Origin of the sequence: Mesorhizobium sp. Cs1299R1N3, assembly GCF_037179625.1 — a bacterium.
Classification (GTDB): domain Bacteria; phylum Pseudomonadota; class Alphaproteobacteria; order Rhizobiales; family Rhizobiaceae; genus Mesorhizobium; species Mesorhizobium salmacidum.
This window is the reverse complement of sequence record NZ_JAPYKQ010000006.1, coordinates 281947-336499: the sequence shown is the minus strand read 5'-3', so window position 1 is coordinate 336499 and position 54553 is coordinate 281947. Positions and strand designations below refer to the sequence as shown.

59 protein-coding genes and 1 tRNA gene (2 of these 60 running past the window's edge) are annotated in these 54553 nt (G+C 63.7%); 22 read left to right on the top strand and 38 right to left on the bottom strand.

Translation table 11 applies throughout. The features are described 5' to 3' along the window. The 4 genes in view from O7B34_RS16790 to coxB are tightly spaced (at most 54 nt apart) and all read right to left on the bottom strand, a layout consistent with a single transcriptional unit that may run on beyond the window. A protein-coding gene (locus O7B34_RS16790; RefSeq protein WP_027145445.1) for a heme-copper oxidase subunit III family protein crosses the window boundary here: on the bottom strand, positions 1 to 187 show its start. Its footprint begins 536 nt before the window's first position; only the first 187 of its 723 coding nucleotides appear in the window; it begins with the start codon at positions 185 to 187; its stop codon lies off the left edge, out of view. Between the two features lie 39 nt (positions 188 to 226). After that, the gene (locus tag O7B34_RS16785) at positions 227 to 931 is read right to left on the bottom strand and encodes a cytochrome c oxidase subunit 3 (RefSeq protein WP_337147102.1); all 705 of its coding nucleotides are present in this window, start codon (positions 929 to 931) and stop codon (positions 227 to 229) included. Continuing rightward, the gene (locus O7B34_RS16780) at positions 928 to 2703 is read right to left on the bottom strand and encodes a cbb3-type cytochrome c oxidase subunit I (protein WP_337147101.1); all 1776 of its coding nucleotides are present in this window, start codon (positions 2701 to 2703) and stop codon (positions 928 to 930) included. Before O7B34_RS16780 ends, O7B34_RS16785 begins: the two co-directional genes overlap by 4 nt. Positions 2704 to 2757: 54 nt before the next feature. Continuing rightward, positions 2758 to 3603, bottom strand: a complete 846-nt coding sequence (coxB, locus tag O7B34_RS16775; RefSeq protein ID WP_337147099.1) for a cytochrome c oxidase subunit II — start codon at positions 3601 to 3603, stop codon at positions 2758 to 2760. A 463-nt stretch (positions 3604 to 4066) separates the two neighbouring features. Between coxB and O7B34_RS16770 the strand changes: the two genes are divergently transcribed. Both O7B34_RS16770 and O7B34_RS16765 read left to right on the top strand, forming a co-directional pair. Beyond that, positions 4067 to 4143 (top strand) — tRNA-Arg (locus O7B34_RS16770). A gap of 157 nt (positions 4144 to 4300) precedes the next feature. Then, complete coding sequence (locus O7B34_RS16765) at positions 4301 to 5065, top strand: DUF5131 family protein (protein ID WP_337147098.1); 765 nt, start codon at positions 4301 to 4303, stop codon at positions 5063 to 5065. Here O7B34_RS16765 and tcmP read toward each other — a convergent pair. Continuing rightward, positions 5010 to 5954: a three-Cys-motif partner protein TcmP gene (gene tcmP / locus O7B34_RS16760; RefSeq protein ID WP_337147097.1), complete on the bottom strand. Its 945-nt coding sequence runs from the start codon at positions 5952 to 5954 to the stop codon at positions 5010 to 5012. The genes O7B34_RS16765 and tcmP overlap by 56 nt on opposite strands. Before the next feature lie 391 nt (positions 5955 to 6345). Between tcmP and O7B34_RS16755 the strand changes: the two genes are divergently transcribed. The 3 genes from O7B34_RS16755 (at position 6346) to O7B34_RS16745 (ending at position 8099) form a co-directional block, all read left to right on the top strand. Then, entirely contained in the window at positions 6346 to 7143 is a 798-nt protein-coding gene (locus O7B34_RS16755) for an SDR family NAD(P)-dependent oxidoreductase (RefSeq protein ID WP_337147122.1), read from the top strand. A gap of 156 nt (positions 7144 to 7299) precedes the next feature. After that, entirely contained in the window at positions 7300 to 7611 is a 312-nt protein-coding gene (locus tag O7B34_RS16750; RefSeq protein ID WP_337147096.1) for an ArsR/SmtB family transcription factor, read from the top strand. A gap of 2 nt (positions 7612 to 7613) precedes the next feature. Next, positions 7614 to 8099, top strand: coding sequence for an SRPBCC family protein (locus O7B34_RS16745; protein ID WP_337147095.1), 486 nt, complete (start codon positions 7614 to 7616; stop codon positions 8097 to 8099). A gap of 35 nt (positions 8100 to 8134) precedes the next feature. Here O7B34_RS16745 and O7B34_RS16740 read toward each other — a convergent pair whose 3' ends face one another. After that, entirely contained in the window at positions 8135 to 8935 is an 801-nt protein-coding gene (locus tag O7B34_RS16740; RefSeq protein WP_337147094.1) for a class I SAM-dependent methyltransferase, read from the bottom strand. A 93-nt stretch (positions 8936 to 9028) separates the two neighbouring features. Further along, positions 9029 to 10159, bottom strand: a complete 1131-nt coding sequence (locus O7B34_RS16735) for a LacI family DNA-binding transcriptional regulator (protein WP_337147093.1) — start codon at positions 10157 to 10159, stop codon at positions 9029 to 9031. Positions 10160 to 10741: 582 nt separating this feature from the next. Between O7B34_RS16735 and O7B34_RS16730 the strand changes: the two genes are divergently transcribed. From O7B34_RS16730 to O7B34_RS16720, 3 genes are all read left to right on the top strand, one after another. Further along, the gene (locus O7B34_RS16730; protein WP_337140906.1) at positions 10742 to 11704 is read left to right on the top strand and encodes a sugar-binding protein; all 963 of its coding nucleotides are present in this window, start codon (positions 10742 to 10744) and stop codon (positions 11702 to 11704) included. A gap of 120 nt (positions 11705 to 11824) precedes the next feature. Further along, on the top strand, positions 11825 to 13363 hold the full coding sequence (locus tag O7B34_RS16725) for a sugar ABC transporter ATP-binding protein (protein WP_337147121.1): 1539 nt from the start codon (positions 11825 to 11827) through the stop codon (positions 13361 to 13363). 97 nt (positions 13364 to 13460) lie between these two features. After that, complete coding sequence (locus O7B34_RS16720; RefSeq protein WP_027142399.1) at positions 13461 to 14456, top strand: ABC transporter permease; 996 nt, start codon at positions 13461 to 13463, stop codon at positions 14454 to 14456. A 31-nt stretch (positions 14457 to 14487) separates the two neighbouring features. Here the strand turns inward: O7B34_RS16720 and O7B34_RS16715 are convergent, their stop codons facing one another. From O7B34_RS16715 to O7B34_RS16665, 11 genes are all read right to left on the bottom strand, one after another. Further along, positions 14488 to 14703, bottom strand: coding sequence for a hypothetical protein (locus O7B34_RS16715; protein WP_337147091.1), 216 nt, complete (start codon positions 14701 to 14703; stop codon positions 14488 to 14490). Further along, positions 14700 to 15455, bottom strand: coding sequence for a COG4280 domain-containing protein (locus O7B34_RS16710; RefSeq protein WP_337147090.1), 756 nt, complete (start codon positions 15453 to 15455; stop codon positions 14700 to 14702). The genes O7B34_RS16715 and O7B34_RS16710 overlap by 4 nt, the downstream gene beginning before the upstream one ends. Before the next feature lie 132 nt (positions 15456 to 15587). Then, a complete protein-coding gene (gene phnN, locus O7B34_RS16705; RefSeq protein ID WP_337140914.1) occupies positions 15588 to 16217 on the bottom strand; it encodes a phosphonate metabolism protein/1,5-bisphosphokinase (PRPP-forming) PhnN in 630 nt (209 codons plus the stop codon). Next, positions 16214 to 17353, bottom strand: coding sequence for an alpha-D-ribose 1-methylphosphonate 5-triphosphate diphosphatase (locus O7B34_RS16700; protein ID WP_337147089.1), 1140 nt, complete (start codon positions 17351 to 17353; stop codon positions 16214 to 16216). Before O7B34_RS16700 ends, phnN begins: the two co-directional genes overlap by 4 nt. Positions 17354 to 17388: 35 nt before the next feature. Further along, positions 17389 to 18096, bottom strand: a complete 708-nt coding sequence (locus O7B34_RS16695) for a DUF1045 domain-containing protein (RefSeq protein WP_337147088.1) — start codon at positions 18094 to 18096, stop codon at positions 17389 to 17391. Positions 18097 to 18350: 254 nt separating this feature from the next. Further along, complete coding sequence (gene iolB, locus O7B34_RS16690; RefSeq protein ID WP_337147087.1) at positions 18351 to 19163, bottom strand: 5-deoxy-glucuronate isomerase; 813 nt, start codon at positions 19161 to 19163, stop codon at positions 18351 to 18353. Between the two features lie 212 nt (positions 19164 to 19375). Beyond that, positions 19376 to 19588 carry a DUF3329 domain-containing protein gene (locus tag O7B34_RS16685; RefSeq protein WP_337147086.1) on the bottom strand — a complete coding sequence of 71 codons (213 nt, stop codon included), beginning with the start codon at positions 19586 to 19588 and terminating at the stop codon, positions 19376 to 19378. A gap of 63 nt (positions 19589 to 19651) precedes the next feature. Next, entirely contained in the window at positions 19652 to 20569 is a 918-nt protein-coding gene (gene iolE / locus O7B34_RS16680; protein ID WP_337147085.1) for a myo-inosose-2 dehydratase, read from the bottom strand. Positions 20570 to 20685: 116 nt separating this feature from the next. Continuing rightward, positions 20686 to 22536: a 3D-(3,5/4)-trihydroxycyclohexane-1,2-dione acylhydrolase (decyclizing) gene (gene iolD / locus O7B34_RS16675; protein WP_337147084.1), complete on the bottom strand. Its 1851-nt coding sequence runs from the start codon at positions 22534 to 22536 to the stop codon at positions 20686 to 20688. 35 nt (positions 22537 to 22571) lie between these two features. Beyond that, positions 22572 to 24506, bottom strand: coding sequence for a bifunctional 5-dehydro-2-deoxygluconokinase/5-dehydro-2-deoxyphosphogluconate aldolase (locus O7B34_RS16670; RefSeq protein ID WP_337147083.1), 1935 nt, complete (start codon positions 24504 to 24506; stop codon positions 22572 to 22574). A 158-nt stretch (positions 24507 to 24664) separates the two neighbouring features. After that, positions 24665 to 25510, bottom strand: a complete 846-nt coding sequence (locus O7B34_RS16665) for a MurR/RpiR family transcriptional regulator (RefSeq protein WP_337147082.1) — start codon at positions 25508 to 25510, stop codon at positions 24665 to 24667. A 152-nt stretch (positions 25511 to 25662) separates the two neighbouring features. Here O7B34_RS16665 and O7B34_RS16660 point away from each other — a divergent pair, with 152 nt between their 5' ends. Then, the gene (locus O7B34_RS16660) at positions 25663 to 26772 is read left to right on the top strand and encodes a Gfo/Idh/MocA family protein (protein ID WP_337147081.1); all 1110 of its coding nucleotides are present in this window, start codon (positions 25663 to 25665) and stop codon (positions 26770 to 26772) included. Between the two features lie 75 nt (positions 26773 to 26847). Here the strand turns inward: O7B34_RS16660 and O7B34_RS16655 are convergent, their stop codons facing one another. Continuing rightward, on the bottom strand, positions 26848 to 27549 hold the full coding sequence (locus O7B34_RS16655) for a helix-turn-helix transcriptional regulator (protein ID WP_337147080.1): 702 nt from the start codon (positions 27547 to 27549) through the stop codon (positions 26848 to 26850). 128 nt (positions 27550 to 27677) lie between these two features. Between O7B34_RS16655 and O7B34_RS16650 the strand changes: the two genes are divergently transcribed. Continuing rightward, a complete protein-coding gene (locus tag O7B34_RS16650; protein ID WP_337140934.1) occupies positions 27678 to 28313 on the top strand; it encodes a LysE family translocator in 636 nt (211 codons plus the stop codon). Positions 28314 to 28350: 37 nt separating this feature from the next. Here the strand turns inward: O7B34_RS16650 and O7B34_RS16645 are convergent, their stop codons facing one another. The 10 genes from O7B34_RS16645 to O7B34_RS16600 form a co-directional block, all read right to left on the bottom strand. Next, positions 28351 to 29442 carry a 3-deoxy-7-phosphoheptulonate synthase gene (locus O7B34_RS16645; RefSeq protein WP_337147079.1) on the bottom strand — a complete coding sequence of 364 codons (1092 nt, stop codon included), beginning with the start codon at positions 29440 to 29442 and terminating at the stop codon, positions 28351 to 28353. 280 nt (positions 29443 to 29722) lie between these two features. Then, positions 29723 to 29965 (bottom strand): hypothetical protein, encoded by a 243-nt coding sequence (locus O7B34_RS16640; protein ID WP_337147078.1) that lies wholly within the window; start codon positions 29963 to 29965, stop codon positions 29723 to 29725. Between the two features lie 68 nt (positions 29966 to 30033). Continuing rightward, on the bottom strand, positions 30034 to 30456 hold the full coding sequence (locus O7B34_RS16635) for a type II toxin-antitoxin system VapC family toxin (protein ID WP_337147077.1): 423 nt from the start codon (positions 30454 to 30456) through the stop codon (positions 30034 to 30036). Next, on the bottom strand, positions 30453 to 30737 hold the full coding sequence (locus O7B34_RS16630; protein ID WP_337140943.1) for a type II toxin-antitoxin system Phd/YefM family antitoxin: 285 nt from the start codon (positions 30735 to 30737) through the stop codon (positions 30453 to 30455). Before O7B34_RS16630 ends, O7B34_RS16635 begins: the two co-directional genes overlap by 4 nt. Before the next feature lie 95 nt (positions 30738 to 30832). Further along, on the bottom strand, positions 30833 to 31627 hold the full coding sequence (locus O7B34_RS16625) for an SDR family oxidoreductase (protein ID WP_337147075.1): 795 nt from the start codon (positions 31625 to 31627) through the stop codon (positions 30833 to 30835). 35 nt (positions 31628 to 31662) lie between these two features. After that, entirely contained in the window at positions 31663 to 32658 is a 996-nt protein-coding gene (gene iolG / locus O7B34_RS16620; protein WP_337147074.1) for an inositol 2-dehydrogenase, read from the bottom strand. A gap of 113 nt (positions 32659 to 32771) precedes the next feature. After that, positions 32772 to 33539, bottom strand: a complete 768-nt coding sequence (locus O7B34_RS16615; RefSeq protein ID WP_023772158.1) for an ATP-binding cassette domain-containing protein — start codon at positions 33537 to 33539, stop codon at positions 32772 to 32774. A gap of 2 nt (positions 33540 to 33541) precedes the next feature. Next, positions 33542 to 34618: an ABC transporter permease gene (locus O7B34_RS16610; RefSeq protein ID WP_027142420.1), complete on the bottom strand. Its 1077-nt coding sequence runs from the start codon at positions 34616 to 34618 to the stop codon at positions 33542 to 33544. A gap of 109 nt (positions 34619 to 34727) precedes the next feature. Continuing rightward, complete coding sequence (locus O7B34_RS16605; RefSeq protein WP_337147073.1) at positions 34728 to 35669, bottom strand: sugar ABC transporter substrate-binding protein; 942 nt, start codon at positions 35667 to 35669, stop codon at positions 34728 to 34730. 388 nt (positions 35670 to 36057) lie between these two features. Beyond that, positions 36058 to 37089 (bottom strand): LacI family DNA-binding transcriptional regulator, encoded by a 1032-nt coding sequence (locus O7B34_RS16600; RefSeq protein ID WP_027142422.1) that lies wholly within the window; start codon positions 37087 to 37089, stop codon positions 36058 to 36060. A 165-nt stretch (positions 37090 to 37254) separates the two neighbouring features. Between O7B34_RS16600 and O7B34_RS16595 the strand changes: the two genes are divergently transcribed. From O7B34_RS16595 to O7B34_RS16585, 3 genes are read left to right on the top strand one after another with little or no spacing between them, the layout of a single operon-like run. Continuing rightward, the gene (locus tag O7B34_RS16595; RefSeq protein WP_337147072.1) at positions 37255 to 38346 is read left to right on the top strand and encodes a fatty acid desaturase family protein; all 1092 of its coding nucleotides are present in this window, start codon (positions 37255 to 37257) and stop codon (positions 38344 to 38346) included. 35 nt (positions 38347 to 38381) lie between these two features. Then, a complete protein-coding gene (locus O7B34_RS16590) occupies positions 38382 to 38696 on the top strand; it encodes a MocE family 2Fe-2S type ferredoxin (protein ID WP_337147070.1) in 315 nt (104 codons plus the stop codon). Then, complete coding sequence (locus O7B34_RS16585) at positions 38693 to 39931, top strand: NAD(P)/FAD-dependent oxidoreductase (protein ID WP_337147068.1); 1239 nt, start codon at positions 38693 to 38695, stop codon at positions 39929 to 39931. Before O7B34_RS16590 ends, O7B34_RS16585 begins: the two co-directional genes overlap by 4 nt. A gap of 109 nt (positions 39932 to 40040) precedes the next feature. On the opposite strand, the gene O7B34_RS16580 is transcribed toward O7B34_RS16585, so the two are convergent. From O7B34_RS16580 to hslV, 5 genes are all read right to left on the bottom strand, one after another. After that, on the bottom strand, positions 40041 to 41000 hold the full coding sequence (locus O7B34_RS16580) for a DUF1402 family protein (protein WP_337147066.1): 960 nt from the start codon (positions 40998 to 41000) through the stop codon (positions 40041 to 40043). Positions 41001 to 41169: 169 nt separating this feature from the next. Further along, positions 41170 to 42480, bottom strand: a complete 1311-nt coding sequence (hslU, locus tag O7B34_RS16575) for an ATP-dependent protease ATPase subunit HslU (RefSeq protein ID WP_337147064.1) — start codon at positions 42478 to 42480, stop codon at positions 41170 to 41172. A 4-nt stretch (positions 42481 to 42484) separates the two neighbouring features. Next, positions 42485 to 43084 (bottom strand): DUF2585 domain-containing protein, encoded by a 600-nt coding sequence (locus O7B34_RS16570; RefSeq protein ID WP_337147063.1) that lies wholly within the window; start codon positions 43082 to 43084, stop codon positions 42485 to 42487. Between the two features lie 8 nt (positions 43085 to 43092). Next, positions 43093 to 43608: a GNAT family N-acetyltransferase gene (locus tag O7B34_RS16565; RefSeq protein ID WP_337147062.1), complete on the bottom strand. Its 516-nt coding sequence runs from the start codon at positions 43606 to 43608 to the stop codon at positions 43093 to 43095. 71 nt (positions 43609 to 43679) lie between these two features. Continuing rightward, positions 43680 to 44231, bottom strand: coding sequence for an ATP-dependent protease subunit HslV (gene hslV, locus O7B34_RS16560; protein ID WP_027142430.1), 552 nt, complete (start codon positions 44229 to 44231; stop codon positions 43680 to 43682). A 230-nt stretch (positions 44232 to 44461) separates the two neighbouring features. Between hslV and hisB the strand changes: the two genes are divergently transcribed. The 9 genes from hisB to coaA are packed head-to-tail and all read left to right on the top strand — an operon-like array spanning position 44462 to position 50236. After that, positions 44462 to 45061, top strand: a complete 600-nt coding sequence (gene hisB, locus O7B34_RS16555) for an imidazoleglycerol-phosphate dehydratase HisB (protein ID WP_337147060.1) — start codon at positions 44462 to 44464, stop codon at positions 45059 to 45061. 4 nt (positions 45062 to 45065) lie between these two features. Continuing rightward, entirely contained in the window at positions 45066 to 45542 is a 477-nt protein-coding gene (locus tag O7B34_RS16550; RefSeq protein WP_337147058.1) for a DUF2628 domain-containing protein, read from the top strand. 1 nt (position 45543) lies between these two features. Then, entirely contained in the window at positions 45544 to 46194 is a 651-nt protein-coding gene (hisH, locus tag O7B34_RS16545; RefSeq protein ID WP_337140960.1) for an imidazole glycerol phosphate synthase subunit HisH, read from the top strand. Between the two features lie 5 nt (positions 46195 to 46199). Continuing rightward, complete coding sequence (locus O7B34_RS16540) at positions 46200 to 46490, top strand: DUF1330 domain-containing protein (RefSeq protein WP_337147057.1); 291 nt, start codon at positions 46200 to 46202, stop codon at positions 46488 to 46490. Positions 46491 to 46494: 4 nt separating this feature from the next. Next, positions 46495 to 47244 carry a 1-(5-phosphoribosyl)-5-[(5-phosphoribosylamino)methylideneamino]imidazole-4-carboxamide isomerase gene (hisA, locus tag O7B34_RS16535; RefSeq protein WP_337147056.1) on the top strand — a complete coding sequence of 250 codons (750 nt, stop codon included), beginning with the start codon at positions 46495 to 46497 and terminating at the stop codon, positions 47242 to 47244. Beyond that, positions 47241 to 48077: an arginase family protein gene (locus O7B34_RS16530; RefSeq protein ID WP_337147055.1), complete on the top strand. Its 837-nt coding sequence runs from the start codon at positions 47241 to 47243 to the stop codon at positions 48075 to 48077. The genes hisA and O7B34_RS16530 overlap by 4 nt, the downstream gene beginning before the upstream one ends. Further along, positions 48074 to 48868: an imidazole glycerol phosphate synthase subunit HisF gene (gene hisF / locus O7B34_RS16525; RefSeq protein WP_027142437.1), complete on the top strand. Its 795-nt coding sequence runs from the start codon at positions 48074 to 48076 to the stop codon at positions 48866 to 48868. The genes O7B34_RS16530 and hisF overlap by 4 nt, the downstream gene beginning before the upstream one ends. Positions 48869 to 48928: 60 nt before the next feature. Next, on the top strand, positions 48929 to 49252 hold the full coding sequence (locus O7B34_RS16520; RefSeq protein ID WP_337147053.1) for a phosphoribosyl-ATP diphosphatase: 324 nt from the start codon (positions 48929 to 48931) through the stop codon (positions 49250 to 49252). Between the two features lie 24 nt (positions 49253 to 49276). After that, positions 49277 to 50236, top strand: coding sequence for a type I pantothenate kinase (gene coaA, locus O7B34_RS16515; protein WP_027142439.1), 960 nt, complete (start codon positions 49277 to 49279; stop codon positions 50234 to 50236). Positions 50237 to 50293: 57 nt separating this feature from the next. On the opposite strand, the gene O7B34_RS16510 is transcribed toward coaA, so the two are convergent. From O7B34_RS16510 to O7B34_RS16495, 4 genes are all read right to left on the bottom strand, one after another. Further along, complete coding sequence (locus O7B34_RS16510; RefSeq protein ID WP_337147051.1) at positions 50294 to 51850, bottom strand: DegQ family serine endoprotease; 1557 nt, start codon at positions 51848 to 51850, stop codon at positions 50294 to 50296. 188 nt (positions 51851 to 52038) lie between these two features. After that, complete coding sequence (locus tag O7B34_RS16505) at positions 52039 to 52713, bottom strand: MBL fold metallo-hydrolase (protein ID WP_337147119.1); 675 nt, start codon at positions 52711 to 52713, stop codon at positions 52039 to 52041. A gap of 155 nt (positions 52714 to 52868) precedes the next feature. Next, a complete protein-coding gene (locus tag O7B34_RS16500; protein ID WP_337147050.1) occupies positions 52869 to 54035 on the bottom strand; it encodes a diphosphate--fructose-6-phosphate 1-phosphotransferase in 1167 nt (388 codons plus the stop codon). Between the two features lie 212 nt (positions 54036 to 54247). Beyond that, on the bottom strand, positions 54248 to 54553 hold the 3' end of the coding sequence (locus O7B34_RS16495; protein ID WP_140715272.1) for a L,D-transpeptidase. The gene runs 462 nt beyond the window's last position; the window shows 306 of its 768 coding nt (coding positions 463–768); its start codon lies beyond the right edge, outside the window; it ends in the stop codon at positions 54248 to 54250.

Sequence of the window (54553 nt, the reverse complement as noted above, 5' to 3'; positions counted from 1 at the left end):
TCATGTAGGACAACAGGAAGCAGCCAAAGATGAAAGTATCGCTGAGCAGGAAGATCCACATCATCGCCTTGCCCCAGGAGACGTTCTTGAACGCCCTCTGGTCGGACGACCAGTCGGCCGCGATGCCGCGCAGGCCCGGCGGCCGCGGAGCGACCGGTGCGGCGTGTTCCAGCGTGGTCTCGGCCATGAGCATTTCCTCCTTCGGTACGGCCCGTCGCGCGGCCGTCTAGGTCAAGAGCCCCCGGCAGATGTCGATCACGTTATCCGCCCAGCCCATGAGCACGCAGAAAAGCACCAGCCAGACGGCAAGCAGGATGTGCCAGTATATCGCGCAGAGCTCGGTCGACAGAGCGAGGCTTCCGGACCGGGCGCCTTGCCATGCGCGCACATTGACCCGGCCGAGCGCCACCAATCCGCCGATGATGTGAAGGCCGTGCATCGCGGTCAGGAGATAGAAGAAGCTGGCGGCCGGGTTCTCTGTCGCGAAATAGCCTTCGGCGGCGAAATCGCGCCAGGCGAGCAATTGCCCAGCCAGGAAAGCCAGCGATGCCAGGGCGCCGGCGAGAAGGGCAAGCCGGAGATTGTCCAGTTGGGCTTTATGCGCGGCAGACACCGCGCCTTGCAGCGCCAAGCTCGCCAGCACCAGCATGGCGGTGTTGAGCCACAGCAGCCTCGGGGCTGGAGCGGCCTGCCAGTCGGCATAGTCCATGCGCATGACATAGGCGCTGATCATGAGCGCGAACAGCGCGCCGACCACGGCAAGGAACACGCCGAGCCCGATCTTGGCCGGATGCATGAGCGACGCTTCCGTCTGCGGAAACGCCGTCACCGGCCCGACCTCGAGCCACGGCTTGGACATCAGCCGCTGGCGCGACAGCCACCAGCCGACAACGCCGGTTACGGCGGCCAGGAGGATCAGGATCACGATCATGCGGGGCCGCCTTGCGTCAATGGGCGCGGATCGTTCTGTGCGATGAAGTCTTCCGGCGCGCCGGGCACGCTATAGTCGTAGGCCCAGCGGTAGACCACCGGCAGCTCCTTGCCGAAATTGCCGTGCGGCGGCGGCGTGCCGGCCGTCTGCCACTCGAGCGTCGTCGCCCGCCACGGATTGTCGCCTGCCGGCCGCCCATGGCGAATGCTCCACAGCAGGTTGAACAGGAACACCATCTGGGCGAAGCCGACGACCAGCGCGGCCACGGTGATGAACGCGTTCAGCGTATGCACCGAAGGCGGGACGAAGGCCGTGTCGCCGAGTTCGGGATAGCGGCGCGGCACGCCGACCAGCCCGACATAGTGCATCGGGAAGAAGATCAGGTAGGTACCGATGAAGGTCACCCAGAAGTGGAAGCGGCCCATCGACTCGTTGAGCAGCCGGCCGGTGATCTTGGGGTACCAATGATAGATCGCACCGAATACCACCATGATGGGCGCCACGCCCATCACCATGTGAAAATGCGCGACGACGAACATCGTATCCGACAGCGGCACGTCGACCACCACATTGCCGAGGAACAGCCCGGTCAGCCCGCCATTGACGAAGGTGACGATGAAAGAGAGCGCGAACAGCATCGGGATGGTCAGGTGGATGTCGCCGCGCCACAATGTCAGCACCCAATTGTAGACCTTGATGGCGGTGGGGATGGCGATGATCAGCGTGGTGGTGGCGAAGAAGAAGCCGAAGTAGGGATGCATGCCCGAGACATACATGTGGTGCGCCCAGACGACGAAGGAGAGCGCGCCGATGCTGACGATCGCCCACACCATCATGCGATAGCCGAAGATGTTCTTGCGCGCATGCGTGCTGATGAGGTCGGAGACGATGCCGAAGGCGGGCAGCGCCACGATGTAGACTTCAGGATGGCCGAAGAACCAGAACAGGTGCTGGAACATGATCGGGCTGCCGCCATCGTGCGGCAGCGGGTTGGCGCCCATTTCCACGATCGCCGGCATGAAGAAACTCGAGCCGATCGCGCGGTCGAACAGCATCATGACGCAGGCGACGAAGAGCGCCGGGAAGGCCAGCAGCGCCATGACCGTGGCGGTGAAAATACCCCAGACGGTCAGCGGCAGGCGCATCAGCGTCATGCCGCGCGTGCGACCCTGAAGCACGGTCACCACATAGTTGAGGCCGCCCATGGTGAAACCGATGATGAACAGGATCAGCGACACGAGCATCAGGATGATGCCCCAATCCTGTCCGCCGGGCGTGCCCGAGGTAATGGCCTGCGGCGGATAGAGCGTCCAACCGGCGCCTGTCGGTCCGCCCGGCGCGAAGAAGCTGCCGACGAGCACCAGAACGGCAAGCAGATAGATCCAGTAGCTCAGCATGTTGACATAGGGAAACACCATGTCGCGTGCGCCGACCATCAACGGGATGAGGTAATTGCCGAAGCCGCCAAGAAACAGCGCGGTCAGGAGGTAGATCACCATGATCATGCCGTGCATGGTCATGAATTGATAATACATGTCCGGCGAGATGGAGGCGAAAGTGTCGGGAAAACCAAGCTTCAGGCGCATCAGCCAGGACAGCACCAGCGCGACGAGCCCGATGGACAGCGCCGTGCCGGCATATTGGATGGCGATGACCTTGGCGTCTTGTGAAAAGACGTATCTCGTCCACCAGCTGTGCGGGTGATAGAGTTCCACCTCCGCCACTTCCGCGGCCGGAATGAAGTCTGCTCCATGAGGCGTGACGTCAACCATCCCTGAACCTCTCCGCTTTTTCCGGTCCTCCTCGGGGCCGGTTTCATCAATGCCTTACTCCGCCTTCGCCTGTGCCGTCGCCGGTGCGGCAAGCACACCCACCTTGGCGGGTGCCGACATCTGGGCGAAGGTCGACTGCTGCTGCAGCCAGGCCAGATAATCCTCTTGGGTGTCGACCTTCACGACGCCGCGCATGAAGGCGTGACCGACGCCGCAAAGCTCGGCGCAAAGAACTTCGAAACTCCCTGTCTTGGTGGGGGTGAACCAGAAATAGGTGACCGTGCCGGGCACCATGTCCATCTTGGCGCGGAACTCCGGCACGTAAAAATCGTGCAGCACGTCGATCGAGCGCAGCAACACCTTGACCGGCTTGCCGATCGGCAGATGCAGATCGGTCGCCACGACGACGACATCGTCCTGACCGTTCGGGTCCTGTGGATTGATGCCAAGCGGGTTCTCGGAACCGATGAGCCGGGCGTTCGAGGTGCCAAGCTTGCCGTCCGCGCCAGGCAAGCGGAAGCTCCATTGCCATTGCTGCGCAACGACCTCGATCTCGGTCGCGTCCTTGGGAACGGTGACGAACTGGCTCCACACGAACAGCCCAGGCGCCAGCAATGCCGCGACGCCGACGGCCGTGACCACGGTCAGCCAGGATTCGAGCCTCCTGCTTTCGGGCTCGTAGTGCGCCTTCTGCCCTTCCTTGTGCCGGAAGCGGTACACGCAATATGCCATGAACAGCACGACAGCGGAGAAGACCGTCCCGGTGATCCAGAATGTGATGACGAGAGTGCTGTCGATATAGCCCCAGTTGGAGGCTATAGGCGTCCACCACCAAGGGCTCAGCACATGGAACAGCACCGAGCCGACGACAATCAGAACGAGTACGAGCACAACGGCCATCCTCGGTTCCTCCCGGCGTTCCGAGGGACTCTGTCCCGCAGGAAGGCCGCGCCCATTATGCGCGACTTACTTCGGAAATACTAGGGGATGTGGCTGGCGGGGGGAACGTCATACTTCGCCGGGGCGACGCACGCGCGGCGGACGGTGAAGAGCGGGCGGGCAGCGAGGGACAGCGCGGCTTGACCGCAAGAAGCGGGCCGCGGCGCCCTCGGAAAGGCTCGGGGTTCCTCGCCCCCGCGGAGTGGGGGTTCCGAAGGACGGGCAAGACCCGTGGCTCGCCCCGGCGAGGTGGCTCGGCGAAACGGACACGGAGGGGCGAGCGCCATACGCGCCAAAGTCCTCGCCTTACGAGGGGAAATCTCCAATCCTCAATTGCCCGTTGAAGCCCGCGCCCGCTTCCGCTAAGAAGCCGTGACTTGCCGGTTCACCGGCTGGTTCGTTTTCCGGACTCCTCGTCCTGAAAGCACCCGTAGCTCAGCTGGATAGAGCGCTGCCCTCCGAAGGCAGAGGTCACAGGTTCGAATCCTGTCGGGTGCGCCAGTAAATCAAAAAACTTGGCCCGCATCGCGAATATTGTCGGCGGCATCTCCGCGCGCTGTTCCCACATAACTTGCCCATTGAGCCCCTTTCTCGTCCAGCGAAACGGAAATTTCATAACCTCAGATTAACCATGATCGATAACTAGGAGAATCGTCCTATGGCTGAAACTTCGATCGAATGGACCGACGCGACGTGGAACCCGGTTGCAGGCTGCACTATCCTGACTGCGGGCTGCACCAATTGCTATGCAATGCGCATGGCCGCTCGGCTTGAGGCGATGGGCCAGGAGAAATATCACGGCCTGACCCGCAAGAGTGGCGGCCGCGCGAAATGGACAGGGAAGGTGACGCTCGATCCGAAGTCACTCGCTACGCCGGCGACGTGGAGCAAGCCGCGTCGGGTCTTTGTCAATTCCATGTCCGATCTGTTTCACGCCGATGTGCCTCCCGACTTCATTCGCCAAGTTTGGACTGTAATGGATGAGACGCCGCGGCATACCTATCAAATTCTCACCAAGCGGCCAGAGCGCATGGCGGAAGTTCTGACACGCGGAGACTTTCCGGTGCTGCCAAATGTCTGGCTCGGCACAAGCGTGGAGGACAATCGTGTTCTCAATCGATTGGACGAATTGCGCAAAGTTCCTGCTGCTATCAGGTTTGTTTCGCTCGAACCTCTAATAGGCTCGGTTGCGGGTGCCGATCTGACCAATGTTAATTGGGCTATCGTTGGCGGCGAGTCCGGGCCGAGTTCGCGCTATATGGACCCACGCTGGGTCGATGAAATTGAAACGATGTGTCGGCGTTCCGGCACGGCCTTCTTCTTTAAACAGTGGGGCGGTCGCAATAAGAAGGCGACTGGTCGCACGCTCAACGGCCGGACCTATGACGAGATGCCTGCGGCTTCGGTGCATATTTCCGGTTGACATGGCGGACAAATTTTTCGGCAAGCTCAGTCGCCTTTGGGTCAGGATTGGCCACAGCCAAGAACAACGAAAAGGTATGGCCGCCATGCGGGGTCATGATTGGAAGCGACTCCGACACAAACGCGAACGTCTCCCTGAGCAGCCCTTCAAACCAATGATCGATTTGCTTTTTGCTGACGGTTCTTTGAGCGGTCGCGGGTTTCTGAGGCGCATCAAAGACGCTCGCGAAGATGTCGGTTTGCCCGGAAGGATTTTCCGGCTGCATGGCGTACAGATCCCGCCATCGCGGACTGAGGACGCGATCAAGCATGCCTTCCTTGTTGCCGATCCCAGCTAAGTCATGGGCCAACTGCCGGGTGACAGCCGCAACATTGAATAGATACCATATATCAAGGCATTCAGTTTGGCTGAGCGCTTTCAGGGTCGACCAGTCGACTTGCATGGAAAAGGGATCCAGAAAGACGACGCCGCGCGAGCGACTGCGCGATTTGCTGGTCCAGGGAGCTTTTCCGATGATCTCCAGCAATTCATTATTGGCGTCACCGCGAAGAACTTGAATATCCGCATATGGCCAATCAGCCTGGACAGATTCCAGCGCCGCCGCACGATCAGGATCTTTTTCGATAAAAATAAAATGTTTGAACGGCGGCTCGATTTTGAGGCCGCGCCGCGCCGAACCGTCTAAAGTTTCAATGACGGTTTCGATCTCGCGCCCCTCGAAGATGCCCCCGACCTGGCGCTCCGCCTCCCGATCGCCAGAACCCGCAAACGCATCAATGTACCATAAGTCCATCTTTGCCCACGTCAGGGCCTTTGTGTAGCATTTCAAGTAGTATTCTACCGCGTCTAGTTTGATCTCCGACCACGGGCCCCCGTATTTGTGCGCCATGTCTTGCCCCACCCCTCTCGATTCTAGCTGATCTAACTATTTTTCCGAATGCATCACAAGTGTTGTGGACTGCAAGCACCGGGCGGAGTTGGCGTCAGGGGCAAGCCGACAGGCGCCCTTATGGGGACCGCGAGCTAAGCAAGAATATCGAATCTTCAATGCAATGAGCGGTCGGCTGCGGAAGCGTGCGGAATACGCCAGCCCGAAGGCGCTTGAACGGCAGGTAACGCAATTCGCGAACGGCCTCGCCTCATGTCGCCTTTCAGGGCACCTTGCTCTCCTTTGCAAAGGGCTGAAAGGCAATCCTTCCATTGGAAACGAACCGTCACCGATCTCACTAGAGGCCAAATATGCTACATCCAGTATCGCCGGTTGGCCCTTCCACCGAGCTATCGAGCAGCGCAGCGATAGATCCCTCCCAAGGAGCCTCACTTGTCCACCACCCCCCAGGCGTGTCCTCATCACCGGCGCCGGCGCTCTTGACGGGATCGGCTTTGCCATTGCGCGGCAATTTGGCCGGGCCGGGCATGCGGTTTTCCTGACCGGCGCCAGTGCGCGGGTGATGGAGCGCGCTGGCGAGCTTCGGGGCGAGGGCATCGATGCCACGGCCGCTGTCGCCGATCTCACCATTGCCGCGGAGGTGGAGCGGCTGCGGGCCGAGGTCGGCGCTGTCGATATCCTGGTCAACAATGCCGGCATGGGATCGCTGGCCTCGCCGTCCGTCGACAAGACGTTTCTGACGATGAGCGAGGCCGAGTGGGACCAGGGCATCGAGACCAGCCTGAAGACCGCGTTTCTCGTCACCAGGGCGTTTCTGCCGGCGATGGTCGAAGCGGGCTATGGGCGCATCGTCAACGTCGCATCGGTGACCGGGCCGCTGGTCTCCTACCAGGGCACCGCCGCCTATTCCGCGGCGAAGGCCGGGATGGTCGGCCTGACCCGGACATTGGCGCTGGAAGTGGCGCGCCACGGCGTCACCGCCAATGCGGTGGCGCCTGGCTGGATCGAGACAGGCGCGTCGAGCGAGGCGGAGCGGGTAGCGGCCCTGCATGCACCGCCGGGCCGCGCCGGCCGGCCCGATGAGGTCGCGGCGGCGGTCGTGTTCCTGGCCTCCGAGAGCGCCAGCTATATCAACGGCGCCTTGCTGGTGGTCGACGGCGGCAACAGCCTTGAAGAACGCAAGGGATAAGCGCGCGGCCAGCCTTCTGCCCGGGTGGACTTCAAGCTTCGTAATTCCTTCCATCCGGACTGAACCGTCTCTCTCGGGAGAAAGTTCCTCGCCGCCAGACTGGACCCAGCTGGCACCCCGCTTGACTCAATCATCAGTCTGCACTAATCATAAGCCATGACTATTGATAGCGCACAGCTTGCCGCCCTGGGCGATCCGACCCGAAGGCAGATTTTCGAGCTGATCGCGGAGCGGCCGCGCACGGTGGCGGAGGTCACGCGGCAGGTCAGCGTGTCGCAGTCCGCGGTGTCGCAGCATCTCAAGGTGCTTCGGGATTCGCGGCTTGTGCGCGCGGAGCCGAAGGGCGCCAGCAACGTCTACCACATCGATCCGCACGGGCTTGGCCAGATGCGCGCCTGGCTCGACCGGTTCTGGAGCAAGACGCTCGCGGCTTACAAGCTGGCCGTCGAGACCCCACCAGAGGAGTGACCATGAACACCCAGATCCCCATCGCGTCGGTAAAACAATCCGTGGTGGTCGAGGCGCCGATCGCGCGCGCCTTCAAGGTTTTCACCGAGGATTTCGGCAGTTTCAAACCGCCGGAGCACAACCTGCTTGCAGCCCAGATCGCCGAAACGGTGTTCGAGCCTCGCGTCGGCGGCCACGTCTATGACCGCGGCGTCGATGGCAGCGAGTGCCGCTGGGCGCGCGTGCTGGCCTATGAGCCGCCCAACCGCGTGCTCCTGAGCTGGGACATCAGCCCGCAATGGCGCATCGAGACCGACCCGGCCAAGACCAGCGAGTGGGAGGTGCGTTTCACAGCCGAAACGGCTGAGCGCACCCGCGTCGAGATCGAGCACCGGAACCTGGAGCGCCATGGCCAGGGCTGGGAAGGCGTCCGCGACGGCGTCGCCGGCGATCAGGGCTGGCCGCTCTATCTGCAGCGCTATGTCGATCTGGTCGCTCGGCGGGCCTGACCGCGGCTTTTATAGGCGCTTCGCCGCAGGGGCGGTCAGGGCACAACGCCCCTGCACGCCCAGGCCACATTGGCGAACGACCTCGGCCCGTCCGGCCGCCCGGCCTGATAGGCATCGCGGACGGCAGCCTCGGTACGCTCGCGCTCGGCTGCCTCCAGCGTGGTCATGTATTTGCCGAGCGGGCCCTCGCCGGCCGATATCGGCGCCCAATAGTCGGCGAAGTCCTGGTAATCCATGCGGATCATCAACTCGGTTTCGGTCACGTCGGCCAGCCCCTGTTCCACGAAGGTCCGCTTCATTTCGCCGGGCTGCATCATCGGCTGGAAGCAATAGCGGCTGCGCAGCTGGCGGCCGCCTTCGCTGAGCGCGGCCACCGTGTCGATCATCATGCGCATGCCCGCCATGCCGCCGAGATGGTCCCACACCACGGCCGCGACCACGCCGCCCGGCCGCGTTACCCGGCGCATTTCGGCAACCGCCTTGCCGGCTTCCGGCACGAAGTGAAGCACCAGCAGCGCCAGCGCGCGGTCGAACGCATTGTCGGCGAACGGCAAGGCGGTGGCGTCCGCCTGCTTGATTTCGATGCGCGGATCGGTGTTGCGCCGCTTTGCCGCCTCGACGAAAACAGGCGAAAAGTCGATTGCCGTGATCGCCGCGAGCTCGGCGGATTTCGCCAGCTCGAAGGTCAGGCTGCCGGTGCCGCAGCCGACGTCGAGGATCTTTTCGCCGGGAGCGAGCCCGGCGAAGCCGATGAAGCCGGGCGCGAGCTTTCGGCTCCATCGGCCCATGAGCTGCTCATAGCCGGATGCGTCATGAACGGTGAAAATCGATGTCATATGCCCCTCTCCTAGCCGTGGGCGCAGGCTAGACTGCAATCAGGATGAAGCCAAGACGCAGTGAGCACGGAGGGACGGAGAAAAGGCCGGCGTTTATGGGGCGCCCTTGAACGTCGCCACGCTCTCCCGCTCGACCAGCGGGCATTCCAGCTTGGTGATGGGATAGCGCGCCCTGCCCACCTGCGCCGGCGCCTCCAGCTGCTCGATCGCCCATTGGCCCATGGCCATATGCGGCAGGATCGAGGTGGTCAGCGGCGGGAACAGATGCCGGGCGATTTCCTCGTCGTCGTAGCCGACGACCGAGAAGTCGGCGGGAATGTGCAGGCCGGCTTCCTTCAGCGCTTCGTAGCAGCCGATCGCGGTGCGGTCGTTCTGGCAGAAGATGGCGGTCGGGCGGTCCTTCAGGGTCAGCAGCTTCACTGTCGCGGCGTAGCCGGCGCTGGCCGACCAGTCGCCCTCCACCACCAGCTCCGGGTCGAACGGGATGTCGGCGGTGGCGAGCGCGCGGCGGTAGCCTTTCAGTCGGTCCTGCGCCGCCTGCATCCAGGGTTCGCCCGTGATGGTGGCGATGCGGCGGTGGCCGTGGCTGATCAGGTGCCGCGTCGAGTTCTGGCCGCCGGCGATCTCGGAGGGCACCACGGCCGGGAAGGCATAGTCCGACGTGTAGCAGTTGAGCAGGATGACAGGGATGTCGAGGCCGTAGAGGAAGTCCGGCGCCGTGATCTCGCGGGTGAAGATGGTCATGTAGATCAGCGCTGAAATGCCCCGCCTGGTCAGCGCTGAAATAGCGCGCGGCTCCATCACGGCGTCGCCCATGGTCTGCGCCACCAAAAGCACGTTGCCGGCATTCCACGAGGCCTGCCGCGCGCCCTCGATGGCCACGACCGCCTCCGGGCTGGTGGCGAGCTGGTCGACGGCAAAGCCGATCACGCCGTCTAGCCCATCGAAGGCGGGTCCATCAAAGGCGGCGGCCTCGAAAGCTGCAACCGGTTGCTTCAGCGCCGAAAAGGCGGGGGCGCTGTAGCCGAGCGCCCGCGCCGCCTCGATCACCCGCTCGCGGGTCTGCTGCGACAGGCGAATGCCCGGCGAATTGTTGAGCACGAAGGAGACCGTCGCCTGCGAGCAGCCGGCGGCGCGCGCAATGTCGGTCATGGTGACGCGGCCCTTGGGCCTTGCCGCCGCCTTGCGGCGCTTCCCAATGGTCCGGTCCATCGTCTCGCTCATGCCGCCCCCAAATCCCCGGCCTGTCCAGCCGCGGCCCGCCGGGCCGACAAGATGACGTGATGCTTCCAGTCCAAGGGGACATCGACCGAACTAATAACTATTATCATCCTCGCAAACCCATCCGTCATGCAGGCGCAAGCCTCGCAACTCCAAAGATCGCGCGGCTTCAGCTCCGCACGGCCAAGGGATCGACGCGCCATCAAATCGGTCCTTTGCTAATAGTATTTACTAATACAAGGATGCGCTGTACCGTCAATCCATCGCATCCGGCCCGGTCGGGCCCAGATGTGGTGGGAGCGTCTGTGAATGGCCCGATGGCGAGCGGCATTTGCCTCCGCTAACTTTGTCTCGCATATGTGATATGTCAGACAAATCGGACTATTTACGAATGAAGAATGGTTGTCTAAAGTCCGTGGCCGTGGCTGGGACCGACGCCAGTCTTTTCAGTGCCGGGAACCCTTGGGGAGGAGGGGCGTCCAAGCCGCAAACGGCAATTCCAGTGTGCAAGACAATCCAGTGAGCAAGACATTCTAGTGAGCTAGTCCGGTCAGTCCTGCGACTGACCAAAACGGGAGGTTGAACATGAAATCCTTGATACGCAATGCATCCGTGGCCGCCGCGGCCCTGGTTGTCGGCCTGACGGCGACGGCCATCGCGCGCGCCGACGACAAGCCGACGCTGGCCTTCGTCGTCAACGGCGCTTCCGATTTCTGGAAAGCGGCCGAAGCCGGCGTCAAGAAGGCGCAGGGCGAACTGCCCGACTACACGCTCGAACTCAAATATCCCGAACAGTCCTCGGTCGCCATCCAGCAGCGGCTGATGGACGATCTGGTGACCGCCGGCGTCAAAGGCATCATGGTCTCGGCCGTCGATCCCAAGACCTCGACCGATGGGCTGAACAAGATCGCCTCGCAAACGGCGCTGTTCACCACCGACAGCGACGCTCCGCAGACCAAGCGCGTCGCCTATATCGGCTCGTCCAATGTCGACGCCGGCAAGCAGGCGGCCGAAATCGCCAAGAAGGCGATGCCGGACGGCGGCAAGTGTCTCGGCTTCGTCGGCCTGCTCGGCGCCGACAATGCCAAGGAGCGCATCCAGGGCATGAAGGACGGCCTCGCCGGCACCAAGATCGAGCTCGTCGACGTCCGCGGCGACGACATCGACCAGGCGCGCGCCAAGAAGAATGTCGAAGACGCGCTGGTCGCCAGCCCCGACGTCACCTGCATGGTCGGCTTCTACTCCTACAACACGCCGCGCATCTATGAGGCGCTGCGCGATGCCGGCAAGCTCGGCTCGATCACCGTCGTCGGCTTCGATGATGATCCGATCACGCTGGGCGGCGTCAAGGAAGGCACCATTGCCGCCACCGTCGTGCAGCAGCCCTTCGAATGGGCCTATCAGGGCATGAAGCTGATGGCCGCCTATCTTAAGGGCGACAAATCGGGCATCCCGGCCGGCAATCTGATCATCATCCCGACCAAGATCATCGGCAAGGATGATGTCGACGCCTATGCCGCCAATCTCAAGGCGATGTCTGGAAACTAAGGCTTCACCCGGTTCAGCCGGCTCAACTCGCTTGAGCCGGCTGTTCGCATTGACGAACCCTGCCGGGATCGTCAGTCTGCAGATCGGGCCGTTTTGGCCCACCGGCTGCTGTCAGGCATGATGAATTATTCCGACACATCCATCGCGGCGACCACTCCGTTCCTCAGCCTGGAGAACGTGCGCAAGACCTATCCGGGCGTCGTGGCGCTCGACGGGTTTTCCATGGAGGTCAGGCCGGGCGAGGTCATCGGCCTGGTCGGCGAGAACGGCGCGGGCAAGTCGACGCTGATGAAGATCCTCGGCGGCGTCACCACGCCGGATACCGGCACCATCACCGTCGACGGCACCGCCCATAAGGACCTGACGGTCGAAGGCAGCCTTGGTTCCGGCATCGCCTTCGTCCACCAGGAACTCAACCTATTCGAAAATCTCGACGTCGCCGCCAACATCTTCTTCGGCCGCGAACCGCTGCGCGCCGGGCCGCTGAGGCTGGTCGACCGCGCGAAACTGCGCGAAATGGTGGCGCCGCTGCTGAAGCGCGTCGGCGCCAATTTCTCCGCCGACACACAGGTCGCGGATCTGTCGCTGGCGCAGCAGCAGATGGTCGAGATCGCCAAGGCGCTGTCGATCAAGGCAAGACTGGTGATCCTCGACGAGCCGACATCGAGCCTGCCGCTCGCCGAGACCGACAAGTTGCTCGACGTCATCAAGGCACTAAAGGCTGACGGCATCAGCGTCATCTTCATCTCGCACCGCCTGCACGAGATCGAGCGCGTCGCCGACCGGGTCGTCGTGCTGCGCGACGGCATGCTGGCCGGCACGCTTGGCAAGCGCGACATCAACCACGACCAGATGGTCAAGTTGATGATCGGCCGCATGCTGAAGGAACGTGAAAAGGCCTCCGAGGCGGGGCGGGCGCCGGGCGCCGTGGCGCTGTCGGCCAAGGCCGTCCGCACCCCCACCTATCCCAGCCGGCCGGTCGATCTCGACGTCAGGCGTGGCGAAATCCTCGGCCTTGCCGGCCTCGTCGGCTCCGGCCGCACCGAACTGGCGCGGGTGTTCTTCGGCATCGAAGCCAGCCTTGGCGGCACGCTGGAACTCAACGGCAAGCCGCTGGCGCTGGCGAGTGCCGCCGATGCCGTCGCGCAAGGCATTTTCCTCGTGCCGGAAGACCGCAAGCTGACCGGCATCCTGCTCGACCTGTCGATCGCCCAGAATATTTCACTCCCCAATTTGCCGGCGCATGCCAGGCGCTCGCTGGTCTCCAACAGCGCGGAAGTCGCTACCGCCGAGATGCAAAAGAAGAATCTCGGCATCAAGGCGCCTTCGGTGCAGACGCGCACCGGCACGCTGTCGGGCGGCAACCAGCAAAAAGTCGTGCTCGGCAAATGGCTCGCCATGAACCCGAAGGTGATGATCCTCGACGAGCCGACGCGCGGCATCGACATCGGCGCCAAGGCGGAGATCTACGGGCTGATGCGGGCGCTGGCGGACGCCGGCGTCGCCGTGCTGATGATCTCCAGCGACATGGAAGAGGTGATCGGCGTCTCCGATCGTATCGCCGTCATGCATGAGGGCCAGATCTCGGGCATTCTCGACAAGGATCAGTTCAGCCAGGAAAACGTGCTTTTGCTGGCGGTGGGCAAGCCGGCAAACTAATGCATGCCGCGCAAAAGTGACCCTCGGTTTTGCGGTAACGGCATGCATAAACAAAGAGCTGAAGCGCGCGACGCGCTTTAGCTAAGCGGAGACGACGATGACAAAGAAAGATCTCGGCCTGCTGATCCTGATCCTGGTGGTCGGGGCGATCGTTGCCATCATCAATCCGCGCTTCCTCCTGCCGATCAATCTCGCCAACACCTCGAACCTCATCGGTCTGTTTGGTATCCTGTCGATAGGGCAGGCCTTCGTCATCATCACCGGCGGCATCGAGCTGTCCGTCGGCTCCGTCGTCGCGTTGCTAGGGACGCTGTTCATCGACTTCATCGCCGTGCGCGGCATGGGATGGCCGATCGCCATCGTGCTGATCCTGGTGCTCGGCGCCATCATCGGGCTGGCGCATGGCTGGCTGATCACGCGGCTCAAGCTGCAGCCCTTCGTCGTCACCTTGTGCGGCCTGTTGATCTACCGTGGCGTCGCGCGCTTCTACACCGCCGACGGCACGGCGGGCTTCGCCTTCGGCCAGAATTTCCCAACGCTCGAATTCCTGACCGCTGGCCGCTCCTGGGGCGTGCCGAACTCCTTCTTCGCGCTGATCGTCATCGCCATCGTCATGTGGGTGGTGCTGCACCGCTCGGTGTTCGGGCGCTATCTCTACGCCATCGGCAAGAACGAGGAGGCGGCGAAATATTCCGGCATTCGCACCGGGCGCGTCGTCATGGCGGCTTACGTCATCTGCGGCGTGCTCACCGCCCTGTCGGCGATCTATTTCGCCATGTATACGCGCTCGATCTCGCCGGCGAGCCACGGCCAGTTCTACGAGCTCTACGCCATTGCGGCCGCCGTGCTCGGCGGCTTCTCGCTGCGCGGCGGCGAGGGCTCGCTGATCGGCGTCATCCTCGGCACGGTGCTGCTGCAGGAATTGCAGAACCTGGTCAACCTGCTCGGCATTCCCTCCTCGCTCAACTTCGCGGTGATGGGTGGCGTCATCCTCATCGGCGTGCTGGTCGACCAGCAATGGGGCGTGTTCCGGGCGCGGCGGCGGATGGTCGATGCCGCCCGCAAGGGCGCGGTCGGCGCGGCTGCGGAATAACGCCCATCCCGCCCATGCGGCCTTGACTTAACTACCTACCGCCCTCGCGCGCGGCGCGGCGAACGCTTTGCAAAAGGATGGCAAGGCAGCCGACCAGCAGCAGCCCACCGCCAAGCAGCGGCGGCAGTGCGAGCAGCTTCACCCCCGCGGTAACGGCGGCCACCAGGACCAGCGCCAGCAGCGCCAGACTGCCGTCATCGACGAACATGCCGAAGAATTCCCTGGCGACGCGACGAAGGACGTTCATCGGGCGAGCCCTCCGGCTGCTGTCGGATGGGTGCCGCGCAACCAACGCACCATGGCGAGGGACGCCAGAGCGACGATGGCGAAGATGGCGAGCAGGGCAAGATCGGCACCCGGCCAGTCGGCGCCGATCCCCTCGCCGGTCCAGAAGATGCCAAAGCTGGTCAGCATCAGGCCGACCACGAATTTCAGCGCATTCTCGGGCACGCGCGCCAGGGGCCGGTGAACCGCCAGACCGACAAGCATCACCAGGATGAAAGCGGCCAGCGCGCCCATGCTGGCGTAAAATGTCTGTCCATGCGCGGCGCCGACAGCGATGACGATGAACACCACCTCGACGCCCTCGAGCAGCACCGCCTTGAAGGAGGCCAGTCCGGCGAGGTAGTCGGCGCGCCGGTCGGCGGCCTGCCGGTGCAGCGCCGCGGTTTCCTTGGCGAAGGCCGCCTCCTCGTCATGCAGGGCGATGACGCCGACGCTGCGCAGGATGGCCTTTCGCAGCCAGCGCATGCCGAACAGGATCAGCAGCACCCCGACGGCGAACTGCAGCGTCGTGATCGGCACCAGCGCCAGCAGCGGCCCGAACGCCAGCACCAGCGCCGCCAGCAGCGCCAGCGCCAGCGCGGCGCCCGTCAGTGCCGGACGCCAGCTGCGTGTCACCCCGACCGCCAGCACGATGGTGAAGGCTTCGACGACCTCGACGAGGGAGGCGAGAAATGCCGCCGTGACTGTCGAGAGGATGGGTGTCAGTGTCTGCATCAAGGCTTCCTGTCTGGCTCGACCCTGATTCCCGGGGCGAATTTCCGGATCGTAATCCAGAATCACCCTATGCGGCCAGCATCCCCAAGCGTTCCGGCGGCAGCGCAAGCAGGCGGGTGAAACGGGCCTCGATCAGATCAGGCCCGACATGTCGGAAAAGGCCATTGCCTTGCGCAGCAGCTCGGCGAAGCGCTCGCCGGCCACCTCGCGCGGGCCGCTATTGTCGATCGACGTGACGCCAGGGCCGGACAGGGTCACATTGGCGCTACGCGCCAGCCGCGCCAGCACCTCGCCGCGCGACTCGCGGCCGCGCATCGCCAGCCGTTCCGCCAGCACCTCGGGCGAAGCGGTGATTTCGACGATCGCCAGATTGGCATAGCGTTCGCGCAAGGTGGGGATGATCGCGCGCGACACGTTGGCCACGGCGACGTGCCCATTGGAGACGGACCAGTCGACATCGGCAGGCAGGCCATAGTGCAGGCCATGCGCTTCCCAGGAGATGGCGAAGGCGCCGTCGGCATCGGCCTCGGCGAAGGCGGCGTCGGCCAGCGTATCGTGATCCTCGCTCGCCGCGTCGCTCGGCCTGGTGATGACGCGGCGCACGAACTCCAGCTGCGTCTCGGCGGCGAAAAGCGCCTTGGCATAGCCGATCACCGTGTCCTTGCCGGCACCGCTCGGGCCCACGACAGCGACAAAGACGCCGTGACGGATCGGAAAGGTCTCGGCGGACAGTTCGCGCTCGATCGAGGCAGACACCATCATGCCACCCTCCGTCCCTGCCGCCAGACGGTGCGTACAACCGGAACATGATCGTCGACGCGCACGCGCACCAGATCGGCGCGGCGTCCCTGCTCGATGACGCCGCGGTCGTCAAGGCCGACGGCCTGCGCCGGGTTCTTCGAAACCATGGCGACGGCCTGCGGCAGCGAAATGCCTTCGACCATGTCACCGAGGAAGAAGGCCGACTGGATCAGGCTGAAGGGGATGTAATCGGAGGACAGGATGTCGAGCAGGCCGTCGCTGGCCAAGGTGCGGGCCGAAACATTGCCCGAGTGCGAGGCGCCGCGCATGACATTGGGCGCGCCCATCAGCACGCCGAGCCCGGCGGCCTTCGAGGCCCGCGCCGCTTCCTCGGTGGTCGGGAACTCGGCCACCCGCACGCCCTGCTCGATGGCCTCGTCGACATGGGCCGACGTGGCGTCGTCGTGGCTGGCGAGCACGATGCCGCGCTCCTGGCAGGCGGCGGCGATGTAAACACGGTTCGGCGCCGAATTCTGCGCCGATTCGGTCATCCGCTTCTCGCAGAATTTCTGGAAATCCCGATCCGAGAGTTTCAGCTTGCGCTGGTAGTAGTAGGCATAGGTTTCCAGATTGACGAACTGGCGCTGGCCCGGCGCATGGTCCATCAGCGATGCCAGCCTGACCCGCTCGTCGCCGTCGAAATTGGCGAATGCCTTGAGGCAATCCGGCGCTGAAACCTCGCAGCGAAGATGCAGGAAGTGATCGGCCCGCAGACGATCTTGCGCAACGCTGTCCTCGATCGCATCGGCCAGCTTGCGGATGTCGTCCAATGTCAGGTCGGCGTCTTCGTCCATGCCCACGCGGAGCGCGTCGAGCACGGTGGTAATGCCGGCGGTCGCGACCTGCGCGTCATGGGCAAGCACCGCGGCGATCGGGTTCCAGCGCACTTTCGGGCGCGGCGCGTAATGGCCTTCGAGATGATCGGTGTGGAGTTCGACCAGCCCGGGAATGATATAGTCGCCGCCCGTGTCCTCGCCGATGCCGCCAGTGCCAGCATCGATGCCGGCGATAAAGCCGTCGCGCAGCACCAGCGAACCTTCGACGATCTCGTCGGCAAGAACGATGCGGGCGTTGGAAAGAACAGTTTCGACGGTCATTGCGGGTAGTCCTTGGTTCTTGCAGTCGGGTTCGTTCAGGCGATTTTCCGGGCTGGGCGGCGTCCGAGCGCGTGCTGGGAAAGCGCCATGAACGGCGCACCGGGTTCGGGTTCGACAAACAATGTCAGCGCATCCACCAGCACGGGCTGGCGCAACACATCGGCGAAAAGGCTGTCGATCGCCGCGCGCAGACGAGGGCTTTCCTGCGGTCCGGCCCGGCCGGACAGGGTCATGTGGAAGCGGAAGGTCTCGAAGACATAGGGGTAACCCCATTGGCAGAGATTGCGAAACTCGGCCGGCTTCAGCGAATCCGGACTGCGCCGCTCGATCTCGGCCTCGCTCAACGGCGCCCGAAACCGGTCGAAATCGCGCACGACGTCGTCGGCGAAGCGGTTGAGCGGAGGCAGCGCACCATCCGGCACCAGCGCGAAGAAGCCGTCGATCTGGCTGACGACAAGGCGCGGGATCGTCACGACAGGCGTTGCTTCGGCAAAACGGTCGAGCGCCGCGCGCAGCGAAGCCTCGGTCTCGGTGGCAGCCAGGTGGAAGGGCGCTTTCAGCGTGGCGTGGAAACCATAGCGGCGCGCCGAAGCGGTGTGGAAGGCCACTTCCGCCGCCGACAAGTCGGCAACGGCCTCAACAGGCCTGGTCGCGGCACCGAACGGGTCGCGGCCCAGCCAGTTGGCGGCGATGCGCGCCAGCGGCTCGTCCTGCCGGGGAGTGAAATAAATGGCATAACGCATGGGAAGTCCTCGTTAAAGCGCGCCGCGTTTGAAGTGAGGGAGCGACGCGCTTTACGTCTTCATTTGGTGCAAGTCGTCATCCCAAAACCGCTACGCACTTTTGGGCGACATGCACTGGAACCGTTGCCATAGGTGATTTCCATGACGGATTGACGAAGCTTTGAAGGGTTTTCGAAGGCAAATCGAGCCTCAGGGTCGTTAGCCGACGATTTTCCCGAGCTGGACCAATAGGTTCAGCCGGAACCGCAGGACGGTCAGGCCTTCATCAGCCATTCGTGCTCGGGCGCATTGTGGAATTTCCACGTCCGCTTCGGCCCGGCCATCACATTGAGATAATAGAGGTCATAGCCGTGGCAGGCGGCGCAGGGGTGATAGCCCTTGGGCACCAGCACCACGTCGCCGTCCTCGATCGCCATGGCTTCGTCCAGCGCGCGCCGGCCATCCTTGTCGGCGTCGGTATAGACGCGCTGGAAGGCAAAGCCCTGCGGCGGGTTGAGGCGATGGTAGTAGGTCTCCTCTAGATAGGATTCAGCGGGCAGGTTGTCCTGGTCGTGCTTGTGCGGCGGGTAGCTCGACGTGTGGCCGCCGGGCGTGATGACCTCGACCACCAGCAATGAGTCGGCGGGCTGGCCTTCCGGCAGTATGTTGGTGACATAGCGCGTGTTGGTGCCCTTGCCCCGCACCTCCTGGCCGAGATCGTCCGGTCCGATCACCCGAACCGGCAGGCCACCGCCAAGGCCGGGCGCCGAGCACACGCCAAGTTCCAGCTCGGAATCGGCCGTCACCGACCAGTCCGATCCCTGCGGCACGTAGACGGACCACGGCTTGCCCTCGAAAGGCGACATGCGCTCGCCGAGCAGGCCGAGATCCTTGCCGGCGGCTGTCGCGGTACCCTTGCCGGTCACGAACACCAGGCAGACCTCACGGTCGTCCATCTTTCCCGAGGCGCTTTCGCCTGGTTTCAACCGATGCAGGTCGAAACCGACATAAGTCCAGCCGGCGCTTTTCGGCGTCACATGCGCGACGCGGCCATGGCCCTTGTCGGCTTTGACGAGCAGTTTGGACATTTTGTCTCTCCTATTCCAGTGGCTTGACGGGTTGCAGCTTGTCCAGGCCGACGATTTCACCGGTTGTTCAAAAGGATCATCGCAGACGCCTCAGATTGGCCGAGGCCCTCTCAACTTCGTCATCCTGGGGCGAAGCAGGAGCGAAGCTCCGTCGCGGAGACCCCAGGATGACGAAGCGAGAGGCGCTGCAAGCTAATCGCCTACGCGACCAGTCACTCCTTCGGTTCGGGCTCGGCCTCTTTTGCTTCAGCCGGCTTGTAGAGATAAAAAAACTGCCAGGCGCCGTAGCCGGCGAAACCGAGCGCGATCACGCCCCAGAACGGCGTGCCGGACGCGAATTCGATCACCGACCAGATCAGGCAGACGGCGACGACGGCGATGCGCCGCCAAAGCGGGCGGAAGAACGGGTGTTCATAATCTTTCATCGTGCCATCCGTAACTCAGCAATCTGTCCTCAGATAGACCGCGCGTCACCGTGAATCCAGCCTTCAGGCACTCGGAAAGCCTTGGGTCTCGACGGTGTAGCCGGCATCCGTCATCACCCGCATCAGCTCCTTGTAGCCGACCTGCGCCATCTTGAGCGGCGGGTTCTTCCTGGGATCCTGCTCGGCCTCGACCACGAACCAGCCTTCATAGCCATGGTCCGCGAAGCGCTGCACGATGGCGCCAAAATCGAGCGAACCGTCGCCCGGCACGGTGAAGGCGCCGAGCGCCACGGCGTCGAGGAAGGACTGCTTCGTACGGTCGAGCTTGTCGATCACATCCATGCGCACATCCTTCACATGGACATGGCTGATGCGCTTATGATGGTTGTCGATGGCGCGCAGCACGTCGCCGCCGGCAAACGCGAGGTGTCCGGCATCGAGCAGCAGCGGGATGCCTTCGCCGGAAAGGCGCATGAAGGCATCGAGCTCCCGCTCGGTCTCGACCACAGCCGCCATGTGATGGTGATAGGAAAGCGGCATGCCTTGCTCGGCACACCATTCTCCGAATTCCGTCAGGCGCCGCGCGTAGGCTTTCATCTCATCACTGGTGAGCTTCGGCTTGGTGGCGAGCGGCTTGGAGCGGTCGCCCTGGATCGAGCGGCCGACCTCGCCATAGACGATGCAAGGCGCGTCGACCGCCTTGAACAGGTCGATCATCGGCTGGATGCGGTCCTTGTTGGCAGTCATCTCCTCGTCGACCAGCGTGCCCGAGAACCAGCCGCCGCAGAGCGTCACGTCGGCGGCCTTCAGGATCGGCAGCATGATAGTGGGATCGTTGGGGAAGCGGCGGCCCATCTCCATGCCGGTGAAGCCGGCAGAGCGCGACTGGCGCAGACATTCCTCCAGCGACACGTCATCGCTGAGTTCGGCAAGATCGTCGTTCCACCATGCAATGGGGGACATGCCCAGTTTGGCTTTCAAGTCGTCACTCCGGTGCTAAAAACAGTTCAATTCTTGTTCGTTGGAGCCGCCCCTCATCCGCCTGCCGGCACCTTCTCCCCGTAAACGGGGAGAAGGGAGGAGCCTCGGCGCCGACATCAATCGCCGATGGTCTGCATCCGCCGTTTCTCATCATAGGCCTTGCGCGCCGCGTTCACCTGGCTGCGCGCCGACACTTCCGGCACCGCCACGTCCCACCAGTGACCGCCGGCGTCGGTGGAAACCAGCGGATCGGTGTCGATGACCAGCACGGTGGTGCGGTCGTTCTTCCTGGCCTTCTGCAGCGCGTTTTCCAGCTCGGCGATCGACGGCACCTTCTCGGCGATCGCCCCCATGCTCGCCGCGTGCGCGGCGAAGTCGATGTCGGGCAAAATATTGTGGCGCGAGTCCTTCAGGAGATTGTTGAAGTTCGCGCCGCCGGTCGCCATCTGCAGCCGGTTGATGCAGCCAAAACCCCTGTTGTCGAGCAGCACGATGGTCAGTTTCAAACCGAGCATCACCGAGGTGGCGATCTCGGAATTCAGCATCAGATAGGAGCCGTCACCGATCATGACCACGACCTCCTCGTCGGGCTTGGCCATCTTGGTGCCGAGCCCGCCGGCGATTTCGTAGCCCATGGTCGAGAAGCCGTATTCGGCATGGTAGGAGCCGGGCGCGCCCGCTTGCCAGAGCTTGTGCAATTCGCCGGGAAGGCCGCCTGCCGCGTGCAGCAGCGTCACGCCAGAGCCCATCGCGCGCTGCACGGCGCCGATCACCTGCGCATCGGAGGGGAAAGCGGCATTGGTCGAGGCCGTCACCTTGGCCGCATCGGCCTGCCAGGCTTTCTTGCCGGTGGCCGCATTGTCGGTCCAGGCGTCAGGCGCCTTCCAGCCTTGCAGCGCGGCGCCGAGTTCGGCGAGCCCTTCGGCCGCGTCGGCGACCAGCGGCAGCGCCCGGTGTTTGCCGGCGTCGAAAGGCTGCACGTTGAGCCCGATGATGGTCTTGCCGGACTTCTTGAACAGCGCCCACGAGCCGGTGGTGAAGTCCTGCAGCCGCGTGCCGATGGCGAGCACCACATCGGCCTCTTCCGCCAGCCGGTTGGCGGCCGAGGTGCCGGTGACGCCGACCGCCGCCATGTTGAGCCTGTGACCGTCCGGCAGCGAGGACTTGCCGCCTTGCGTCTCGCAGACCGGAATGCCCGCGCCTTGCGCGAATTTGGCCAGTTCATCGGAGGCTTGCGAATAGAGAACGCCGCCGCCGGCAATGATCAATGGCTTCCTGGCGCCCTTGAGTGCCGCGACGGCGGCCGCCAGTTCGCCGCGGTCCGGACGCGGCCGCCGCTGGCGCCAGACCCGCTCGGCAAAGAAGCTCTCGGGGTAGTCATAAGCCTCGGCCTGTACATCCTGGCAGAGCGACAGCGTCACCGGGCCGCAATCGGCCGGGTCGGTCAGCACCTGCATCGCGCGATTGAGCGCCGGGATGATCTGTTCTGGCCGCGTGATGCGGTCGAAATAGCGCGACACCGGCCGGAAGCAGTCGTTGACCGTCGCCGTGCCGTCGGAAAAATCCTCGGCCTGCTGCAGCACGGGGTCGGGAATGCGGTTGGCGAAGACATCGCCCGGCAAAAACAGGACGGGCAACCTGTTTACGTGGGCAAGTGCCGCCGCCGTCACCATGTTCAGCGCGCCGGGGCCGATCGAAGAGGTCGCGGCCATGAAGCGACGGCGGAAATTGGCCTTGCCATAGGCAATCGCCGCATGCGCCATCGCCTGTTCGTTGTGGGCGCGGAAGGTCGGCAGTTCGTCGCGCACCTGATAGAGCGCCTCACCGATGCCGGCGACATTGCCATGGCCGAAGATCGCCCAGACGCCGCCGAAGATCGGCGTTGTCTTGCCGTCGATCTCGGTCATCTGGCGGGACAGGAAGCGGGTCAGCGCCTGCGCCATCGTCAGGCGGATTGTCTTGCTCATGGTGTTTTCCTCCGCAGTCCTTATGCAGCGCCTTGTTATGCCGCCTTGCGGCCGCGCGCGGCAAGCCACGCTTCGGTCAGTTGTTCGAAGCGCGAGGCCATGTCGGCGACAGCCTCCTCATCCGACATCTTGCCGGCCAGCCATTGTTCGGCGGCATGGACGAAGATGGTGCGGCCGACGGCAAAGCCTTTCACGATGGGCGCCTTGGCGGTGGCGGCGAACGCCGCTTCCAGTTCGTCCTGCGGCGCTTCCAGGCCAAGCAGGACGATGCCGCGGCACCAGGGATCGTGCTTCAGGATCACCGCCTCGATCCTGGCCCAGGCGCCGCTCGACGCCTGCGGTTCGAGCTTCCACCAGTCGGGCTTGATGCCGAGCCCATAGAGTTCCTCCAGCGCGCGCGGGATCGTCGTATCGTCGAGCTTGCCATGCTTGCCGGCGATGATCTCGATGAGAAGTTCCCGGCCGACTTTGCGCGCGGCCTCGAACAGCGCGCGCAGCTTCTGCTGCTGTTCTTCCTTCAAGGCCGCCGGATCGTCCGGATGGTAGAAGCACAGGCACTTGATGCAGTGATCGACCGGCCATTCGGTGAGCTGCGAGCCGATGTCCTGCGAGAATTCGAAGCGCAGCGGCCGCGAGCCCGGCAGTTCCACCGGGCGTCCAAGCCAGGCGAAGGGATGCCGGGCGAACTCGAACATCGCCTCGCGGCCATGTTTCTCGTCGATCAGCATGCCATAGCCGTCGCGGCCGGCGGCGACCTTGGCCGCTGCCTTGACCGCCAGCACCTTGAAGTCGCGTATGCGCGCCGGATCGGCGCCGGTCTTGGCCGCTACATCCTCGAGCTGCACACGGTGATCGCAGGCGAGCGCCATCAGCGAGGGGATGTCGCGCCGGCGTGTCGTCGCCCAATGGATGTGGTTGATCGCCTCGTCCTTGCGCAGCGCGCGATGCTTGCTGCCGTTCTTGAGGAAGAACTGCAGCTCCTCGAAGGTCGGATATTCCGGCGCGCAGAGCAGCCGCGACACGGCGAAGGCGCCGCAGGCATTGGCCCAGGTCGCCGCGGTGGCAAGGCTTTCGCCGCCGAGCCAGCCACGCAGCAAGCCCGACATGAAGGCGTCACCGGCGCCCAGCACGTTGTAGATCTCGATCGGGAAACCCTCGCCGACGATGCCGTCCTCGAGATCGTCGCTGATCGGCCCGTCATAGACGATGCAGCCCATGGCGCCGCGCTTCAAGACGATGGTCGCCGAGGACAGGGCGCGGATCGCCTTCAGCGCGCTCAGGCAGTCGTCGGCGCCGGACGCGATCATGATCTCTTCCTCGGTGCCGACGATGAGGTCGCAATCGGGCAGCACCGTCTTCAACTGGGCCGAGACCCGGTCCGATTTGACATAACGCTCGAAACCTTCGGCATGACCGGCGAGACCCCACAGGTTCGGCCGGTAGTCGATGTCGAAGACCACCTTGCCGCCCCTGGCCTTCATGATGCGGATCGCCTTGCGCTGGGCGGCGTCGCTGTTGGGGCGGGAAAAGTGCGTTCCGGTGACGACGATCGCGCGGGCCGAGGAAATAAACGCCTCGTCGATGTCCTCTTCGGCCAGCGCCATGTCGGCGCAGTCCGAGCGGTAGAAGATCATCGGCGAAACGCCTTCGCTCTCGACCGAAAGCAGCACCAGCGCGGTCAGCCGCTCCTTGTCGGTCTTCAGCCCGTCGACATTGACGCCTTCGCGCTTCAGCTGTTCGCGGATGAAGCGGCCCATCTGCTCGTCGCCGACACGCGTCAGCAGTGCCGAGCGCAACCCGAGCCGCGCCGTGCCGACGGAGATGTTGGCCGGGCAGCCGCCGACCGACTTGGCGAATGAGGTGATGTCCTCAAGCCGCGAGCCGATCTGCTGGCCATAGAGGTCGACGGACGCGCGGCCGATGGTGATGACGTCGAGCGGCGCCTGTCTTGCGTCCACGGCTTCGCTCATTGGAACCTCCCGTCGGTCTTGTCGTCATGGACAACATTGTTTTGGGTAACACGCGCGAGCGGCAGCGTGGCGCCGGCAATATGAAATAATAATTCCAATCCATAGTCAATATGGAATGAGCATTCCCTAGGCTAAAATTGCCTTTTTGGGGTGCTCGATCAAGCCTTGCGCTTGCGAACAGCGTCGCGCCGCTTCTCGCCGACGCCGACGGTCAGCGCCATGGCCAGCGCCATTGTCGCCGACAGCGAGCGGAAGCCGGCGAAATCCGCCTCGGCAACCTCGAACCAGACCCTGGCGAACTGGGCGAGCGGCGAGAATGAGCTGTCGGTGATGGCAACGATCGGCACCCCTTGCTCGGCAATGGCGCGCGCCTCCTCGATCGTGGCCGGCGCGTAGGGCGAGAAGCTGATGGCGATGACGGCGTCCGCCGGCGTGGCGAAGCCGACCATCTCGGCATTCAGGCCGGCGGCCGATTCGATCAACTGGTTGCGGATCTTCAGCTTGCCAAGCGCATAGGCGATATAGGAAGCCACCGGATAGGAGCGCCGCTTGGCCAAGACATAGATGGTCTGCGCCTTTGCCAGCAGCGAAATCGCGTCTTCCAGATGCGCGTCATCCAGCGTGCGGGAAATATCGTTGAGCGAGGTGCTGGCGGCGGCGATGAAACCGTCGAAGATCGCCCGGTGACCGGCGCCGCCCTCGGCCTTGGCGCGCAGCGCTTGCAGCCGCTCGTCATAGGAGGAGTTGCGCTCGCGCAGCCGCTCGCGGAACACCTGCTGCAGGCTGGTAAAGCCGTCGAAACCGAGTTGCTGGGCAAAGCGGATCAGGGTCGAGGGCTGCACGCCGGCCGAAGCGGCGATGCTGGCGGCAGTGCCGAAGGCGATATCGTCGGGATTGTCGAGCGCGTAGGCGGCGATCTGGGCGATGCGCTTGGGCAAGCTCTCGCGCCGATCCAGAATAGTGGAGCGCAGTGTCTCGAAGTCGCGAGGTACCTGTTCGTCCATCGTCGCTCTGTTCAGGCTGTCCGGAAGCTCTCTCTGCCCCATCATAGCGGGCCTGCGCAAGAACGCCATAAAAAATGAGGCAGACATTCCATTCCTGGGGAAAATGGACTAATTCATCCACGCAGCATTCATGGCAGCGGAGGAACGAAAAAATGGTCGGCGTAGGTCTTATCGGCACGGGCTTCATGGGCAAATGCCACGCCATCGCGTGGAGCGCGGTCGGTGCGGTCTTTCCCGACGCGACCAAGCCAAGGCTCGTCCATCTCGGCGAGATCAATGAGGATCTCGCCAGGCGCAAGGCCGGCGAGTTCGGCTTCGCCAAGGCCTCCGGCGACTGGCGCGCCGTGGTCAATGATCCCGAAGTCGATATCGTCTCGCTCACCACGCCCAACCAGTTTCATCCGGAGATGGCCATCGCCGTCCTCGAAGCCGGCAAGCATCTGTGGTGCGAAAAGCCGATGGCCCCGAGCTTTGCCGAAGCCGAGGCGATGGCAGCCGCGGCCAAGAAATCAGGCAAGGTCGCGGCGCTTGGCTACAACTACATCCAGAGCCCGGCCATCCGTCACATCGGCGCACTGCTCGACGAAAAGATCATCGGCGAGGTCAGCCATCTGCGCATCGAGATGGATGAGGATTTCATGGCCGATCCCGAGGCGCTGTTCTTCTGGAAGCACGAGGCGACTTCCGGCTACGGCGCGCTCGACGATTTCGCCGTGCATCCGCTGTCGCTGGTCACGGTGCTGTTCGGCCGCGTCGCCAGTGTCATCTGCGACATGGCCAAGCCCTATGCCGACCGCAAGCTGGCGGCCGGCGGGCGCCGCGCGGTCGAGACCTACGACATCGCCAGCGTGCTGATGCATCTGGAAAACGGCGTTGCCGGCACGCTGCAGGTCAACCGCTCGGCCTGGGGCCGCAAGGGCCGCATCGCCATCCAGATCTTCGGCTCCAAGGGATCGATCCTGTTCGACCAGGAGCGGATGAACGAATTCCAGCTCTACCTGACGTCGGACCGGCCGACCGAACAGGGCTATCGCACCATATTGGTGGCGCCGCAGCATAAGCCCTATGATCTTTTCGTGCCGGCGCCCGGCCACAGCCTCGGCTTCAACGACCTCAAGATCATCGAATGCCACGAATTGCTGACGCGGCTTGCCGGCAAGCCGGCCCGGCTCATTGAGTTCGCCGAAGGGCTGGAGATCGAGCGCACCGTGCATGCGATGGCGCGTTCTTATGAGGAAAAGCGCTGGGTGGATGTTAGGTAGAGGCATGTAGTTCGTCGACATGGGAGGTTGCCGACGGTCCATTCGCCGTCGGCCGAAGCTTTCTCGATTTCGTCATCAATGGGCGGTAATCACCGCCGGCGTTTCCCATCCATCGACCCACACCTTCCGCAACCTATCGCCTTCGCCCTTGAAGCTTAACCCGGTCGGCTGGCAATCCTCGATACGGTCGCTGCGGAAGTTGCGGATTGCCTGGCGCAGCTCGCACCAGGCGACGATGTTGGCGGTCTCGGCGTAATAGATCAGCGCGATCGGGCGGATCAGGCGCTCGGAGGCACGGCCCAGCTCGTCGCGGTAGGAAAGGTCGAGCTTCTCCTCGTCGCGGATGGCGCGGCGCACCAGCGCCAGGTCGATCGTGCCGGCGGAGGGTGCGGCGAAGCCCCAGGCGTGCAACGCATTGGCCTCGAGCGTCTGACGCAAGGGCGGCGGCACCGCGCCGGCGATCTTGGCGCCGACGCGCTTGGCCGCCTGCTTGAGTTCGTCGTCTCCGGTGCGCTCCAGCAGCGCCAGCGACAGCACGATCGCCTCCATCTCCTCGATCGAGAACATCAGCGGCGGCAGGTCGAAGCCGGGGCGCAGTATGTAGCCGATGCCACGGCCGCCCTCGATCGGGACACGCATGGCCTGCAGTGCCGCGATGTCGCGGTAGATCGAGCGTATCGTCACTTCCAGCTGCCCGGCAATCATTGCCGCCGTCACCGGCCTGCTAGCCAGCCGCAGGATCTGAATGATCTCGAACAGGCGCGATGCCTTGCGCATTTTTCTCACCGGCTGCGATCACAACTGACACACCATCGTCAGTTGGCTCGATCTATAGGATCGCCCATCGGCTTGAAAATCAACAAATTCCTTGGCGGCACGCCGGCAGGAGGCGACAGGCAACTGACATGAGCTACGCGGAAAATCTCTGGCTTTTCTTTCTTCTCCTGTTCGGCATCATCGCCGTTCCAGGCATGGACATGCTGTTCGTGCTTGCCAATGCGCTGACCGGTGGGCGCGACAGGGGCCTAGCGGCGACCGGCGGCATCATGGTCGGCGGCATGGTGCACACGCTGAACGGCGCTGTCGGCGTCGGCCTGCTCATGCATTTCGTGCCGATCCTGTTCAAGCCACTGCTGCTTGCCGGCGCCGCCTACATGGCATTCATCGGCCTCACTCTGATGCGCAGCTCGATCACCGTCGGGCATGACGGACCTGCCGGCAGCCGTTCCGCATGGAAGGCGTTTCGCCAAGGTTTCGTGACCTGCCTGATCAATCCGAAGGCCTATCTCTTCGTCCTGGCTGTCTACCCGCAGTTCCTGAAACCGCACTATGGTCCGATCTGGATGCAGGCGACGATCATGGGCCTGCTAACCGTGCTGACGCAGGCCGCGATCTATGGCGGGCTCGCCATATCAGCCGGCCGCAGCCGCAAGCTGCTGGTCGCCAATCCGCGAGCGACAGCATTCGCCGGCCGGGCGGCCGGGCTGCTGCTGTTTGCGGTCTCCGTGTTCACAGCATGGGAAGGCTTGAGGGCGGCGTAATTCCGGTTGGCGCCGCCCCTCCCGCATCTCCATCGTATCAGGCTGCCCCTTGCCGGCTGTCCAGCATGGCGCGGCGGGCCGAGCGGCGCCATTCGACGGCGCCGGCAAGACCGTGCAGCACGGTCTCGGTTGTCGCCCAGTCGATGCAGCCATCAGTGATGCTCTGGCCGTAGACCAGCGGCTTGCCGGCCACGACGTCCTGCCGGCCGGCGACGAGATTGCTCTCGATCATGACGCCGATGATGCGCTCGTCGCCCGCCGCCACCTGACCAGCGACATCGGCCGCCACTTTCGGCTGATTCTCGGGCTTCTTGCTCGAGTTGGCGTGGCTGACGTCGATCATCAGACGGGGCGCGATGCCGATACGGGCGAGTTCCACGGATGCGGCCTCGACGCTTGCCGCGTCATAGTTGGGCTGAACACCGCCGCGCAGGATGACATGGCAATCCTCGTTGCCCGTCGTCGCCGCGATGGCGCTGCGTCCGCCCTTGGTCACCGCCATGAAATGGTGTGGTTGGGCGGCCGACTTCACCGCCTCGCCGGCGATCCTGAGATTGCCGTCGGTGCCGTTCTTGAAGCCGACCGGGCAGGAGAGACCCGAGGCCAGCTCACGATGGATCTGGCTCTCGGTCGTGCGCGCGCCGATGGCGCCCCAGGCGACGAGGTCGGCAATGTATTGCGGGGTCGTCATGTCGAGGAATTCGGTCGCCGCCGGCAGGCCGAGATTGTTGACGGCGGAAAGCACGTTGCGCGCCATCCGCAGCCCCTTGTCGATGTTGAAGCTGCCGTCGAGGTCGGGATCGTTGATCAGGCCCTTCCAGCCGACCGTCGTGCGCGGCTTTTCGAAATAGACCCGCATCACGATCTCGAGCCGGTCGGCCAGGGCCTCGCGCAGCGCCGCCAGACGGCTGGCATAGTCAACGGCCGCGACCGGATCGTGGATGGAACAAGGGCCGACGATGACAACAAGTCGATCGTCGGCCCCTGCCAGGATGGAATGGATGGCGTTGCGCGAGGCGGCAACGGTGCGTGTCGCCGTCAGTGAGCGCGGTATCTCGCGCATCACCTCTTCCGGCGTGCTCAGCAGTCTAAGTTCCTTGACCCGAAGGTCGTCTGTGGTGGTCAACACGGCTTTCTGCTCCTGTTAGAGCAATTCCAGGAAAAGTGCGTAGCGGTTTTCCGTCCGGAATTGCGTAAAACTATGTTTGGGAACCTGCCGGCTGACACAAAAAAGCCGCCAGGTCTGGCGGCTGTTCGGATCTTGTTGCTGCAATCTTCAGATCGAGCGCAATCCTCCCGCCGCCAGCGAGCTCCTAAAGTACCAATACGTGGCGGTCAGGTTGATCATGCGGCTCATATAGTGGAAGCGGGGGCGTTTGTCACGCGGCTTGATGAGGCAACGCATTGCCTCAGTTTGCGATGTGCTCCTGGCCCTGGGGGAACCAGATGCCGCGCCGGAGCCAGTTGGTGCTGCCCAAATTTGGCAGGACGTGATTTTGGTCGAGATCGTTCATGTCCTTGATGATCTCGATGCTGACGATTTTCTGGGCGGATCCGAAGGCAAGCTCGAAGAGGTGCAGGGCGTCTGCTTTCGACCGTGCGGTGACGCCGACACCGAGATGACCACTTATCGTGATCCAGTACGGGTGCATCGAGACGTCCTCCTGTAACAAGGGGACATTGGTCGCTTTCGAGGACCGACATGCAAAGGCCGAACGGCTCATGCGGTCCAGGGATCGAAGAGTTCAATTCCAAAGCCTTCGAAATCCCTGGTGTTGCGCGTTGCCAAAGTCAGTTCCTGTGCAATCGCGGTGGCTGCGATCAGTCCGTCCATCGACGACAGACCGCGACCCCGACGCTTCGCAAGGCCCATCAGGTCGCCCCAAGCCAAGGCAACCAGCTCGTCCACCGGAAGAACCCTCTGCTCGAAGCGCTGCGGCAAGTCCCGAGTGAGCCATTCGGCCAACGCCTCGCGTTTGCGGCCCTCATCCATGAGGGCGACGCCGCGCCGGATCTCGGCGATCGACACGACGCTGATGAACGAGCGGTCCTCATCAAGCCCGTCCAGCCAATCCAAAACGCGTGCGTCCGGCGACGGCCTTGTCACCTCGGACAGGACATTCGTGTCGAGCAGCAATCTCACAACGGCAGATCACGCGGTTCGTCGCGTTGACGTTCAAGGTCGAGATCGGCGCCGCGCAGCGGCGACTCCAGCAGAAACTCCGCAAGCGTACCCTTGCGCGCGGTCTTCCGCTGCCATTCCTCGGCCGAGACCACAACCACGCTTGGTTTGCCATTTCTGGTGATTGTCTGAGGCGACGACTGCGCGCGCTCGATAACCTCCGAGAGCCGGGCTTTTGCACCGGCGACTGTCCAGTTGGTGCCTTCTTTGGGCGCAGACAGCATTTCGATCCCCGTGACCATTCTGACTATCTTGACTATATGGGAATAGCGACGCGCCGGCAACAGGGGCCGGCGCTTGGCAGAACTGCTTCTGGACGTGGACTACTCGGTTGTCGCTATTCCGGCGACGATCCCGCGACGCTCTGGTCGTAGTCGACCAGCGATCCGGTCATAACGCCCGATTGCGGGCTGATCATGTAGCTGATCAGCCGCGCGAGTTGGTCCGGCTTGACCAACTGGCCCATCGGCTGCGCGGCCTCGGCCTTCGCCAGCCAGTCGTCGGGCGCATCGTGCCATTTCTTCTGCACGATGTCCTCGCCTTCGGTGTCCATCCATCCGGGCAGTACGGCGTTGCAGCGGATGCGGTTGAAGCGATAGGCGTTGGCGACGTTCTTGGTCAGCGTCATCAGCGCGCCCTTGCTGGTCGAATAGGGCGTCAGGAACGACTGCCCGGTATGCGCGGACATCGACAGCACGTTGACGATCGAGCCGGGCGCCTTCTTCTCCAGGAGATGCGCCACCACGCCCTGCATCAGGAAAAACGGGCCGCGCACATTGGTTGCGAAGATCTGGTCGAAGAGCTCTTCCGATGTCTCGACCAGCGAGCCGCGCGCGGAGGTGGCCGCCGCGTTGACCAGCGCGTTGATGCTGCCGAAATGCGAGAGCGCGGTGGCGACCGCGCGCTTGCAGTCGGCAACCTTCGAAAGGTCGGCGCTAATGAAGATGGCGTCAACGCCTGATTTCTTGAAATGGGCGACTGCCTTGTCACCCTTCTCCTGCGAGCGGCCGATGAGCGCCAGCGCCCGGCAGCCCTCGTCGGCCAGGGCTTCGGCAACGGCAAAGCCGATGCCTTGCGCACCGCCGGTGACGATGGCGCGTGTGTTCGAATTGCGATCGGCGGATGCACTCATCGCTCTGCTCCTGTGCGTTGGGTCCGGATGCGTTCTTACTTGTCCAAGCGGACGGTCTTGCCCGTGGTCGCAGACTTCAGCGCCGCATCGGCCAGCCTGAGCGCCACGAGGCCGTCCGCGCCGCTCGGCGCCGCCTTCTTGCCTGAAGTCGCCGCGGTGATGAAGGCGGCGATCTCGTTGGCGTAGGCGTCGAGGTAGCGGGTCATGAAGAAATCGTGCAGCGGCGGGCGCGTATAGCCCTTCTCGTTGGCCAGCTCGATCGACACCGGCCGCTGATTCTCGGCCGCCACCATGCCCTTGGAGCCATGCACCTCGATGCGCTGGTCGTAGCCATAGGTGGCGCGGCGCGAATTGGAGATGACGGCCTGCTTGCCCGATGCGGTTTCAAGGATGACGCTGACCGAGTCGAAATCGCCGGCTTCGCCGATTTTCTTGTCGACCAGCACCGAGGCATGCGCGCTGACCGCGACGGGCTCCTCGCCGAGCAGGAAGCGCGCCATGTCGAAATCATGGATGGTCATGTCGCGGAAAATGCCGCCGGAGCGGGCGATATAATCGAGTGGCGGGGCGCCGGGATCGCGCGACGTGATGGTGACCATCTCGACCGTGCCGATGGCGCCGTCGTCGATCGCCTTGCGCACGGCGGCGAAATGCGGATCGAAGCGCCTGTTGAAGCCGACCATCAGCGTCGCCTTGGCCTTGTCGACCACGGCCAGGCACTGCTCGACCCGCTTGACGTCGAGGTCGATCGGCTTCTCGCAGAAGATCGCCTTGCCGGCCTTGGCGAAACGCTCGATCAGATCGGCATGCGTGTCGGTCGGCGTGCAGATGACGACCGCGTCGATGTCTTTCGATTTTTCGATGGCGTCGATGGTGCGCACCTCGGCGCCATAGGCACCAGCCAATTCGCTCGCCGCCTTCTCGAAAGCGTCGGCAACGGCGACCAGTTTTGCCTGGGGGTTGGAACCGACGGCGCGGGCGTGGACCTTGCCGATGCGGCCGGCACCAAGGAGGGCGAAGCGAACAGTCATGGAAATTTCCTCTGGGGATGGTTCGAAGCGAGGCGCCGGTCATGGGCGCTAGATGATTTTCCGGTCAAGACAAATCGACGGGAAGGCGATGACCGTCGCCTCCGCGCCCGGCCTCAGGCCGCGAGTTCCGCCTCGCCGGTCTTGGCGCCGGTGATGTACGATACGATGTCCTGCCCGTCGGTATTCTCCTTGCGCAGATTGGCGACGATGCGGCCGCGCCGGAACACCACGATGCGGTCGCAAAGGTCGAACACCTGACGCATGTTGTGGCTGATCAGGATCAGCGGCTCGCCATTGTCCTTCAGCGTGCGGATGATGTTTTCGACCTGCGCGGTCTCCTGCACGCCAAGCGCTGCCGTCGGCTCGTCCATGATGATCAGCTTGGAGGCGAAGGTCGCCGTCCTGGCGATCGCCACGCACTGGCGCTGGCCGCCCGACATATGGCGGATGGTGTTGGAAAGATTGGGGATCTTCACCGCCGTGCGGACCAGCGCCGCTTCGGTCGCCTTGCGCATGTATTTGCGGTCGAGGATCGAGAACGGCCCGAGATTGAACAGTACTTTTTCGCGGCCGAGAAACAGGTTCGACGGCACGTCGAGATCGTCGGCCAGCGCCAGATTCTGGAACACCGTCTCGATGCCCGCCTCGCGCGCCTCGATCGGGCCGGCGAAATTCACTTCCTTGCCGTCGAACCAGACCTGGCCGCTGGTCCGCTGCTCGACGGCGGTGATCTGGCGCACGAAGGTCGACTTGCCGGCGCCGTTGTCGCCCATGATGGCGACATGCTCGCCCTTGCGCAGCTCGAAGTTGGCGCCTTCGAGCGCATGCACGCCGCCATAGCGCTTGGTCAGGTTTTCGGTCTTCAGGACGATATCTGACATGGTCAAGCCCTCAATGCCCGCATGCGCTGGCGCCACTGGTCGAGAACGACCGCGCCGACGATGATCACGCCCTTGACCATCTCCTGGTAGTAGGCGTCGAGGCGCAGGAAGGTGAAGCCGGAGATGATGACGCCGAAGATCAGCGCGCCGATCACCGTGCCGATGATGGAGCCACGGCCGCCCGACAGCGAGACGCCGCCGATGACCGCCATGGCGATGGCGTCGAGTTCGTACATCACGCCCATGCCGGCCTGGGCGGTAAGGTTTTTGGAGGACAACACCACGGCGGCGAGCGCGGCGAGAATGCCGGCGATGACGTAGACGAGGATCTTGTGGTTGGCGATCTTGATGCCGGACATGCGTGCGGCATCCTCATTGGAGCCGATCGCGTAGCAATGCTTTCCGTACCTGGTGTAGGTCATGATCAGCTGGAACAGCACGGCCAGCGACAGGAAGATGATGACGGGCATCAGGCCCTTGCCGATCGCGGCGAAACTGTCTGTCGGGAACGAGATCGGCTGGCCCTTGGACCACCATTTGGCGATGCCGCGCGCGGTGACCATCATGCCGAGCGTGGCGATGAAGGGCGGAATGCGCGTGTAGGCGATCAGCGCGCCGTTGACGAAGCCGGCGAGCAGGCCGCAGCCGATCGCCACCAGCACCGGCACGATCACCGGCAGGTCGGTCCAGCCCTGCGCCAGGAACATCGCCTTGGGATTCGGGTTGCCGTTGACGGTCGCCACCTGGGCGAAGCTCATGGCGATCATGGCGGTCGCGCCGACGATCGAGCCCGACGACAGGTCGATGCCACCTGTAATGATCACCTGCGTGACGCCGATGGCGATGATGCCGACGATCGACACCTGGAGGATGATGATCTGCAGGCGGGCCTCGTTGAAGATGCCGGAGACGTCGCTACGGGTGTTGAACAGGAAGCTGTCGCCGAGGAAAATCCGGCCGATCAGTTCGAAGATGACGACGAGGATGACGAGCGCCAGGAAGACGTTGAATTCGGCCGGCCATGTGCGCTTCTTGGCGTCATAGCTGACCCCGCCAACGCCGTGAGATGTCTGTGCCAATCTTCTATCCTCCGTCAGCCGCGGCCGTTCCTCGAGCACCTGTCAGGCGCCGAGGGAAAGAGGAGCGGCGCTGTCTTTGCGCGAGAGCGCCGCTCCGTATGTCCGCGGCTCAGTTCTTCTTCAGGAACTTGTCGATGTTTGCCGGGGTGACGAGCTGGAACGGGACATAGACCTTGTGTTCGACCTTCTCGCCCTTGGCCAGCTTGAGCGCTGCATCCAGCGCGCCGGCGCCCTGGCCGGCCGCATCCTGGAACACGGTGGCGTCGAGGTCGCCGGCCTGCATGGCGGCAAGCGCGTCCTGGGTGGCGTCGACGCCGCCGACGACAACCGACTTCATGTCGATGTTGGCGGCCTTCATCGCCTGGATGGCGCCGATGGCGCTTTCGTCATTGTTGGCGATGACGCCGTCGAACTTCTTGCCGGTCGACAGCCAGTTGGTCATCAGGTTCTGGGCCTGGTCGCGATCCCAGTTCGAGGTCTGCTTGTCGATGATCTTGATGAAGCTGCAGTCCGGCGTGGCGATCACCTCTTCAATGTCCTTGGTGCGCTGCACGGCGGCCTGATTGGAAAGCTCGCCCATGATCACATAGACATTGGCTTCCTTCTTGCCGGCTTCCTTGAACAGGCGGCAGATTTCCTTGGTTTCGAGCGTGCCGGAATCAGCTTCGTTGGAAGCGACAAAGGCCTGGTTGTCGGGCAGCTTGTCGACGTTGACCGGTTCGCGGTTGACATAGACCAGCGGGATCTTGGCGGCGGCGGCGGCGTCGGACATCGCCTGGGTGGCCGAGGTGTCGACCGGGTTGACGATGATGGCATCGACGCCCGAAGCGGCGAAGTTCTTGATCTGGTCGAGCTGTTTGGCGACGTCGTTCTGTGCGTCCTCGACCTGCAACTCGACGCCGCTCATGCCCTTGGCCTGCTCGATCATGCCGTTGCGCAGCACGGTGAGGAAATTGTCGTCGAACTTGGCCATCGAGACGCCGATCTTGGCGGCCATGGCCGATGAACTCATCAGCGCCGCGAAGGCGACGCCCAAAAGCAGTTTCTTCATTGTATCTCTCCTCCACTTTTGGTGTCCGGTTGCACCGATGTCTCCGGAATCCCCGATCTGCCTGGGGAATCTCTCCCTGATATCCATTTCGTTCCGCGGCGCTCCGCCACCGGCTGGACGCCGAACTGCCTCTTGAAACGGATGTTCCGGAACGAAAGAACCAAAACATACATCTAGTGAAATATTTATTCCATTTGAGGTTGAGCCGTCAAGGGCGATTCCAAACTCGGGCGCGCGATTTTCGGCCTGCTCTGATAGATTCTATCATTTCTGGCGGGCGGTTCGCGGCGGCGGACTGCAGGAGCGTTCTGTCGCTTCATCGAAACGCCCTATCTCTCGTCCTGGCGCGTCCCGGACGGAAAGCCGCTGCGCATTTTCCCGAAATGCTTCAGATGTTTTCCGGCAAATAGATGTCGAAGGGCAGGAAGATCTGACCCGGCGCATTGGCCGCGCCGGCTTCGATGGCATGCGCCATCCGATCGACGAGCTCACGACAGAGCGCGGCAAGCGGCGTCGAGATCACCATGGTAAGGATGTTGTCGGCGAGCGCGGCGCGCGATTCGGCGTTGATCTCGTTGCAGACGACCACCGGCATGTTGCCAGGCTTCGCTGCCCGCAGCGCCGAGACGGCGCCCTCCATGCCGCCGCCGGCGACGTAGCAGCCGACGAGATCCGGATACCGCGCCAGAAGATCGATCATCGCGTCATGGGTTACCTGATTGGCCTCGAGATTGACCAACGTCTCCAGCACGCTGAAATCCGGCGCATGCTCGCGGAAGAAGGAGCGGAAGCCGATCTCCCGCAGCTCATGGCCATGGAAGCGATGGCTGCCGACGAAAAGGGCGACCTTGCCAGGCGCCCTCGCCGCCCTGGCGATCATCCAGGCCGCGGTGCGGCCGACCTTGCGGTTGTCGAGGCCGACATAGCCCTCACGGACGCCGGCGGCGAAGTCGGACAGCAGGGAGAAGACCGGCAGTCCCCTGGCCTTGAGCGCCTCCACGACCGCGGTCAGCGTCGGATGGTCCGGGCCGACCACGGCAATGGCCCGCGATCTCGCCGCCAGCCTGCGCATCTGGGCGGCGATGTCGTCCGGGGCCAGGGAGCTGGCGAAATCGACGGTTGCGACGCCGCGGAAGCGCTGCGATTGCGCGACCGCCAGTTCGAGTTCCCGAGCGAAATCACCATAGAAAACGTCATTGCCCCGAAGCAGCAGAAAGCCCAGACGATACTCGGGCAGTTCCTGGCGCATCCGCTGCTTGATCAGGCCGGCGGCGTGATAGCCGATCTCGGTCGCGGTTTCGTAGACGCGGCGCGCGGTTTCCTCACGTACCGGGAGGCGATTATTGAGCACGCGGTCCACCGTGGCAACGCTGACGCCGGAGACGCGCGCCAGATCAGTGATGGTCGGCCGTTTCGCCATGATCGCCCTCGTTCGATTGCCTGATATCGATACCTCACTTTGATAGGAAATGATAGAAACTATCTTTATGATGTTGAGTCTATCATGGCTCGGCGTTATTTCTGAGCAAGGAGTTCGTTGGTGATCGGCATTCGCATGGCGAATGCCCTGCCTTGGGAGGCAATCATGACCGCAGCGCCGTCCCGGCGTGATTACAGCCTGATCGGCCGCGACGCCCGGCTTGCGGTCGAACGCGGGCTGTCGGCGGCCGAGTGGTATCATACCGACATTCCTCGCAAGCAGATGAAGGAGCTGATGCAGCGCTCCGATGGCCCGGCGATCCGCGACACGGCGATCTGGCTGGCCGCCCTCATCATCAGCGGTGCCGGCGCTGCCTGGTTCTGGGGCAGCTGGTGGTGCGTGCCGTTCTTCTTCGCCTATGGCGCGCTCTACGGCTCATCCACCGATTCCCGCTGGCACGAATGCGGCCACGGCACGGCGTTCCGCACGCAGTGGATGAATGACGCAGTCTATCAGATCGCCTGCTTCATGATCATGCGCAATCCGGTGACCTGGCGCTGGAGCCACACGCGCCATCACACCGACACCATCATCGTCGGCCGCGATCCTGAGATTTCGGTCATGCGGCCGCCGGACCTGGTGCGCCTCGTTCTCGCTTTTGTCGGCGTGCTCGACGCCTGGCATGCGATATCAGACATGCTGCGCAATGCCGCCGGCAACGTCAGCGCGGCGGAGAAGACCTTCATTCCCGAACAGGAGCAGCCCAAAGCGATCCGTGCTGCCCGCATCTGGACGGCGATCTATGCCGCGACCATCGCGCTGGCGCTCTCCACCGGATCTTTCCTGCCCCTGATGCTGGTCGGCCTGCCCAGGGTTTATGGCGCCTGGCATCACGTGATGGCCGGCCTGCTGCAGCATGGCGGCCTTGCCGACAACGTCACCGACCATCGGCTGAACAGCCGCACCGTCTACATGAACCCGATCAGCCGCTTCATCTACTGGAACATGAATTACCACGTCGAGCATCACATGTTCCCGATGGTGCCCTACCATGCGCTGCCGAAGCTGCACGCGCTGATCAAGCACGATTTGCCGGCGCCGACGCCCTCGATCCTGGCCGGCTACCGCGAGATGATCCCGGTCTTCCGCCGCCAGCTGCGCAACGAGGATTATTTCCTCAAGCGCGAGCTGCCGCCGACCGCCAGGCCGTACCGCGAGGAATTCCATAACGACGCAGTCGCGGTCGCGGCTGAATAATCACGCGCCGCCGTGCGATCCCAGGGGAGGACTGAATGAACGATTGGGTCGCGGCTTGCGCCGCCGGTGACATCGACGAAGAGGACGTGATGCGCTTCGATCATGGCGGGCGCACCTTCGCCATCTATCGCAGCCCGGACGACGAATATTTCGCCACCGACGGACTTTGCACGCATGAGAAGGTGCATCTCGCCGATGGGCTGGTGATGGACGACATCATCGAATGCCCCAAGCACAATGGGCGCTTCAACTACAAGACCGGCGCGGCCAGGGGCGCGCCGGTTTGCGTCAACCTCAGGACCTATCCGGTCAAGGTCGACGCCGGCAAGGTCCTGGTTCAGATCGGATGACCGAAATGGCACCCGGGATGGTGATCATCGGAGCCGGCGAATGCGGCGGACGGGCCGCGCTTGCCTTGCGCGATCTCGGCTATGACGGGCCGGTGACGCTGGTCGGCGACGAGCCGCATCTGCCCTATGAACGTCCGCCTCTGTCCAAGGAGGCGATGGCCAGCGACGCGCCCGCAATCAAGGCGATCGCCAGCGACGAGATCCTGACCGAAAAATCGATCCGGCACGTCCATTCCGTCCAGGCCGTGGCGATCGAGCGCGCGTCGCACACGGTGCGCCTGTCGGACGGTTCGGTGCTGGCCTACGACAAGCTGCTGCTGGCCACCGGTTCGACGCCGCGCAAGCTGCCGATGCCTGGCCTTGGCGCGCGCTGCGTCTATCTCAGAACATTCGCCGACGCGCTGGCCATCCGCGCCCATCTTCGTGGCGGCAACCGCATCGCCATCATTGGCGGCGGGTTCATCGGCCTTGAACTTGCGGCAGCCGCGCGCAAGCTCGGCGCCTCGGTCACCGTCATCGAGGCGCAGCCACGTATCCTGATGCGCGGCGTTCCGGCCGAGATCGCCGAAATCATCCATGAAGCGCATGTCGCCGAGGGTGTCGACGTGGTCTGCGGGGAAGGCATCGCCTCCATCGCCGACGAGGGCAAGGAGGTGCGGGTGACGCTCGCCGGCGGGCGCGAAATATCGGCCGACCTCGCGGTGATCGGCATCGGCGCCGTGCCGGTGACCGGGCTCGCGGCCGAAGCCGGCCTGACCATTGAAAACGGCATATCAGTCGATGCCTGCCTGCAAACCGCTGATCCCGACATCTTCGCCGCCGGCGATTGCTGCTCGTTTCCGCTCGCCGTCTATGGGGGCCGCCGCGTGCGGCTAGAGGCCTGGCGCAATGCACAGGAACAGGGCGCACTGGCGGCAAAGAACATGCTTGGCGCCGGCGAGGCGCATGCGGCGGTGCCGTGGTTCTGGTCGGATCAGTATGGCCTGTCCCTGCAGATCGCGGGGTTGTCCGACGAAGGCCGCCGCACCGTGCGCCGCGATCTCGGTGACTGCGCCTTCATCCTCTTCCATCTCGCCGAGGACGGCAGGCTGGTGGCGGCGAGCGGCATCGGCCCGGGCAATGCGGTCGCCCGCGACATAAGGCTGGCCGAAATGCTGATCGGCAAGCGGGCCAAGCCGGCGCCGGAGGCGCTGGGATCGCCTGAGGTCAAGCTGAAGGCGTTGCTGGCGGCCTGAGTGAAGTTGGCCGCCCTCTCCCTTGTTGCAGGGCAATTGCGTATGAACTGCGTCGACCCCTACCCGGATCTTTCGGTCCGATCTCGCCACGAAGAGGAGGTAGAGGTCCTTAGAACAGCGCCTTGAGCTCCGCCAACTTATCGTTGACGAGCCAGCCGTAATAATTCTCTTCCGGCAACTTCTCCGGCTCACCGGTGGCGCGGCGCCTGTCGTTTTCCGCCTTCAGCGCATAGGCGCGCTGCTCCGGATTGCCGACATTGTAGAGTGTGGCTGTCACGCCCGGATTGCCGGAGATGTCGAAGCCGGCGATGCTCTTATAGGCGTCGATCGACTTTTTGATCGTCGCCGCGACATAGGGCAGCGTCAGGTCCGGATCCATGATGGTCTTGTAGACCGAATTGGGATCGGAGACATCGAGCTTCGGCAGGCCCGACACCTTGTGTACGAGATCGCTCATCTGCAGGGCGGTCAGGGGATTGAGCTGGCCGAGGCCGAAGGTCTGGCCGGCATAGTAGGGCTGGAAGAAGGTGGCGCCGAAACGGTTGTCGGGGAAATCCTCGCCGCCGACAGTCTTGCCGCGAAACGAGCGGTTCCAGACCTGTTCGCGGCATTCCCACAGATCGTAGCTGTCCGAAATCGCGGCGCATTTCTTGAATTCCGGCCGCTGCACGAAATCGGTGATGTCCTCGCCGTCATAGGCGAAGGAGAGCTTGCTCGAGAGGTAGGAGATCGCCTTGACGTAATAGGTCTGCAGCCGGTCGTAGGCGTCGACATTGTAGGTGTGCTCGCCGACGATGGCGCCGACGATGTGCATGGGGTCGATGCCATAGGCGCTTGCTGCCTTCTTGATCTTGGCGCGCAGATCGGCGTCGTTCTGCAGCAGCGCGTAGACCTTGCGGTACTTCGCCTGGAAGGTGGTGTTGGTCGCCTGCGTGCGGCGGCTCGAGGCGCCGGGGATGTCTGGCTGCTCGGTATTGCGGTTTCCCGCCGGCACCAATGTCGCCGCGTCGGCGGCGAACAGCGTCGCCGCCAGCGTCAAGCCGAGAATGACCAAGATGAGTTTTTTCATGCGCCGCCGCCTAGAGAATTGCGGCGCAAACTAGGTAAAGCACCTGGTCGAGTCGAGAGCGCCCCATCATCCGGCGAGACGAAAGGTGGCCAGATGGTACCATCTGGCCACACATGGCTCCTGCCGGACGTTGTTGCATGACCGCGCCGGCCTGCTCCGGCGCCCTCGTTCAAAGGATGAACCGCGACAAATCCGTGTTTCTGGAGAGGTCGCCGACATGCTTCTGGACATAGGCGGCGTCGATGGTGACCGCCGTGCCCTTGCGGTCCGGCGCATCATAGGAGATGTCGTCCAGCACCCGCTCCATCACCGTCTGCAGCCGCCTCGCGCCGATGTTCTCGATGCTGGCGTTGAGATCGACGGCGACGCCGGCGAGCGAATCGATGGCGTCGTCGGTGAAGGTGAGCTCAACCCCTTCGGTCTTCATCAGCGCGATATACTGCTTGATCAGGCTCGCCTCGGTCTCGGTCAGGATGCGGACGAAGTCCTCCTTCTCCAGCGCGCGCAGCTCGACGCGGATCGGCAGGCGGCCCTGCAGTTCCGGCAGCAGGTCGGACGGCTTGGACACATGGAAGGCACCGGAAGCGATGAACAGGATGTGGTCCGTCTTCACCGGCCCGTATTTGGTCGCCACCGTCGTGCCTTCGACCAGCGGCAGCAGGTCGCGCTGCACGCCTTCACGCGAAGGGCCGCCCGAAATGTCCGACCTGGCGGCGATCTTGTCGATCTCGTCGAGGAAGACGATGCCGTCATTCTCCGTTGCGTCGAGCGCGCGGCGCACCACCTCGTCCTGGTCGAGCAGCTTGTCGGACTCGTCGCCGACCAGCAGGTCGTAGGACTCCTTCACCGTGGTCTTGCGCAGCTTGGTCTTCTTGCCGCCCATCGCCTTTGACAGCATGTCGTTGATGTTGAGCACGCCGATATTGGCGCCCGGCATGCCGGGAATCTCGAAGCCGGGCATGCCGCCATTGCCGGTGTCGGCCACTTCGATCTCGATTTCCTTGTCGTCGAGCTCACCCTCGCGCAGCTTCTTGCGGAAGCTATCGCGCGTCGCCGGGCTCGCCGTCTTGCCGACCAGCGCTTCCAGCACCCGTTCCTCGGCGTTGACATGAGCGCGCGCTTTCACGTCCTCGCGCATCTTCTCGCGCATCAGGCCGATGGCGATCTCGACCAGGTCGCGGATGATCTGTTCGACGTCGCGGCCGACATAGCCGACCTCGGTGAACTTGGTCGCCTCGACCTTGACGAACGGCGCGCCGGCGAGCCGCGCCAGGCGGCGCGAAATCTCGGTCTTGCCGACACCGGTCGGGCCGATCATCAGGATGTTCTTCGGCATCACCTCTTCGCGCATCTGGCCTTCGAGCTGCTGGCGGCGCCAGCGGTTGCGCAGAGCGATGGCCACGGCGCGCTTGGCGTCCTTCTGGCCGATGATGAAGCGGTCGAGTTCCGAAACGATTTCGCGGGGAGAAAATGTGCTCATATCACTAAATTCCACTTTGCCACTGCTTGATGGCCTCGAACGGATGCAGCAGCATGATCACGTTGAGTGTAAGATTGTCCCGGATGAGATAGCCGGTACCCAGTTCGAAGAGGATGGCGAGGCTGACGATCACCCATATAGGTAGCCTTCGCGCCATGACAAATCCCAGCACCATGGCCAGTGTGTCGGACACCGAATTGATGATGCTGTCGCCGTAATAATCGAGCGAAATGGTGCCGGCGCGGTAGCGCTCGATGATGAACGGGCTGTTTTCGAGGATTTCCCAGCCTCCCTCGACGAGGACGGCGAATGCCAGCCGCAAGCCGATCGGCGAACGCGGGAACAGGAACCGGGCCAGCGCGTAGAACAGGAAGCCGTGGATGATGTGCGAAAAGGTGTACCAGTCCGAAATGTGCTGGGAATTCTCCGAACTGTTCACCACGCCATGCCAGAGCTTGACATAGCCGCAGGTACAGATCGGCGGATGGCCCATCAGGTAGAGCGTGACGGCCTGGGCGACGAGCAGGCCGGCGACGATCAGCAGCCCCATCCGCCAGCTATCCTCGTAAGCGGAAAGGCTCTTGTCCTCGCTGGCCGTGACCATGTCCTGAATTACCCCTCTTGCGCGTCTTCGGCATCGATCGCCATCAGCACGGCGTCGCCATAGATCGACTGTCTGCGATCAATGGCCCGAAATCCCGCCTTTTCATAGGCCCGGATGGCCCTGATGTTGGCAGGGTCGGGGTCGATGATGACACGTGGCACGCCTTCCTCGAACAGGTCTTCGACGAACTGGCGCACGATCGCCGAGCCATGGCCGATGCCGATGAGTTCCGGCCGGCCGATCGAGAGATCGATGCCGAGCGTGCCGAACGGCTGATCGGCATAGGGATGGCCGTCTTCCAGATGCGGATCGTAGCTCTGCAGATATGCGATCGGCTTGCCGTCGAGCTCAACGATCAGCGGCTCGACGGAAATCGAGTCAATATGATCGGCAATCTCCGCGATTCCCGCCTCGGGATCGTCCCACCACTCTGCAACATGCGGCTCGGCCAGCCAGCCTGCGATCATCGGCAGGTCCTTTTTGGTCACCGGCCGAAAATCGTAGCTATTTTCTGGTTGGATCATGGTCTTTTCCGAAAACCGGCGTCCACTTTTCGCTTACGCGGTCCTGCGGTTCGGGACCATGGTCGGCCTGATCAAGCCGCATCGAGCGTTTCGACAACGAAATTATTGTTGGTGTAGACGCAGATGTCGGACGCGATCTGCATCGCCTTGCGGGCGATCTCCTCGGCGTCCTTGTCGCTGTCCATCAGCGCGCGCGCCGCGGCCAGCGCGTAATTGCCGCCCGAACCGATGGCCATGACGCCATGTTCGGGCTCCAGCACGTCGCCGTTGCCGGTCAGCGCCAGCGAGACCGATTTGTCGGCAACCAGCATCATCGCCTCCAGCCGGCGCAGATAACGGTCGGTGCGCCAGTCCTTGGCAAGCTCGACGCAAGCGCGCGTCAGTTGATCGGGATATTGTTCGAGCTTGGCTTCGAGGCGTTCCAAAAGCGTGAAGGCGTCGGCGGTAGCACCCGCGAAACCGGCAATCACATTGCCGCCCTTGCCGATGCGGCGCACTTTGCGGGCATTGCCCTTCATGATGGTCTGGCCAAGGCTGACCTGGCCGTCGCCGGCGATCACCACCTTGTTGCCCTTGCGCACGGTCACGATCGTCGTGGCGTGCATGGTCAGATTATCAGACATTTCCTGGCTCCGAGCAGCGCCATCCCAAAAAGGCGATTGGCGCGGTACGAGTAACTTTGATCGGCCATATGTATGCACGGGGCCAATGATTGCAAACGGCTCGATAGCGGCCGGGATCGCAACTGGCAATCGCCGGATCATGCTGCTAGAAGGCTCTCGTTTTCAAGCCCGCGAGCGCTTGAGGCCCGTGAACCGGTCACGATCTGAACCACTGGCACAAGGATAGAGTGATGGCGCCTCGTTCCGCCGATGCAAGCCGAAAGACCGCGGAAACCGACATCTCGGTCTCGATCCATGTCGACGGCTCCGGCAAATCGGACATCGCCACGGGCGTCGGCTTCTTCGACCATATGCTGGATCAGCTTTCCCGCCATTCGCTGATCGACATGACCGTCAAGGCCAATGGCGACCTGCACATAGACGACCACCACACGGTCGAGGACACCGGCATTGCGCTCGGCCAGGCCTTGTCCAAGGCGCTGGGCGAGCGGCGCGGCATCATGCGCTACGCTTCGATCGACCTTGCCATGGACGAGACGCTGACGCGCGCGGCGATCGACGTGTCGGGCCGCCCCTTCCTGGTCTGGAACGTTTCGTTCTCGTCGCCCAAGATCGGCACCTTCGACACCGAACTGGTGCGCGAATTCTTCCAGGCGCTGGCGCAGAATGCCGGCATCACGCTGCATGTCACCAACCATTATGGCGCCAACAACCATCATATCGCCGAGACCTGCTTCAAGGCGGTGGCGCGCGCGCTGCGCGCCGCGCTCGAGCGTGATCCGCGCCAGCCTGACGCGGTCCCCTCCACCAAGGGTTCTTTGAAGGGATAGCCTCATGACCGCCTATGTCGTGATGGAGCCACCTGGCCGTAGCGAGAAAGTCGACACGACGACGTTGGTCCGTGACGGCTTCACCTGGCTCGGCCTGCTCGTGCCGCCGCTGTGGCTTGCCTGGCACCGGCTGTGGGTCGAAGCGGCGCTCGCCTTTGTCGTCATGGGCGTGCTTTCGATGCTTGGCCAGAAACTTGGCCTCGGTGTCGCCGGCTCGCTGCTGTCGCTGCTCGTCTCGCTCTATGTCGGGCTGGAGGGCCAGGGATTACGCATCGCGGCGCTGCGCCGCCGCGGCTGGCATGAATGGGGCGTCGTCGAGGCCGGTTGGCTCGCGGACGCCGATCTGCGCTATGTCCTGGAAGTCGAAGGCCTTTCGGACGAAGCGGCACCCGCGCCGCGCATCGTTCCGGATGCCGCTTTGGCGCGCCCGGCGCAGCCCGGCATAGCGCTGGGGCTGACCCACATTCCGGGACGGCGCTGAGATGCGGGTTGCGATCATCGATTACGGTTCGGGCAATCTGCGCTCGGCAACGAAGGCTTTCGAGCGCGCCGCGCGCGAGGCCGGCATATCGGCGCGGATCGACCTGACGGCCGATGCCGACCGTGTACGCACCGCGGACCGCATCGTCCTGCCCGGCGTCGGCGCTTACGCCGACTGCGCGGCCGGCCTGCGTGCCGTCGAGGGCATGTGGGAGGCGGTCGAGGACGTCGCCATCGCCAAGGGCCGGCCTTTCCTGGGCATTTGCGTCGGCATGCAGCTGATGTCGCAGCGCGGCCTCGAAAAGACCATCACCAATGGCTTCGGCTGGATATCGGGCGACGTCAAGGAGATCACGCCTTCCGATCCGGCGCTGAAGATCCCGCAGATCGGCTGGAACACGATCGAATTGGGGCGCCAGCACCCGCTGTTTTCCGGCATTCCGACCGGCGCGACGGGCCTGCATGCCTATTTCGTCCACTCCTATCATCTCGACGCACAGAACCCGGACGAGGTCGTTGCGGTCGCCGACTATGGCGGCCCGGTGACGGCCACGGTCGCCCGCGACAATCTCGCCGGCACCCAGTTCCATCCGGAGAAGAGCCAGGCGCTGGGCCTGGCGCTGATCACGAATTTCCTGCGCTGGAGGCCCTGAACACCATGAGCAAGAAGGGCTACTGGATGGCGATGATCGATGTCCGCGACCCCGAGATATATAAACAGTACATCGAGGCCAATGCCGTGGCGTTCGCGAAGTATGGCGCGAAATTCGCCGTGCGAGCCGGCCGCCACGAAAATCCGGAAGGACCTACCGGCAACCGCCATGTGCTGGTCGAGTTCGAGTCTTTCGGCAAGGCGGTCGAATGCTATCATTCGCCTGAATATCAGCATGCCTCCAAATTCCGGCTTGCCGCTTCATCAGGTCATTTCGTCATCGTTGAAGGCGCCTGAACGTATGATCCTGTTTCCAGCCATCGATCTCAAGGACGGCCAGTGCGTGCGGCTGAAGCACGGCGACATGACGACCGCGACCATCTACAATGACGACCCCGCCGCGCAGGCCAAAGCCTTTGAAGAGCAGGGTTTTGAGTGGCTGCACGTCGTCGACTTGAACGGCGCCTTCCAGGGTCAGAGCGTCAACAGCGCCGCGGTCGGCGCCATCCTCAAAGCGACAAGGAACCCCGTGCAGCTCGGCGGCGGCATTCGCACGCTGGAGCAGATCGAGGATTGGCTCGACCGTGGATTGGCCCGCGTCATCCTCGGCACGGTGGCGGTGCGCGATCCCGATCTGGTCAAGCAGGCCTGCAAGGCGTTTCCGGGCAAGGTTGCCGTCGGCATCGACGCCAAGGGCGGCAAGGTAGCCGTCGAAGGCTGGGCCGAGGCCTCGAGCCTCGGCGTCATCGAACTGGCCAGGAAATTCGAAGGCGCCGGCATCGCCGCCATCATCTACACCGACATCGACCGCGACGGCGTGCTGACCGGCATCAACTGGGACGCCACCATCGACCTCGCCGACGCCGTGTCGATCCCGGTCATTGCTTCCGGCGGGCTGGCCTCGATCGCCGACATCGTGCGCATGACCATGCCCGACGCGCAAAAACTCGAAGGCGCGATCTCGGGCCGCGCCCTCTATGATGGCCGCATCGACCCGGCCGAGGCGCTGGCGATCCTGCAGGGCCGGCCGGCGACGGAGGCGCGATCGTGAAGGTTTCGCTCATCCTGGCCTCCTATGACAGCGGCCACTATCATGGCGGCATGGGCCAAGGGCCCGATGCGCTGATATCAGGCGGGCTCGTCGATGCCCTGACCCTTGCCGGCCACGACGTCGCGGTCGAGGATATCGGCAGGGTCGGCGCCGACCAGGAGCGCGAGATCGCCACGGGTTTTGCCGTCTGCAACGCCGTCTCGGGCGAGGTCCGCATTGCCCGAGACAGGGGGCGGTTTCCCATCGTGCTGGCCGGAAACTGCCTGACCAGTGCCGGCGCGGTCGCCGGCGAAGGCGCCGATGCGATCATCTGGGCCGACCAGCATGGCGACCTCAACACGCCCGAGACGTCCGTATACGGCTTTCTCGATGGCATGGCGCTGGCGACGGTGCTCGGCCTGTGCTGGCGCCCGATGGCGGCGGCCATTCCCGGCTTCAGGCCGATCGATCCCGCGCGCTGCGTGCTCGTCAACGCCCGCGATCTCGATCCGGCGGAGGAAAAACTTCTCGAAACGTTGCCGGTCATCCGGACGGAATGTCCCGGCGTGGCGCAAGCGACGGAAAGACTGAAAGCAGCCGGCGCCAACAGCGTGCACATGCATCTCGATCTCGACGTGCATGATCCCAAGGCGCTGCAGGCCAACCGCTACGTCACCCCTGGCGGGCCGGACCCGGAGCAGATGCGCGACGCGGTTTGCGCCATGGCGCTTGCGGTACCGGTCATCGGCATCACCGTTTCCGCTTACGATCCGGCCTTCGACGCCCAGGCCGATGTGCCGCCGCTGGTCGGCCAACTGCTCAACGATCTGCTTGCCACGATAGAGGGCCGCTGATGCTGAAAGCCCGCGTCATCCCTTGCCTCGACGTCAAGGACGGCCGTGTCGTCAAGGGCGTCAATTTCGTCGATCTCATCGACGCCGGCGACCCGGTGGAGGCAGCCAAGGCCTATGATGCCGCCGGCGCCGACGAACTCTGCTTTCTCGACATCACCGCTTCGTCGGACAATCGCGAGACCATATTCGACGTCATCGCCCGCACCGCCGAACAATGCTTCATGCCGCTGACCGTCGGCGGCGGCGTGCGCCAGGTCTCCGACATCAGGAAATTGCTGCTGGCTGGCGCCGACAAGGTGTCGATCAACACGGCCGCGGTGAAGAATCCGGATTTCGTCGCCGAAGCCGCCGACAAATTCGGCAACCAATGCATCGTCGTCGCCATCGATGCCAAGAGAGTGTCCGGCCCCGGTGAGGCCGAGCGCTGGGAGATCTTCACCCATGGCGGGCGCGAGAAGACCGGCATCGACGCCGTCGAATTCGCGCGCCAAATGGTTGATCGCGGCGCCGGCGAGATCCTGTTGACCTCGATGGACCGCGACGGCACCAAGGCCGGCTACGACATCGCGCTGACCCGCGCGGTATCGGACGCGGTGCGCGCGCCAGTCATCGCATCGGGGGGCGTCGGCACGCTCGACCACATGGTCGAAGGCATTCGTGACGGCCATGCAAGTGCCGTGCTGGCGGCCTCCATCTTCCATTTCGGCACCTACACCATCGCGCAAGCCAAGGCGCATATGGCCGAGGCCGGCCTGCCGATGCGGCTGGACTCGCTCGGTAACAGGTCCTAGAGCATGTTCCCGAAGCCGGCTTCTGGGAAAAATCCGGCTTAAACAAGAAGATAGACTGATATGGCCGAGTTTTCGCTCTCCGACCTGGAAAAAATCGTCAGCGACCGCGCCCATTCCGGCGATCCGGACTCGTGGACGGCCAAACTGTTCGCGCGCGGCATCGACAAGGCGGCGCAGAAGCTCGGCGAAGAGGCGGTCGAGACGGTCATCGCCGCCGTCAAGGGCGACAAACAGGGCCTCGTTTCGGAAAGCGCCGATCTTATATATCATTGGCTCGTCGTCCTCAGCATAGCGGGCGTTCCGCTGGATGACGTGCTCAAGGAGCTCGAAAGCCGGACCCGGCGTTCGGGCATCGCCGAGAAGGCGTCACGGCCCAAGGGCTGATCGGGAGGGAGGGCAGGTATCTCGATGGATCAGCTCGCGCCAACCGAGAAATATTCCCCGTTTCGCTTCTTCTCGGCCGAGCAATGGTCGCGGTTCCGGGCCGATACGCCGCTGACGCTGAGCGAGGACGAGTTCCGCCGCCTGCGTTCGCTCAACGACCCGGTCGACCTCGAAGAGGTCAAGCGCATCTATCTGTCGCTGTCGCGGCTTTTGTCGGCGCATGTCGAGGCGAGCCAGCTTCTGTTCAGGCAGCGCCAGGCCTTCTTCAACGCCGTCGACGTGGCCAAGACGCCGTTCATCATCGGCATCGCCGGTTCGGTCGCGGTCGGTAAATCGACCACGGCGCGCGTGCTCAAGGAACTTCTGGCGCGCTGGCCGTCGAGCCCCAAGGTCGATCTCATCACCACGGATGGCTTCCTGCTGCCCAACGAGGTGCTGCGCCGCGAAAACCTGATGGAGCGCAAGGGTTTCCCCGACAGCTACGATGTCGGCGCGCTGCTGCGTTTCCTGTCGGGCATCAAGTCGGCATTGCCCGACGTCCGCGCGCCAGTCTATTCGCACCTGACCTATGACGTCATCCCCGGCGAGTTCGTCACCATCGACCGGCCCGACATCCTGATCTTCGAAGGCATCAACGTGCTGCAGCCGGGCAAGCTGCCGCAGGACGGCAAGATCGTCCCTTTCCTGTCGGACTTCTTCGACTTCGCCATCTATATCGATGCCGACGAGAAGCTGATCCACAATTGGTATATTTCCCGCTTCATGCGGCTGCGCGAGACCGCCTTCCGCAATCCGGACTCCTTCTTCCACCGCTATTCGCAGCTGTCGGAGGATGCGGCCAAGGCGATCGCCGAAGGCCTGTGGACCAACATCAACCTGAAGAACCTGCGCGAAAACATCCTGCCGACGCGCGCCCGCGCCGACTTGATCCTGCGCAAGGGCGCCGACCACCTGGTCCAGGAAGTGGCGCTGCGCAAATTATAGCCGGTAGAACCCGGCGTGGCGGGCTCGTCCACAAGCCCGCCACGCCGGTGTTACGTGTCAGCCATTGGCGAACGGCACGGCGACATAAATCTGCGTGTCGCCACGCTCCACCAGAAGCAGCACCGACTTGCGTCCGGATTTGCCGGCTTGGGAAATCGCTTGGGTCACCTGCTTCGCGCTCTTCACCGGGGCCTGGTTGACGGCGACGATGACATCGCCCGGCTGGATGCCGGCAGTCGCTGCCGGCTTGTTGGGATTGACGCTGGCAACCACCGCACCGTGTTCGGTCTCGGGGAGGTTCATCTGCCGGCGGATGTCGGACGTGATGTCCATCAGGCCGAGGCCGATGGCCGGCGCGCGGGACCCCTCGGTGCCCGGCGCGCCGGAGTTGTCAGTCGATGCCGTCTTCACATCGTCGCTGTTGCGTCCCACATCGACGGAAATCTGTGCGGCCTTGCCCTTGCGCCAGACATCCAGTGTCTCCCTGGCACCTGGCGCGACGTCGGCGACAGCCCGCGAAAGATCCTTGGGATCCTTGACGTCCTGCCCGGCGAAGCCGGTGATGACATCGCCGCTTTCGATGCCGGCCTTGGCCGCGGGCGACCCGTCATTGACCTGCGAGACCAGGGCGCCGCCGGGGTGATCGAGCCCGATAGCGTTGGCCACGTCCGGGGTGACGGGCTGGATCTCGACGCCGAGATAGCCGTATTCGATGTCGCCACCCTTCATCAGCTTGGCGACCACCTTCTCGGCCTGGTCCGACGGAATGGCGAAGCCGACACCGACGCTGCCGCCGTTAGGCGAATAGATCGCCGTGTTGATGCCGACGACATTTCCGCTGACATCCACCAGCGGGCCACCGGAATTGCCGTGATTGATCGGCGCGTCGATCTGGATGAAATCGTCGAACGGCCCGCTATGCAGGTCGCGGCCACGCGCCGAGACGATGCCGGCCGTTACCGTGGTGCCGATGCCGAACGGATTGCCGATCGCCAGCACCTGGTCGCCTGTCATGAGCTTGTCGGAGTCGCCCCACTTGATGGTCGGCAAGGCCTTGTTGGCCTTGATCTTCAGCACGGCGAGATCGTTCTTGGCGTCGTGACCGACCAGCTTGGCCGGAAGCTCGGTGCCGTCGTCGAGCGTCACCTTGATCGAGGTCGCGCCGTCGACGACGTGGTTGTTGGTGACGATGGTGCCGTCGGCACTGACGATGAAGCCCGAGCCGAGCGCCTCGGCACGCGGCGACTGCTGTTGCGGAGGCGTCTTGGGAGCAGGCATGCCCTGATCGCCGAAGAACTGGTGGAAATAGTCGTCGAAGGGCGAGTTGCCGCCAAAGGGCGAACCGTCAGGCGAACCTTCGCTCATGACTTCCGGCTGCGCTTTCATGACTGTCGTGACGGTGACGACAGCGGGCTTGGTCGCGGCCACGGTTGGCGCGAACGATCCGTTCGGAGCCGTTATTCCGGCGACAGGAGTCTGGGTCGTCGCGGCGACATTGCTCAAGCCGCCATTGCCGGCATTTTGAGCGAGGGAGACGACGGCGGGGGAGATGATCAGCGCGGCGCCCAGCAGGGCGGCGACGCGATGCCTACGAAGAATACCTAGGGGTGACATGGTCGTTCTGTCCGGGCGAGAGTTGATCCGGCGCCGCGGGCGGCTCGTGGGAGAAAGCACCCGTCAGCGTGTCGACGACCGGGTGGCCTGTCTCGCCGTACATGGCGGCCGGCCGGATCGACAACCAGGTATTTAGGGTCCGGAATGGCCCAATTTAGGGTTTTTGTCCGACCTTACGAAGATTTAATTCAGAGCGCGCTTACGGACCGCAGATAGGCCGACGCGATCTCGCGCATGCGCTTGCCGTCGAAACTCGGGCCGTGGCCGCCATGGCCGACGCGGATCTGCAGGTCGAGCAGGCGCCGCATCGTGTTGCGATAGGCTTCCCGGTCGGAATCCGGCAAATCGTCGATCAGCGTGTCGTCATAGATGGCGTCGCCGCTGAAGAACAGGCCGTCGGCCTCGTCGAACAGCGCGATCGAATCCGGCGAATGCCCGGGCAGATGCAGCACCCGAAACCGGCGATCGCCGAGATCGACCATGTCGCCTTCGTCGAGCGTGCGCGTCAACGGCGCCGGCGGTATCGCATAGTCGGCCGATTTCCAGCCTGGCGCCGGCAGTTTCGAAACGGCGCCCTCGAGATCATGGAACATGTAGGCGTAGGTCGCGGCCTCATCCATGCTCTCGAATTGCGCCGCGCTCATCCTTGGCCCGGCCCGCAGCGGGAATTCGTGCAGCGAGCCGACATGGTCGAGGTGGATGTGGGTGGCGACGACCAGAAGCGGCTTGCCTTCGGGCGTCTCTATCTCTGGTGCCAGCGGACAGATGCCCATGCCGGTATCGACCAGAAGGTCGGCATCGCGGCCGATGAAATGCCAGATGTTGGCGCGCACATAGTCGTGCACGAACGGCTCGGTCAGCATCGTCGTCCTGTCGTCGACGATGCGCCTGGAGAACCAGCCTGAGTTCACGTGAGAATCCTGATAATGTGCAGGGCCGGCATCAGGTATGAGCCGTGGCATCAGGTATGAGCCGTGGCATCAGGTATGAGCCGTGGCATCAGGTATGAGCCGGGGCATCAGACGAACGGCTTTCCGACCTTGTATTTTTCCGGCACCAGCCGCTTGAGATAGGCCATGCCGGTCTCGGAAAGCTGGTTGGCGTCGGGCTTCATGAAATCGTCGGGCATGTGGCGGGTCTTGCCGGCGACGTTTTTCAGCGGCACCTTCTTCAGCACTATCTTGCTGCCATCATATTGCAGCGCCACCGAGCCGCCGCCCTGTTCGGCGACGCCGACGGCGAAGGCGCCGGCATCGAAGGCCTCCCGCGCGTCGACCGGGCTGATGGCGCCGACATAGCCGCGCGGCATGTAGCCGAGTGCGTCGACGCGGGCCCGCTTGCCCGGCAACCCCTCGGCCAATGCCCGTTCGAGCGCCGCCGGCAGGTCGCTGCCCGACAGTTTGACGTTGCCGTGCTGGTCGCGCTCGAGCTTGTCCGCCGGCACGAGGCTTTCGACCAGCGCCTTGCCGTCGGCGGTGCTGACACCTTCCGACACGGCGACGATGCAGCGCTTGTGGCGGTCGAGCGTGGCGCGCACGTCGTCGATGAAACCAGCGGCGGAGAACGCCCGCTCCGGCACGTAGACGAGATGCGGGCCGCTGTCGGGATCGAGCTGCCAGGCAGCCGCCGCTGCGGTCAGGAAACCGGCATGCCGGCCCATGACGATGCCGACATAGATGCCGGGCAGCGCACGGAAATCGAGATCGACGGACAGGAAGGCGCCGGCGACGAATTCGGCCGCCGAAATGAAGCCCGGCGTATGGTCGTTTTCCTCGAGATCGTTGTCGATCGTCTTCGGCGCATGGACGAAGGCGATCTTGCCGCCGGCGGCATCGGTCAGGATTTGCTGGGTGCCCGAGGTGTCGTTGCCGCCGATATAGATGAAGGCGTCGGCGCCGGCCTTCTGCAGGCCCTTCAGGATGACCTCGCAATAGGCGGCATCCGGTTTGTCGCGCGTCGAGCCGAGCGCGGCGCTCGGCGTTCCGGCGATCAGCCGCAGCCGGTCCTCCGGGATGGCGGAAAGGTCGACATAGTTGCCGTCACGGATGCCGCGCACGCCGTGGATGGAGCCCAGCACCTTGGCGCCGGGATGACGCTTGCGGATCTCCAGCGTGGCGCCCACAACGGTCTGGTTGATGACGGCGGTCGGGCCGCCGCCCTGCGCGATGACAAAAGTTCCGGCCATTCCTGACGTCTCCCTAGAGCATGATGCCGAAAAGTGTGAAGCGGTTTTCGGACGACGTCATGCTCTAATTCTTAGATTAGAGACGGATTCAGATTTCAGGTCCGAACGGACCTGAAATCATCCGGCTCTAGGCGATGGTTTTCAAGGCACCTTGGCCTGTCTTGTCGCCTCGCGCAACGGAAGAGTCTGGCGGCCGCAAACCGCGGCCACGATCACATGACGACGACCGGGTTTTTCTTCGATACGCGGCTGTAGAGGTCGATGATGTCCTGGTTGATCAGGCGCACGCAGCCCGACGACATCGCCTGGCCGATGCTCCACCATTCGGGCGAGCCATGGATGCGGTAGCCGGTGTCCTTGCCGTCCTGGTAGATGTAGAGCGCGCGGGCGCCGAGCGGATTGGTGAGGCCGCCGGGCTGGCCGCCCTGCCACTTCACCAGTTCGGGCTTGCGCTGGATCATTTCGGGCGGCGGCGTCCAGGTAGGCCATTCCCGGCCGTACTGGATGTTGGCGCGGCC

Excerpts from the sequence above, each read along its gene's own strand:
- O7B34_RS16785 (WP_337147102.1), bottom strand. The coding sequence starts at position 931 with ATGATCGTGATCCTGATCCTCCTGGCCGCCGTAACCGGCGTTGTCGGC.
- O7B34_RS16780 (WP_337147101.1), bottom strand. The coding sequence starts at position 2,703 with ATGGTTGACGTCACGCCTCATGGAGCAGACTTCATTCCGGCCGCGGAA.
- coxB (WP_337147099.1), bottom strand. The coding sequence starts at position 3,603 with ATGGCCGTTGTGCTCGTACTCGTTCTGATTGTCGTCGGCTCGGTGCTG.
- O7B34_RS16765 (WP_337147098.1), top strand. The coding sequence starts at position 4,301 with ATGGCTGAAACTTCGATCGAATGGACCGACGCGACGTGGAACCCGGTT.
- tcmP (WP_337147097.1), bottom strand. The coding sequence starts at position 5,954 with ATGGCGCACAAATACGGGGGCCCGTGGTCGGAGATCAAACTAGACGCG.
- O7B34_RS16750 (WP_337147096.1), top strand. The coding sequence starts at position 7,300 with ATGACTATTGATAGCGCACAGCTTGCCGCCCTGGGCGATCCGACCCGA.
- O7B34_RS16745 (WP_337147095.1), top strand. The coding sequence starts at position 7,614 with ATGAACACCCAGATCCCCATCGCGTCGGTAAAACAATCCGTGGTGGTC.
- O7B34_RS16740 (WP_337147094.1), bottom strand. The coding sequence starts at position 8,935 with ATGACATCGATTTTCACCGTTCATGACGCATCCGGCTATGAGCAGCTC.
- O7B34_RS16735 (WP_337147093.1), bottom strand. The coding sequence starts at position 10,159 with ATGAGCGAGACGATGGACCGGACCATTGGGAAGCGCCGCAAGGCGGCG.
- O7B34_RS16730 (WP_337140906.1), top strand. The coding sequence starts at position 10,742 with ATGAAATCCTTGATACGCAATGCATCCGTGGCCGCCGCGGCCCTGGTT.
- O7B34_RS16725 (WP_337147121.1), top strand. The coding sequence starts at position 11,825 with ATGAATTATTCCGACACATCCATCGCGGCGACCACTCCGTTCCTCAGC.
- O7B34_RS16720 (WP_027142399.1), top strand. The coding sequence starts at position 13,461 with ATGACAAAGAAAGATCTCGGCCTGCTGATCCTGATCCTGGTGGTCGGG.
- O7B34_RS16715 (WP_337147091.1), bottom strand. The coding sequence starts at position 14,703 with ATGAACGTCCTTCGTCGCGTCGCCAGGGAATTCTTCGGCATGTTCGTC.
- O7B34_RS16710 (WP_337147090.1), bottom strand. The coding sequence starts at position 15,455 with ATGCAGACACTGACACCCATCCTCTCGACAGTCACGGCGGCATTTCTC.
- phnN (WP_337140914.1), bottom strand. The coding sequence starts at position 16,217 with ATGATGGTGTCTGCCTCGATCGAGCGCGAACTGTCCGCCGAGACCTTT.
- O7B34_RS16700 (WP_337147089.1), bottom strand. The coding sequence starts at position 17,353 with ATGACCGTCGAAACTGTTCTTTCCAACGCCCGCATCGTTCTTGCCGAC.
- O7B34_RS16695 (WP_337147088.1), bottom strand. The coding sequence starts at position 18,096 with ATGCGTTATGCCATTTATTTCACTCCCCGGCAGGACGAGCCGCTGGCG.
- iolB (WP_337147087.1), bottom strand. The coding sequence starts at position 19,163 with ATGTCCAAACTGCTCGTCAAAGCCGACAAGGGCCATGGCCGCGTCGCG.
- O7B34_RS16685 (WP_337147086.1), bottom strand. The coding sequence starts at position 19,588 with ATGAAAGATTATGAACACCCGTTCTTCCGCCCGCTTTGGCGGCGCATC.
- iolD (WP_337147084.1), bottom strand. The coding sequence starts at position 22,536 with ATGAGCAAGACAATCCGCCTGACGATGGCGCAGGCGCTGACCCGCTTC.
- O7B34_RS16670 (WP_337147083.1), bottom strand. The coding sequence starts at position 24,506 with ATGAGCGAAGCCGTGGACGCAAGACAGGCGCCGCTCGACGTCATCACC.
- O7B34_RS16665 (WP_337147082.1), bottom strand. The coding sequence starts at position 25,510 with ATGGACGAACAGGTACCTCGCGACTTCGAGACACTGCGCTCCACTATT.
- O7B34_RS16660 (WP_337147081.1), top strand. The coding sequence starts at position 25,663 with ATGGTCGGCGTAGGTCTTATCGGCACGGGCTTCATGGGCAAATGCCAC.
- O7B34_RS16655 (WP_337147080.1), bottom strand. The coding sequence starts at position 27,549 with ATGCGCAAGGCATCGCGCCTGTTCGAGATCATTCAGATCCTGCGGCTG.
- O7B34_RS16650 (WP_337140934.1), top strand. The coding sequence starts at position 27,678 with ATGAGCTACGCGGAAAATCTCTGGCTTTTCTTTCTTCTCCTGTTCGGC.
- O7B34_RS16640 (WP_337147078.1), bottom strand. The coding sequence starts at position 29,965 with ATGCACCCGTACTGGATCACGATAAGTGGTCATCTCGGTGTCGGCGTC.
- O7B34_RS16630 (WP_337140943.1), bottom strand. The coding sequence starts at position 30,737 with ATGGTCACGGGGATCGAAATGCTGTCTGCGCCCAAAGAAGGCACCAAC.
- O7B34_RS16625 (WP_337147075.1), bottom strand. The coding sequence starts at position 31,627 with ATGAGTGCATCCGCCGATCGCAATTCGAACACACGCGCCATCGTCACC.
- iolG (WP_337147074.1), bottom strand. The coding sequence starts at position 32,658 with ATGACTGTTCGCTTCGCCCTCCTTGGTGCCGGCCGCATCGGCAAGGTC.
- O7B34_RS16615 (WP_023772158.1), bottom strand. The coding sequence starts at position 33,539 with ATGTCAGATATCGTCCTGAAGACCGAAAACCTGACCAAGCGCTATGGC.
- O7B34_RS16605 (WP_337147073.1), bottom strand. The coding sequence starts at position 35,669 with ATGAAGAAACTGCTTTTGGGCGTCGCCTTCGCGGCGCTGATGAGTTCA.
- O7B34_RS16600 (WP_027142422.1), bottom strand. The coding sequence starts at position 37,089 with ATGGCGAAACGGCCGACCATCACTGATCTGGCGCGCGTCTCCGGCGTC.
- O7B34_RS16595 (WP_337147072.1), top strand. The coding sequence starts at position 37,255 with ATGACCGCAGCGCCGTCCCGGCGTGATTACAGCCTGATCGGCCGCGAC.
- O7B34_RS16590 (WP_337147070.1), top strand. The coding sequence starts at position 38,382 with ATGAACGATTGGGTCGCGGCTTGCGCCGCCGGTGACATCGACGAAGAG.
- O7B34_RS16585 (WP_337147068.1), top strand. The coding sequence starts at position 38,693 with ATGACCGAAATGGCACCCGGGATGGTGATCATCGGAGCCGGCGAATGC.
- O7B34_RS16580 (WP_337147066.1), bottom strand. The coding sequence starts at position 41,000 with ATGAAAAAACTCATCTTGGTCATTCTCGGCTTGACGCTGGCGGCGACG.
- hslU (WP_337147064.1), bottom strand. The coding sequence starts at position 42,480 with ATGAGCACATTTTCTCCCCGCGAAATCGTTTCGGAACTCGACCGCTTC.
- O7B34_RS16570 (WP_337147063.1), bottom strand. The coding sequence starts at position 43,084 with ATGGTCACGGCCAGCGAGGACAAGAGCCTTTCCGCTTACGAGGATAGC.
- O7B34_RS16565 (WP_337147062.1), bottom strand. The coding sequence starts at position 43,608 with ATGATCCAACCAGAAAATAGCTACGATTTTCGGCCGGTGACCAAAAAG.
- hslV (WP_027142430.1), bottom strand. The coding sequence starts at position 44,231 with ATGTCTGATAATCTGACCATGCACGCCACGACGATCGTGACCGTGCGC.
- hisB (WP_337147060.1), top strand. The coding sequence starts at position 44,462 with ATGGCGCCTCGTTCCGCCGATGCAAGCCGAAAGACCGCGGAAACCGAC.
- O7B34_RS16550 (WP_337147058.1), top strand. The coding sequence starts at position 45,066 with ATGACCGCCTATGTCGTGATGGAGCCACCTGGCCGTAGCGAGAAAGTC.
- hisH (WP_337140960.1), top strand. The coding sequence starts at position 45,544 with ATGCGGGTTGCGATCATCGATTACGGTTCGGGCAATCTGCGCTCGGCA.
- O7B34_RS16540 (WP_337147057.1), top strand. The coding sequence starts at position 46,200 with ATGAGCAAGAAGGGCTACTGGATGGCGATGATCGATGTCCGCGACCCC.
- hisA (WP_337147056.1), top strand. The coding sequence starts at position 46,495 with ATGATCCTGTTTCCAGCCATCGATCTCAAGGACGGCCAGTGCGTGCGG.
- O7B34_RS16520 (WP_337147053.1), top strand. The coding sequence starts at position 48,929 with ATGGCCGAGTTTTCGCTCTCCGACCTGGAAAAAATCGTCAGCGACCGC.
- coaA (WP_027142439.1), top strand. The coding sequence starts at position 49,277 with ATGGATCAGCTCGCGCCAACCGAGAAATATTCCCCGTTTCGCTTCTTC.
- O7B34_RS16510 (WP_337147051.1), bottom strand. The coding sequence starts at position 51,850 with ATGTCACCCCTAGGTATTCTTCGTAGGCATCGCGTCGCCGCCCTGCTG.
- O7B34_RS16505 (WP_337147119.1), bottom strand. The coding sequence starts at position 52,713 with ATGCTGACCGAGCCGTTCGTGCACGACTATGTGCGCGCCAACATCTGG.
- O7B34_RS16500 (WP_337147050.1), bottom strand. The coding sequence starts at position 54,035 with ATGGCCGGAACTTTTGTCATCGCGCAGGGCGGCGGCCCGACCGCCGTC.